This window comes from Chryseobacterium sp. JV558 (genome assembly GCF_033712365.1).
GTDB lineage: Bacteria > Bacteroidota > Bacteroidia > Flavobacteriales > Weeksellaceae > Chryseobacterium.
In genome coordinates this window covers 173015-222398 of the sequence record NZ_WJHU01000006.1, presented here as the reverse complement: position 1 = coordinate 222398, position 49384 = coordinate 173015, and the positions used below count along the sequence as shown (strand labels likewise).

Sequence of the window (49384 nt, the reverse complement as noted above, 5' to 3'; positions counted from 1 at the left end):
GTTTCTGTAATAGTCAAAATTTACTTGTTTCACTATTTGATTTCCAGAAGTGTTATAGAAAACAATATTTTTTAACTTTAGAGATGGAATTGTATGCCCTGCATACGGATCAAATCTTTCGAAATCAAAGGAAACGATTGTTTTCCCATTTAATAATATTGAATTTGGAAAGCTCTTTTTAGTAGCAGAATATGACGTTGTTGAACCATTACTGGATGTAGTAATGTTGCCCCAGTGAATAGTTCCGTCCCATAACAAACTTCCACTGCTTGTATTATAATTTTCATTTGTAGCTGTAATCTCTTGCTTAAAAATCGTATTATGATCAAACATTAGTAAAAAAGGCTCTTGTAAGTTCCTAATATGTCCAGGATTATTTCTGCAAAAGTTTCTATCAGTTACACTAGGTGTGGCTGTACGATACTCAATTTCTAATATATTAGAATTAGGATATTCAATCTTGAATAAATTCCATGAGGTGATAATAAAAGGATTTTCTGACTCATTTTCTGATAATAAATGATATGAAATCTCCAGGTTTTCATAATTACCCCCAAAATAATATTTTATACCCTTTTCATCTGTAATTATAATAGTTGTAGCCTTAGTCAAGCATTGATTACCGTTTATTTCGATCGGATTAAGAGGTTGTTTAGATGAAAGTCCTGAAATATCAATTTTTAGATTTTTATTATCCGAAATAATAATGGGTTTCATATCATTTCCAATGAAGAAATATCCACTATTTCCCATAAAGTTAAAGCTAAACTTATCTGGTTCAATTTCAAAGGCGTATGCTCCTGTCTTAATTCCTATTCCACCATTTCCACTAGGAAGTTGACTGTAGTTTTGGTTGTATATATCATTATTAGTTTTATTGGATGTTTTAACACCTTCCAAATATCCATATAAGCCTTGTTTTTTCGGCCAATCTGAAAAGAAGTCATCAGGTAATCCTCTTACTTCTCTACTAATTGCTCCTCCAATATCCAATGACCAATCTAATCCGACATAGTTAGATTTTTTTGCAGGAACAAATCCTGTCCCATAATATCTCAATCCAATATTATATCCACTTCCATTATAAATATCTCCATAATTAAAAAGGTTGATATCATAGGAAACACTTCCTGTATTCATACTAACAGGAATATTACCAAATTTTTCAATATTATAAGTCTGTGGAGATTTTATTGTAGGTATATTCTGACCTGAATAAAATGATATTACAAATAAACACAATATTGACAATGTTATTTTACGGTTTCTATTATATTGCATGTTCATTATTATTAGTGTTTATTTTTTAATTAATTTGGCATTCGCCGTTTTATTACTATCCGTTTTTATCGTCACCAGATAAGCTCCCTGAACTAAAGCCTGAGTATTAATTTTGGTCACTCTGTTCTTTGTTTTTATACTTTGAAGCTGTCTTCCACTCATATCATACAATAGAATATCTGCTTCTTTAAAATCAAAGCCTATTTCTACATAAGCATAATCTGATACTGGATTCGGATAGATTTTGATATCATATTTTTCAATTAACTGATCAACCTGTTTGTCTCCCAGCTTTACAATCTTCCAGTTTTCTTTACCCAATTCTTCAGCACTGGTTCCGGCCAGAACAATAGAACCGTCCCTGTTCAGCTTCAAGTCTGAAAGTCTCTCTTCCTTCTTTCTAGATTCTCCTTTTACGTGTTTTCTCCACTGCTCATTGCCATTCTGATCAAGGTATAGCATCCAGAAGGTTTCATCATCAGTTTGTATTCTTCCCTCAGCTTGAGTATAACCACCTAATAGAATTCCTTTGGAAGATTTGTCATCTGCGGAATGAATAACGCTCATTCCCATTAGGATATCTCTGTTTTTGAAATTGTAGGATTTCTGCCACTGTTCTTCACCTCTTTCATTCAAAGAAATCAACCAAAGGTCTGTGCCTTCTTCAATACCTACGGTTTTGTTTCCTGATCTCTCGGATCTGGATTCTCCACCAATGATAAATCCGTTTGAAGTTAAAGCCAATGTTCTGATATGATCATCTTCTTTCCCTCCAAAGTTCTTTTCCCATTCTATTTTTCCGTTTTTGTCTAACTTGACAATCCAGTAGTCGCCTTCACCGAAGTTGTCGCTTTGCTTTGAGGTTGCAGATAGCAGGTTATGGGTTGCAGGTCTGTCAGACGGAGTACTAGTATTGATCATTGATTGCTGATGAGTTGTTTTAACAGCTCCGCTTCTGGAATAAATTCCCAGTAAGGCTCCGCCATCTTTTGTTGGAATCATCTTTTCCACTTCGTCCAAGCCTTTTCCACCTAAAATTAATTGGGAGAGTTCTTTTCCGTCTTTATTCAATCTTGTGATCAAAACATCTTTTGAACCATATCCTTTTGAAGAATTCTGTACGTTACCAGCGACAAAGAATCCTAGATCTGTAGTTTGAATAACCGCTCTTGCTTCTTCGTCTGAAGAATTCCCCAAGGTTTTCTGCCATAGTTCATCACCAAATTCATTAATTCTGATCAGCCAGATATCTGAGCCTCCTTTTGAATCCTCTTTTTTATCCAGTCCTTTTCCTGAATAAGAGGTTCCAGCTAAAAGAAATCCACCATCCTGTGTGGTAACTGTCGCTGATAAATAATCATGATTTTGTCCTGAGAAGTATTTCTCCCAGACTTCATTTCCCTGTTGATTTAGTTTTACCAGATGGAAATCATAGCCGTTGTTTTGCTTACTTTCTGAACTCTGCTGCTTATTGCTTTGAATAGAACTTCCTGTGATAAGATATTGCTGATCGATTGTTGTAGTGACCTGGCTTAGAAAATCCTGGGTAGAGGATTTGAGATCTTTCTGCCATACCACTTCCTGGGCAGAGATACCCAATACAGTACATAAAGTAAATGCACTGAGATAGAATTTATTCATTCCCGTGTTGTTTTCTGAGTTAGTAATTAGTTTATTGAAAACTGCGCGAATTTAACACTTTTTAATATATGAAAATCACAAAGTTGCGATTTAACATAAATCTTACTATTTATTATTAAATTATTATCATAAATATCTTTATGTGTCTTATCCTCATGCAAAATTATCTATGGACAACGACAAAACTTGTCGCATTACAAACAAAAAAGGGCCAACTCAAAAAGAATTGACCCAAAACATTAACTGTTTATAGAATTATGATGTTTTATTTCCAGCCGCCACCTAAACTTTTATAGATATCGACTACTGTACTGAGCTGTTTTTGTTTTGCTTCGATAAGCTCCATTTTAGCATCCAGGGCATCTCTTTGGTTCAAAAGAACTTCAAGATAGTCTGCTCTGGAGTTACGAAACAATTGATTGGCAATATCAATAGACTGATCCAGGGCTTTGGTTTCCTGTGATTTCAATTGATAATACTGATCTATATTTTTAACCTTCGACATGAGATTGGCAACATCCAGATAAGCATTTAGAATAGTTTTATCATATTCGTACAATGCCTGAACCTGTTTTGCATCTGCTGTCTGGAAGTTCGCTTTTATTGCACTTTTGTTAATAAGCGGTCCCGCTAATTCACCTGCCAGATTATAAGCAATGGATTCAGGCAATTTAACAAGATATGAAGGTTTGAAAGCCTCCAATCCTAATGTTGCAGAAATTTCAAGAGAAGGATAAAACTCTTTTCTTGCTGCTTCTACATCCAGTTTTGAAGCTTTTAATTCCAGTTCTGCCTGCTTAATATCAGGACGGTTTGCCAGTAGCTGTGATGGAATTCCGGTATACACCGTTGGAGGAATCGTAGACATAAAGTTTTCCTTAGTTCTCACAATCGGCTGTGGATATCTTCCTAACAGCGCATTGATTCCGTTTTCCTTCTCAGTAATTTGCTGACGGATTGTATATTCTGCAGCCTTAGATTTCGCCAATTCTGCTTCAAATTTCTTTACAGCCAGCTCCGTTGCAGCCGCAGCTTCTTTCTGAATTTTAGAAATTTCCAACGCTCTTTGCTGAAGCTTGATATACTGCTGTATAATGTCTAATTGATTATCAAGTGCCAGCAATTCATAATAATTATCCGCCACTTCTTCAATAAGATTAGACAAAACAAAATTTTTGCCTTCTACTGTAGAAAGATAATGGGCTACCGCAGATTCTTTTTCGGTTCTGAGTTTTTTCCAGATATCAATTTCCCAGCTTGCATTTAATCCAGCTTCAAAATTTCCAAGTGGATCCGGCATTTCTTTTCCAGGTTCTATTTCTGTAGTGGCATCACCTGCTCCTTCACTGGTATAACGGCCTGCTTTTTTCAGTCCGGCTCCTATTCCTGCTGAAACTGTAGGAGTCAATCTTCCTTTTTTAGCTAAAACACCACTTTTAGCAATTTCAATTTCCTGAAGGGTGATTAATAGTTCCTGATTATTTTTTAAAGCTGTTTCAATCAGGGTTACCAGGTTTGGATCTGTAAAGAACTGTCTCCATGGGGTTGTTCCACTATTGTTGTTAGCATCCTGCTGTTCTTCCTGATTAAAGTTCTGAGGAATATTTTCTTTTACCTCGTCTTTTATAACAGTCGCCATGGGCGCCTTACAGCTTGCGAGTACAAGCGATAAGGCAATGGCTGTGAATATATTTTTAGTCTTCGAATTTTCCATCATGTTCATAAGGTTCAGTTTGTTCTGTTAAAGGATTCTCTTCTTCATATTTTGCCAGTCTGGACTTGTCTGCAATGGTTCCGAAGATGTAATATAATCCTGGGATAATCATCAATCCGAAAATAGTTCCGATCAACATCCCTCCTGCTGCTGCAGTACCAATCGTTCTGTTACCAATCGCTCCCGGTCCTGTTGCAACTACAAGAGGAATCAATCCAGCAACGAATGCAAATGATGTCATTAGAATCGGACGGAAACGAATGGCCGCTCCTTCAATAGCTGCTTTTGCTACAGGAATTCCTTCTTCTGCTTTCTTCTGTACCGCAAACTCGACAATTAACACCGCATTTTTACCTAAAAGTCCGATAAGCATGACCATGGCCACCTGTGCATAAATGTTATTCTCCAATCCTAAAAGTTTTAAGCATAAAAATGCTCCAAAAATACCTACCGGAAGGGATAAAATCACCGGAAGCGGAAGGATGAAGCTTTCATATTGTGCTGAAAGGATCAGATAAACGAATCCTAAACATACCAGGAAGATAAATACGGCTTCATTTCCACGGCTTACTTCATCTTTTGAAATACCCGCCCAGTCGATACCAAAACCTCTCGGAAGTGTTTTATCTGCCACTTCCTGAATAGCTTTAATCGCCTGTCCGCTACTATATCCAGGTGCAGGAGTTCCACTCACCTCTGCGGAGTTATACATATTATGTCTTGTAATCTCAGACAGTCCATATACTTTTTCCAATCTCATAAAGTCTGAGTAAGGAACCATCTGATCTTTATCATTTTTAACATACAACTTCAACAGATCCGTTGGTAGGGCACGGTATTGAGGACCCGCTTGAACAATTACCTTATACGGTCTGTCAAAACGGATGAAACTCGTCTCGTAGTTGGACCCAATCAATGTTGATAAGTTATCCATTGCTTTTTCAATGGTTACTCCCTTTTGTTCGGCAAGATCATTATCAATCTTAAGCATATATTGTGGGAAACTCGCAGAATAGAATGTAAATGCAGATCCAAGTTCCGGCCGCTTCTTGAGCTCCTTTACAAAGTCATTACTTACCTGCTCCATTTTATGATAATCTCCACTTCCTGCTTTATCCAGCAAACGAAGTTCAAAACCTCCGGCAGCTCCATATCCGGGAACGGAAGGCGGCTGGAAGAATTCTATATTGGCACCCGGAATATTTTTGGCTTTTTCTTCCAGTTTTTCTATAATCTCCGTGGCAGATTCTTTACGTTCTTCCCAGCTTTTAAGGTTGATCAGACAGGTTCCAGAGTTGGATCCGGTACCTTCTGTCAAAATCTCATATCCTGCCAGGGATGAAACAGACTGCACGCCGTCAATATCTTCAGATTCCCTCAAAAGTTCTTTAGCAATCTGGTTGGTTCTTTCTAATGTAGATCCCGGAGGAGTCTGAATAATAGCATAGATCATTCCCTGATCTTCTGCTGGAATAAATCCTGTAGGCAAAGAGTTACTCAGGAAGAATGTACAGGCACAGAATGCTAACAGTAACGGCAATGTTATTGTTTTCTTCGTCACTGTTTTATTCAGCATCTTCTCATATTTCCCAGCTCCTTTTGTAAAGATATTATTGAATTTATCTAGGAAAATGGTAATCGGAGTTTTCTTTTTAGCCTTTCCGTGGTTATTTTTTAGGATCAACGCACACAATGCCGGTGTTAAAGTAAGTGCTACAACCCCAGACAAGATAATGGATGAAGCCATTGTAATAGAAAACTGACGGTAAAATACCCCCACCGGACCGGACATAAATGCAATCGGAATAAATACGGATGCCATTACCAATGTAATTGCGATAATTGCTCCACTGATCTCATGCATCGCCTCTTCTGTCGCTTTCAATGGAGAGAGATGTTTTTCTTCCATCTTGGCGTGAACGGCTTCAATTACAACAATCGCGTCATCTACTACAACCCCGATCGCCATTACCAAGGCAAATAGGGAAATCATATTCAGGGTAATCCCAAAGGCTGACATCACAGCAAATGTTCCTACCAATGAAACCGGAACAGCTAAAGCAGGAATCAAGGTTGAGCGCCAGTCACCAAGGAATAAGAATACTACAATAGCAACTAAAATAAAGGCTTCAAACAAAGTATGGATTACTTTTTCCATGGATGCATCCAGGAATCTGGAAACGTCATAACTGATGTCATAATGCATTCCTTTAGGGAAGTTATTTTTTTCAAGATCCTTCATCAATGCTTTTACGTTTTTGATAACGTCACTTGCATTGGATCCGTAGGATTGTTTTACCGTAATTGCTGCAGAAGGTTTTCCATTCAATGTGGAATAAATATCATACATGGAACTTCCAAATTCTATATCTGCAACATCTTTCAGTCTTACAGATTCTCCATCCGGTTTTGCTTTTAAGATAATGTTTCCATAATCTTTTTCGTTATTGAAACGACCCGAATATTTTAATATATATTCAAATGACTGAGAGCGTTTACCGGAACTTTCTCCCGTTTTACCCGGAGATGCTTCCAAACTCTGCTCATTCAGAGATTCCATTACTTCATCAGCTGAAATATTATAAGCTGTTAGCCTATCAGGTTTAAGCCAGATACGCATTGCATATTCACGGGTTCCCAGGATATCGGCAAAACCAACACCACTTACCCTTCTCAATTCAGACATTACGTTGATATCTGCATAGTTGAAAAGGAATTTCTGGTCAGCTTTAGGATCATCACTGTACAAGTTAATATACATCAACATGTTAGGTTCTTCACGCGTGATCTTCACCCCTTCACGTACTACGAGAGGCGGCAATTTGTTCACTACTGAGGATACACGGTTCTGAACGTTTACTGCAGCTACATTGGGATCTGTCCCCAAATCAAATACAATCTGAATGGAAGCCTCCCCGTCATTTCCGGCATCCGAGGTCATATATTTCATACCAGGAACACCATTTAACCCTCTTTCTAAAGGAATAACTACGGATTTAATCAACAATTCGTTGTTAGCTCCGGGGTATTCTGCGGTAATATTTACTTTAGGCGGAGAAATGGACGGGAACTGAGTCACAGGAAGTTTTACCAATGACAAAATCCCTAAAAATACAATAATCAATGAGATTACTATAGACAGAACTGGTCTGCGAATGAATTTCTTAAACATACTACTTCATTTTAGAGGCCACTACTCTGCTTTTAATTTCAACGATTGAAGAACTTTCTTAGGATCCTGGAATTTGGTTTTCACCTTTTGATCATCCTTCACTTTCTGAACTCCTTCCAAAAGAATCTGATCTCCTTTTGATAGTCCTGAACCTATGATATAAAGATCAGGAAGTTCATAAGCCACTTTAATGTTTCGGGATTTTGCCACTCCGTTTTTGTCAATGACAAATACATATTTCTGATCCTGAATTTCATAGGTCGCTTTCTGAGGAATAATCAAACCGTTATGAACAGGCATTGTCATCTGTATCTTTCCGGTTTCTCCGTTTCTTAAAAGCTTATCAGGATTAGGAAATTTCGCACGGAAAGCAATGTTTCCTGTTTCATGATCAAATTCGCCTTCAATAGTTTGAATTTCACCTTTCTGCGAGTAGGTTTCTCCGTTTGCAGTGATCAGAGATACCTGATTACTGCCTCTGTCTGCTATATGTGTCTGATAACTTAAATACTCAGGTTCAGAAACATTGAAATATGTATAGATACTTGTATTGTCTGACAATGAAGTCAACAAATCACCTTCATCTATAAGACTTCCAAGTTTCAAAGGAATTCTGTTGATAATACCTGAGAATGGTGCTTTGATATCCGTAAATGAAAGATGGATCTGAGCCAGTTTCATTTCGGCGTTGGCAGCATCCAGCTTGGCTTTTGCCATTGCTTTTTCATTTTTAGAAACAATATTGTTTCCTGCTAATGTACTTGCGTTTTTAAGTTCAATAGAAGCCTGTTCTACCTCTGCTTTTGCTTTTAATAATTCTGCCTGGTAAAGTTTAGGCATGATTCGGAACAATGTCTGTCCTGCCTGCACATACTGTCCTTCATCTACAAAGATTTTTTCCAGGAAACCTTTTTCCTGAGCTCTTACTTCAATGTTTTTTACGGATTGAATCTGGGCTACGTATTCTTTATTGATTACAGTATCCATTACCACTGGCGATGTCACCGGATATACGGCAACTTCTTCTTTTTCTTCTTTTTTCTTATTACAGCCAACTGCCAACAAAAGGGCACTCAGTGCAATTCCCGAAGCAACTCTCTTTATCATAATTCTAGAGTTTATATAAATCGTTAATGTTTTGATAGAAATAAAAAACGGTAATATAAGGGGGACGATGTGATGATTACCAACATACACAACGCAAAGTATTTCTACCCGAAATCAGGCAGAAAAGGAATAGATTGAGAAAATTTTAAATTCTAATAGAACGAATAAGAATAAATCTTTTGGCGGCACAACCAAAAACAAAACCATCAATGTTTGGTTTTAGTCTTTTATTGCTCTTTAATCCAAAAATATAGACCAGGCTGAAAACTCCTGCGAAAACAACAATAGCCTGCCATACATCAGAAAACTGGAAATCATTCTCAGCAAGTTCTAAAGTGGAATTATCTACGGTATCGGCCATTTGCTGAACAGAAAGTTTTTCAAAAGTCTGATTCAGACGGTTGGCTCTTTTTGGCATATGATGAGAAACATGACCGGAATAGTCATTTCGAAGCATTTTAACGTTGAGTCTGCTTTCTACCACAAAGAGCAGAAAAAGACCGGTTAAAAAGTATACTATAAAGTTTCTCATTTTGAAGTGGCAAATGTACACCCAGATTATGATATTATCATCATGGATTAACAAAATTTAACTATCCTTTAAATTACCTGAATTTAAAAATATGATAAATATTAAATATTTTCTTTATTCAAGGGCAATTCTAGCAATTCTGACATCTCATCTGTGCAAGTTTCAATTTTCAAAAATCAAGCCATTTGTTTTGAATTAAGGAAATTTTAATTTTTAAGTTGTTCCTTTTTTGAACATTTTAATGACCTGGAACTCTATTTTTGAAATTTTTCGTGATCAAACCTAAACTTTGTCATGATTTCCGATTATTAATATTAACTTATTGTTACTCTCTTCTTTTTGAATTATTTTTGCCGAAAATTTACACAACAAATGAAAAATGAAAAAAAATTACACTATACTATTGAAAACAAGTCCGTTAAAATTCCTGAATTAACAACGATTATCCACAATCTTCTACAATAACTATTGCTTTCTGTTTTGTGAATAATGTTTCAAAAAACAGTGAGTTAAAATTGAATAAATTTAAAATTACTATTACTTTATGTAAAATTAACATATATTTATTAAAAATATTTGTAAATTTATATAGTATTAATATCACAATTCATGAAACACTTTAAAATCACTTATCACTATGAAAAATTTATTAACACCAATCCTTCTCGGATTGACCATTCTTTCCCTAACAGCGTGTAAACATCCCGGAAAAGAAGCTGAAACCATTACCGCTGCTGCACCCGAAAATACAGACGACATTTTCAAAGATGTGTATGTTGACAGCTATGGAGAAAAGATAGAAGTAACGATCAACAACACTAAAAATACCGCAACAATACATTTAAACGGTAAAACTTTTGACCTTAAAAAAAGTGATGCTTTACCTGAATATACAGCCTCCAATGAAGAGTATCAATATTCTGATATTAAGGGAAATATAACTTTCCTTAAAAAGAATGTAGACATGGTACTGTTCCATCTTAAACAGACAAAAAAAGAGTCTGGTCCGACAAAAATGGCATCGTATTAGCATAAGGACTAGCATTCATTTAAAAAAATAAGCATTATGAAAAGTTTATATTATTACTTATCGGCACTTGTTATTGCAACATTCCTTGTTGTTTCATGTAAAACACAAACCGCACAAAAAACGACTACTGATATTACCGGGAAAACCTGGAAACTTACAGAGCTTAACGGAAAACCGATTGATCTTAAAAACCCTAAAAACAATCCTCATTTCAAACTTAATATGGATGGAATGAGATATGAAGGTCATGCCGGATGTAACGGATTTGGAGGAACTTTCGAGATTAAACCTGAAATCATGAGAATAAAGTTCAATCAGGGAATGTCTACGATGATGGCTTGTGAAGATCTGGATATTGAAAACCAGTTTACAAAAGCAGTCCTTGCAGCAGATAACTATTCTGTAAATGGAAATACACTTACTTTAAACAAGGCAAGAATGGCTCCTTTAGCTAAATTTGTTCTTCAGTAATTGTATTTTTTATCATAAAAAATATAAAGACACCTTGTTGATAAGGTGTCTTTTTCATTTATATAATCTACTCTTTTTTGTTATATAGTATATAGCAGATCAGAAGGCTTATATTCACCAGAACAGCAAATGAATTTGATAAAATAATAGGCAGCTCATCTTTTGCAAAACCATACCATACCCATAGCGACAGTCCTGAGATAAGGACCAACAGCATAAGCAAGGAAATATCTTCTACATTCTTTTCTCTGATCACTTTTACAAGCTGAGGGATCATTGAAACGGAAGTAAGAAAACCGGCAATGACACCTAATACATTTATGTCCATAAGCTTTGCAGTTTTAAATATCTACACTAAGATATGCTATTGAAATCTGTTTGATGAAACTTCTTCATGCAATGGAATATCCTCTTCAATAAAACGAAACAAATCCCTTGAAAAATAGCATCCATTCAGAATACCACGGGCACCCATTCCGTTAAAAACATATAAATTATTCAATGTTTCATGCCTTCCGATGATTGGTCTTCTGTCTTTTACAGTAGGACGGAAGCCAAAATGTACTTCTTCCACTTCAAAGTCATAAGGATAAAACTCAGAAAGACCATTGACCAATTGAGTAACTGCTGAATCATCGATGTGATGATGAAGCTGATCTCTGTCATAAGTTCCACCATAAAAATAAAGTCCGTTTCCTGTTGGAAATAAGAAATGCTTCTTTTTAATGGTGATGTTTTCCGGAATCGGTTGAGACAGTTTCACTTTTATATGATGCCCTTTATTGGGAATCACTGCTATTTCTGAAAAGTATGGATTATCTTTCACTCCCATTCCTTCGCAAAAAATAATATTTTTGAAAGAAATATCTTTATAAACGGATTCAGAAGGGTTCAATTGGGTATAATCGAATCTTTCTTTTACCAACTGAGCATTTTTTTCAAAATAACTGAATAAACCACTGAAAAATCCATTAACATTGAGTCTGGCAGACTGATTCACCTTTCCAGTCTTAAATTCGTTTTTTACCTCATTTAAACGATCAAAATTTTTATCAAGAAAAGCCGATAATTCTTCATTTCCTGATTTTTTTAACCAAAGGTTCTGTTCATTCTCATCATGAAAAATTCTATGAATGGGCGCATTGATCAGATAATTTTCTCCGGTATAAGATTCTATTTCTTTCAGACTGTCTTTAAGAAAGTCTATTTGCTCCTGTGCTTTCCAGAATGTGGTAAACTTTTTAAGAACAACAGGATTGATAATTCCTGCTGAAATCTGTGAAGCACTTTTCCTTCCTTCAGAAAAGATCACAAAGGACTTGTTATTTTTAATTAGCTGGTGAGCCAGGAAGAGTCCTGCATAGCCGTCTCCTACAATAATATAATCTACATTTTTCATATGAGAAATTTCATTTGTTTAAAGGTCATATGTAATCGCCTATTTCATTGATTATTGATCGGCAATAAACAAAGGACGATTTCATAATAAAAAAAACCTGAGTAAAAATACTCAGGTTTTCTATAAATATCAAGTGAAATCTAGTAATTCCACATATCATTTTCCATGTCAAGAATCTGTGACTTGATTCTATCACTTTCTTCAAGCTGTTCATCAGCGTTTTTAGGAATATAGTCCTTAATAGTACCATCTCCTAAGCCGCTTGAAGACTTGTAGATAATAGAAGAGAATCTTCTTGCATTGATAACATCATCAAAAGATAAGTCAGCAGAAGAATTTTTTCTATTGAAAACATAATTGTTTGCTAAAATATCACGAGCACTTGGATAATAGATCCAGAATAGGTCGATCAATTCATCAGCACCAGCTAAAGGCTGACCGTCAGGACCAATTCTTCCAACAGATGTAGGATCTGGTCCCATAGCTGCGATACCTAGAGGTCTGTATTTCATTTGACCATCTCTCTTATCGATAAACCACATACCCATCACCTTAAGAACTTTTACTTTATCAGTTGTAGTTCTGATGATATCTGTTAATCTTTTTTTCTCGTCCTCTGTAAGTGTTCTTCCAGAGTTAAGAATATCAATAGCTTCTTCGTCAAGTCTTATACTTTCCAATCTTTTCTGAATTGCTTCAGGTGAAAGTCTTGTCACAAAGTTTTCGTCATCATAAACTTCCTTAATGTCACCTTTAAGAGCTCCATCAAGTAATAATTGATACAAAGATCTTGTAGAGCTTGAAAGAAGACCATCCGGATTGTCATAATAGAATGGCTGGTTGATCTTATCATTCATATCAATGATTTCCCAAACAAACATACTTTTGTAAATATCTTTGTCATCAACGAAACCATATTCAAGAGGCTTTACTTTATTGCTGATAACAGTATCCCCTGCTTTTCTCATTGACTCAGATCTCATTTGTCTGAATTCTTCGGGAGAAGCAGCATTCAGAATAGTTTGGGAAAACGCGAATCCCGAAACTAAAACTAAAAGGGTGCTAATATATTTTTTCATAATATGATTTTACAAATTAACCTTATTGTACATTAATAATTACAGGTGAAATTTCCTTAAGTCTTTGGTTACCCAATCCTGTAGCCGTAGCCTGAATATCATAAATCTGAACTACATCACCAGGTCTAAGGTTTCTAAGCATACCTTCTGCTCCTGATAGTGAACTACCTTGAATCAGAGTACCTGCTTTTCCTGGAAGCTTGATAATGAAGCTATTTACAGTAAACGAAACAGGGAAGTCAAAGTCAGGTAAAGTAGCTGCTACAATCTGGTTAGGTATAGAACCTGCCGGCATAAAGTTTACAGCCTTACCTCTGATCTGACCCTGAGGTCTAGGAATATTCTTAATTCTGTATTCAAATACCTGAGAAACTGTTTTACCGTATGGATCTGTTCCTGATAATGTTAACTTCACTACATTTCCTGTAGTAGGAGTTACATCCCATTTACCTGGTCCTTTACCTTTTACAGTAGCTCCTGCAGCAGATAATGAAAGTTTAGAATTGTCAGCACCTAAGATTGATCCTGAAACAGGGTTCTCAAGTCCTCTATACATTACATTCATTTTATCAGCAGAAAGCAATAATCCTTTTTCAAGTTTTACTTCTCTAGGTCCTGCTATTACATTATAAGTATGTGTCCAAGGGAAACTTTGTGGTTTACCTGTAGCATCTGTCAATGTAATTGTACCTCCTAATTTATGTTCACCAATTCCAGAACCTGAAATTTGCGTAATCCCTTTACCATTTTCAACTCTGCTTACACCAGAGATGCTGATTTTATTACTGTTAGAATAAGTTCCTAACATTACTTTTACTTCAGCCTGTTTTCCTGCCTGGATATCAACCGGACCAGAAACAATAGGTTCATAGCTTGAGAATTTAATATTCGCATCTACTTTTTCCTGAAGTAATAGTGCCAATGCATCAGACTGAACGTTTCTGGCATCATTTTGGATAATCTCCAAGTTAGATATTGCAGCAATTAGCGGCTGATGATAAAATTTATTTTGGAACCAAGTCTTTTCATTTGGAGATGTTCCTTTAGGATACTCCGCAATAAGAGACTTGTTAGCTCTTGCCACTAAATCCTGTAACTGGCCATTGCTTCCAAAAGTAGTATTGATGTAGTTTCTTACATCATCAATTTTAGCTTTCAGATCTAATGCATTCTTTGATGGAGTATTTTCATCTCCTTCTTTGAAGAAATATTCAGTAGTTGCTTCGTTGTTGTTAAGTGCAGCAAAGTTTTCACTTACGTCAATATCTTTTCCGTCTTTATCTTTATCATGAAACTCAGATTGTTTTTTCAACAGATCTTTGATATCCTGAGAAGATTTCACCAACGCATCAATTTTGGTTTTCAATACTTTGTACTGAGCCCAAGGCTGTGCGTAAGTATCCGGAACTTGCTGAGCCTTAGCCTCTAGTGTTCTTTCAAATATCTTCTCATTCTTTTTTTCTGTTAAAGTTCTGGTTTCATTCAATGCTCTGGTAGAGTCATAGTATGATCTGATGATTTCTGCATCAATATTTAGGGCCATCATCGCGATGAACACCAAATACATCAGGTTGATCATCTTCTGACGAGGGGTCTGTTTTCCTTGTGCCATTCTCTTTTCTTTGTTTTTTTAATTAAGTAGTTAAATTTAGAAATGGTTAGGAATTAAGACTTCATAGCGGTTAACATACCACCATAAACTCTATTTAAATTATTAAGATTAGAAGTTAAACCTTGTAGCTCCTGATTGAATTTTTCAGATTGTTCTGCAGATTTCTGCATATCTGCTACATATTTGTTAGCAAATTCTGATTGTTTTTTACCGCTTTCCAATTGCATTGCATAAAGAGCATTCATGCTTTCCATATGCTGAGCAGCTTTATTTAATTGGTCATTATATTTATGAGTAGAAGCAGATACGTCAACCGTTTGATTGATCTGATCAACAGAGTTTGAAAATTTATCAATTCCTGTTCTTAATCTTTCAAATAATTGAACATCTAATCTAGCGTCCTCAAGCATTTTGTCCAATTTGGTAGAAAGAGAGTTTTCTAATTCAGCAAATTGAGCTGCAGCATTGTTATTTCTAGAAGATACATTTGAATGTAATGGATTTGGGTTAGCATGCTTATCTAATAATTCAGGATAAACATTTTCCCAAGCATAAGACTCTTCAGATTTTGGAGGGTCAAATGCAAAAATAATAAAGATAATTGCCTCAGTAATAAGTCCCACCGTAAGAGCGATGTTACCGTTAATTGGCCCCAAGGTAATGTGAGTAATTTTAAGCCAAGCTCCAAGAATTACAATTGCAGCACCGAATGAATAAAAGAAATTCATCCAAGCATCTTTAGTCTTAAACATATTGAGTTAGTTTTTTTAATGTTAAATAAAATTGTTATTGAAAAATTGTCTGATTAATTTCTGTTAATTTTTCTTGGCTTAACAGCTGCTTCAGGAATATCCTGTACAGTTCTGAATCCGATATAGCTTCTTGCGGAATCTTTTCTTTCCCAATCTCTAGCACCTGTCATTAGTGCATATCCTATATCTTTCCAAGATCCACCTCTTACAGATTTCTTCGTATCCTTTTTATCTTTAGTAGAAGGATTTAATGTAGAAGTGAATCCAGCTGAAGAGTTGTTAAACGAAGATAATGTCCATTCAGAAACGTTTCCAGCCATATCAAATAACCCAAACCCATTTTTCTTAAATTTCTTAACTGGAGCTGTATATGTATAAGTACCTTTTTTCTCATCTTCCATGTAGTTACCTCTCTTCGGTTTGAAGTTAGCAAGGTAACAACCTCTGTCATCCATTAAATATGGCCCCCCCCAAGGATAAGTAGCATTCTGCATTCCTCCTCTGGCAGCATATTCCCATTCTGTCTCTGTTGGAAGACGGAACTCTAATGGTCTTTGTTTTTTTCTTTTTAAACTTTCGTTGTAATCAGATTTCAATTTAGATCTGAAGTTACAATAAGCCCTTGCCTGATCCCAGGTTACCCCTACTACAGGATAGTCTTTGTAAGCCTTGTGCCAGAAATACTGTTCAAACAATGGCTCATTGTAAGCAAAGTGGAAATCTTTTACCCAAACTGTAGTATCAGGATAGATCGCGATACTTTCACTTTTCAGGTAATTAGCTCCTCTTTCGTTATCTGCAACAGCAGCGTCCATATCTCCCCAACGGTAAGTATACTTAAGCTTGCTTACATCTAATATTCTTTCGTTTCCTATTCTTGAAGAAGAAGGTAGATACAGAGATTCTAGAACTTCTGCGTATTCTACATCCGGATATTTTGTTGTGCTCCAGTGTAAAGGAATTTTCCAATCTAACCTTTTGCTGGCATCATAACTTCCGTCTTCTCGGCCACCCTGGCCTTCCATATATTCTTGATAAGGTGTTAAATTTTCTTCTTTTTTAGCAAGATATGCGTAATCTCCTATTGCTGCTCCTTTACGTCCGCCTTCATCACCACCTTCTCCGGCAGCTTCAGCAAGTAAAGTTCTCGCAATAGAGTCTCTTACATAGTTGATAAATACTCTGTACTCCGAGTTGGTAGTTTCTGCTTCATCCATGAAGAAAGAAGAAACAGTAACGGTCTTCAATGCTGCTTTTTCAGGTGTATTTGTTGGATCCTGGTCTGCTAAACCAGCAACAAATGAACCTGCAGGAATTGCGACCATTCCGTATGGTCTTTCCGCAACAAATGATTTAGTTTTTTCTCTTGGTATCAATTCTCCTTTTGTTCCTGGCTTCCCTACAGAAGAGCTGCCACCACCTGAACAAGATACCGATGCTACCGACGCAGACAATAATAAAAGAAATATCCTTTTCATGTTAATTTTTATAATTAAGCCGTAAATATATAATTTTTTTAAGAAACTTTTAAGATTTTTTTTGAAATAACGGAAGAAATCTAAATTTATTTTATTTACAACAACTTTTTATTCCACGGTAACAGATTTTGCAAGGTTTCTCGGTTGATCTACGTTTGCCCCTCTATATACTGCAATATAATAAGCAAGCAGTTGCAGAGGTACGGAAGCAACAATAGGTGAGAAACATTCTGAAGTTTCAGGGATTTCAATAACATAATCTGCCATTTCACTCACCTGACGGTCTCCTTTATTAACTACAGCGATAACTTTTCCTTTTCTCGCTTTAATTTCCTGAACATTACTTACAATTTTATCATAGTGCCCTTTTTTAGGTGCTATAATTACAATTGGCATATTTTCATCGATCAGGGCAATTGGACCGTGCTTCATTTCTGCAGCCGGGTATCCTTCTGCATGGATGTAAGAAATTTCTTTTAATTTTAATGCTCCCTCAAGGGCAGCCGGATAATTGTATCCCCTACCTAAATAAAGGAAGTTTGTAGCTTTCACAAAATCTTTTGCAATATCTTGAGTCAGCTCATGGGTCGTATTCAACACTTCTTCAATTTTCTTAGGCAGAGCATCAAGTTCAGCAATTAAGCTCATAAATTCAGCGTTTCCTAAGTTTCCGTTGTGTTTTCCTAATTTAAATGCAATTAAAGTAAGAATAGTAAGCTGCGCTGTAAATGCTTTTGTAGAAGCAACCCCAATTTCAGGACCCGCATGTGTATATGAACCTGCATCTGTAATTCTTGCAATTGAAGAATCTACTACATTACATATACCATATATAAATGCACCTTTTTCTTTGGCTAATTTTAAAGCAGCCATCGTATCAGCTGTTTCTCCAGACTGAGAAATTGCAATCACTACATCTTTATCAGTAATAATTGGGTTTCTGTATCTGAATTCTGATGCATATTCTACTTCAACAGGAATTCTTGCATATTCTTCTATAAGATATTCTCCAATAAGACCTGCATGCCATGAAGTACCACAAGCAATGATGATAATTCTGTTGGCATTTTTGAATTTTTCTACATGATCCCATATCCCAGCCATTTTGATCACTCCTTCATCTAAAAGAAGTCTACCTCTCATGGTATCGTGTACAGATTTAGGCTGTTCAAAGATTTCTTTAAGCATGAAATGCTCATATCCACCTTTCTCGATCTGCTCCAGACTCATTTTAAGCTCCTGAATTTCTGGCTCAATTTTAGAATTTTCATTGATGGTTCTGATATCCACTCCATTTTCAAGAGAGATTGTTGCCATATGTCCTTCTTCAAGGTAAATAGCTTCTTTCGTGAATTCTACAAAAGGAGAAGCGTCAGATGCAATAAAATATTCTTTATCTCCGATTCCTATTGCCAGAGGAGAACCTAATCTTCCCACTACCAATACGCCTGGATAATCTTCATGAAGTACAGTGATTGCATAAGCGCCATATACTTCATTTAATGCATATCTTACTGCTGTTGGAAAATCTGTTTCAGGATTAATATCCATAAAATACTGGAAAAGGTTTACCAATACTTCCGTATCAGTTTCTGATTTGAAAGTAAATCCTTTTTCAGTAAGCATTGTTTTAATGGTATCATAATTTTCTATAATACCATTATGTACAACTGCTATTTTTCCGTTGTTTGACAGATGCGGATGGGAGTTTCTGTCGCTTGGAACTCCGTGGGTTGCCCAACGGGTGTGTCCCATTCCAATCTTATATTTCCCTTTTAATTCTTTCGAAATATTCACCAAATCCTCAACCTTACCTTTTGTTTTTTCTACTTCAAGCTTATTGTTCGAACCTTCTAAAACAATTCCGGCACTGTCATACCCCCTATATTCTAATCTTCTAAGACCATTGATTACAATTTCGTAAGCGTCTTGAAAACCTGTATATCCTACTATTCCGCACATATTATATTTTGTCTAGTGTATTTTGTATTTATTGTATTCTATTTTTTCGTACCATAAGTCACCATCAGCTGGATTCTTTTTGGATTGGTATTCATTTTATCTATACCTGTAAGAATAATTCTGTTCATATCAAATGCTCTTGTTGTATTACGAACTCCTAAAAGGGTTCCTGTAGCATTCGCAGCAAATGTTCCAGCAGTAACCAATAACGGTTTATTAACTATCGGCTGATCTACACCACCAACTGTTTCCTTTTTATCTTCTACCAGATCTTTAACTGTTTTTGTTACTACAATATCATAGTAATCTTTATCCTTATTATAATTATATAAACCAAGTCCTGTTGACAAGTCTGAGGTATAAGCTAATTTTGAGAAATCAATAGTACCATTACTATTTAATGTATTGGTTAGAATTGAAAATTTACGATCTTCTGTTGAGTTGGTATTCTTCCAGCTTAAAGGATCTACATATACTCTTATCTTAGCACTTAAAATACCTGCTTTCTTCTCAGTATAGATCTGCTTAAGTTTCGCAATTGTCTCATCCTGAATTTTCATTACTACAGAAGGACCACCCATTCCTTGAATATAAAGTTTTTCATCCCCTATAGTAGAATTGCTTGCTGCTACTGCATTGGCAGCAGGAGTTCCGGCTGTGTTATATTCATACAATCCGATATGAGCACTAGCACCTCCTAAGTTGAAAAGAAGATTTGTTTGTGGTCTTGTAGTTGTCCCATTCTCAGTTTTATCATATTTATAATACATGATAAGCTGCAGGTCATTAGGTGAGAACTGATAAAGATACTTATCCGTTTCATCCACAGAAATTTTTATTCCTTTGAAATATCTGATAAAGTTAGAAGCATCCTGAAGTTCAGGTTTTCCTTTTTTATCAAGGATATGAGTTTGGAAAAAGTCTGTATTGCTTAGTTTTAATCTGAATCCAAGATTACCTGTAAATACAACTGAATTATCAGATTTTTTGGTAATAGATAAAGAACTTATGTTACCGTTAAATACTCCTGATCCTAACAATTCGCCAGTGCTTACATTCTTATTGGAACGTTTGAAAGTATCATCATTTGAATCTAAGAACGTAGTAACTTCATGTACATTGATTTTCATTGATTTTGAAACTCCTCCACCTATTTTACCGTATTTACGAACAGGGTAAGTTTTCTTCTCAATTGAAACAGCGGTTGCCACTCCATCTACTAGGAAATCACTTTTCTCAGATGTATTTACCTTTAATGAATCTCCTTCAAAGAAATAGGTATTTGAAACGGTATTCGCTGGTGGTCTCACCACAAGAACAACGGAGTCTACTTTTGGATTAGCACCATTAAAGTCATAATTATCTACCGGCATTCTTAGCTGAGTAACGTAAGATGCTCTCTGCATACCAAACTGGTTTTCGGTAAAAGCACCAAGAACACCAACAGTGGAAACTGCCCCATTTTCACTCAATCCGCTGATCAATCTGGCAGCATCACTTCTGATTGAATCGTGGTTGTCGTAATTATATGCGATAACGGGATATGAAATTTCATTACCTTGTGCTGCATCATCATTGAACAACTGTTCACCAAGAGAATCTGGATCCGGTTCACAGTTATAAAGGATTGTACTTCCGAAAATCGCCAATAAAAGTATGGCGAAGGTCCTTTTAAGATTATGAGTCATTAAAAATGTGTTTTTAATAAAGTTGATTTATAGAATCTATGTCAAGATATTCCGACTTCGCGGCTGCTGTTTCGTTGAAAGCCTTATCAAGGTCTTCATCCAGAAACTCGTCACCTTTCACAACAGCATCTACATAGTTCATACTTTCGATAACAAAACTTTTAATTGTTGGGTTATCTAACGCTTTTAATCCTGAAATATTATCAAACTGTAGTTTTTCGTTGATCTTTTTATCCAGGTCAGCATCTTTCTCATTGTACAGAGAAAGTACGATTTTTGCGTCTTTGAAATAAGTATCTGATTCGTAGTAAGTTTTAAGATAAATTGGAACAAAAGAAGCCATCCATCCATTCAAATGAATAACATCTGGCACCCAGTTTAGCTTCTTAATGGTTTCAATAACTCCTCTGGCAAAGAAAATAGCTCTTTCATCATTGTCTTCGAAAGGGTTTCCTTCATCGTCGAAATAATATTGTTTTCTTTTGAAGTATTCTTCGTTGTCAATAAAGTAAACCTGAAGTCTTTCCCCCGGAAGAGACGCTACTTTAATGATCAGAGGCTGGTCCAGGTCATTGATAATAATATTCATCCCTGAAAGACGGATCACCTCATGAAGCTGGAATTTCCTCTCACTTATTTGTCCAAATCTTGGCATAAAAACTCTTACATCATTGCCTTCTTGGTGCATCTTAAGTGCCATTTTGTTTACCACTGCAGCCATATTTGTATCTTCCTGATATGGATACATCTCTGTAGTAATGTACAGTATTTTTTGATTCGGCATAAACTTTCTATCTAATTTTTGTAAAAATGCTTTAATGTGCAAAATTACAAAAAAACATCCAACATTATTTTAATTAACATTTTTTTACGAAAATTCCCTTTTCCAAATTATTAAAAGTGCATATTATTGTGCGATATTTTTAGTATTTTTGAAATAGCATTAAAATAAACTATGGAAGTTATAAAAAATAGGAAAGTCCTTCAGGATTTCATTGAAAGACAGAAAGAAATGGGGAAAAGAATTGGCTTTGCACCTACGATGGGCGCATTGCACAAGGGACATCTTTCTCTGTATGAAGAGGCAAGAAAAGAAAATGACCTTGTTATTTCTTCAATTTTTGTAAATCCAACCCAGTTCAACAATCCTGAAGATCTTGAAAAATACCCAAGAGATATTAACAGAGATGTTCTTATTCTTCAAACATCAGGTCTTATAGATGCTGTTTATATCCCTGAGGTAGCAGATATCTACCCTGAGAAAACTGAAAGCCAGCGTTATGATTTTGATGGATTGGAAAATGAAATGGAAGGAAAATCAAGACCGGGACATTTTGACGGCATAGGAACTGTTGTAGAAGAGCTTTTCAGACAGATACAACCTGACAATGCTTATTTTGGCGAAAAGGACTTCCAGCAGCTTGCTATTATTAAAAAGATGGTGGATAAAAAACACCTTCCCGTTAAGATATCTGGAGTTCCTATCTACAGAGCAGAAAACGGATTAGCGTTGAGTTCAAGAAACCAGAGACTGCATGAAGACCGAAAAGAAGCTTCTAAAATCATTTATGAAACTTTAAAAAAAGTAAACGACTGGTTCAGAACAGTTACAATACCTGAAATAAAAGAAAGGGTAACAGATATTTTTGACAATCAGCAGGGAATGAAGCTTGAATATTTCCTGATTGCCGACGAAAACACATTACAGGAAACCGATTTTTTCTATAAAGACAGAAATTTCAGAGCCTTTATCGTTGTAGTGGTAGACGGAGTAAGATTAATTGACAATATGCATTTAGATTAATACTATAAGAACGCATATATTTTTATAAGATATAAACTCTGATGGTAACGTCAGAGTTTTTTTGATCTATTATAATAACACCCAATCAGCCCAGGAGAGAAGAAAATAACAAACCCATCTCAAATACTGGAGGAATAATTCAATATAGATGTTTTTTGACATTTAGCTCTGAAAAATAGCACAGCTATTAAACATATGCTTGATCAGAATCGATTGAATACAAAAAATCAAAGGCCTCCTGAAGGAAGCCTTTGAAACACCAAATCACAAAATATTAATATGAAAAAAATTTACTTTTCAGTAAACTTGTGACCCGGCTGGGATTCGAACCCAGGACCCATACATTAAAAGTGTATTGCTCTACCAGCTGAGCTACCGAGTCGGCCACAATTAAAATGAAATAAATTTCAATATTAATTATAAATTTTTCTTTGCAGTGCCTGCGACTGGACTCGAACCAGCACATCCTTAGGAAACCACCCCCTCAAGATGGCGTGTCTACCAATTTCACCACGCAGGCAATAAAATTACAAATTCAGTAATTTTTATTGCTTGTGACCCGGCTGGGATTCGAACCCAGGACCCATACATTAAAAGTGTATTGCTCTACCAGCTGAGCTACCGAGTCGGTCACTTACTCATCAAGTTTTCATTTAAGTAATGTCCCTTGTTTTAAGTGGTGCAAAGATATGACTTTTTTCTTTATCTCAAAACTTTTTCGCAAATTTGTTTAAAAAAAATTCATGGTAATTTCATTGATCGGATACATGGGAAGTGGCAAATCTCACATTTCCAAAATATTAAGCGAAAAAATCGATTTTAAATTGATTGATCTCGATAAAGAGATTTCCAGAAGAAATAAATTAACCATCCCGGAAATTTTTGAAAAGAAGGGTGAAATTTACTTTAGAAAGCTGGAAAGAGAGGCCCTGGAAGAGATATTGGCCTCAGAAGAAAACTTAGTTTTAAGCCTTGGTGGAGGAACTCCTGTTTATTACAATAATATGGAAATCATCAATCATAGTTCTAAAAGCGTTTTTTTAAGAAGTTCTGTGGGAACATTGGTTGAAAGACTGTCAAAACAGAAAGAAAAAAGGCCGTTGATTGCCAATATATCTGATGAAGACCTCCCGGAATTCATCGCTAAACATTTATTTGAAAGAAATCAGTTTTACAGTAAAGCACAATTTACTGTAGGTACAGATTCCAGAGAACCGGAAGACATTGTCAACGAAATAATAGAAAAGCTCTATCTCTAGAGCTTTTTTATTTTAATCTTCATCTTCTGTTTCACCACCTGTTTCCCCAAAGAAATCATCCCAGTCTGTAAAGTCTGAAGCGATATCATTTCCTACATAGTCATCCATATCTCTTCTGTCTTTTTTGGTAGGCCTTCCCTCTCCTTTGTTTCTGTAATAATCCTGTGATGCTTTACGAAGTATCAGTAATTCGTATTGCTCTTTATCAGTAACATCCTGGATATGGAGTGAGACCAGTTTGGCTCCTATTCTACTTTTAGGAATCTGAATCACTTTTATTTTATAATCAATCTGATTCTTACGGATTTTAATAACATCTCCTTCTTTTACCTCTTTAGATGACTTTACGGCAGACGTTCCTATAGAAACTCTATTCTTTTTAATCTCCTCTGCTGCAACACTTCTCGTCTTATAAAAACGAATGCTCCATAAAAATTTATCTATTCTCATAATTTTTTATACTTTTGCCGTTATATTATTTGTAAAGTAATTAAAGTTTTTTGAAATGAAAAAAATATTTTTATATATCCTTGCGGGATCTTTGTGCTTTTCTGCTTGTAAAAAAGATGACACAATAGATAGTTATGTAGAGCCAGAAGATGTAACAACACAAAACACCTATGACGATCAAGCCATTAAGAAGTTCATGGATGAGAACTATCTCGATGCACAGGGAAATATAAAGGCATTCAGTTCTACGGATACTGCGGATGATAACGAAAAAAAATTATCTGAGTTGAGTCCTGTAACACTTCCTTCGGGAACTATCTATATCATAAGAAACGGAGCTCAGCCTTCGCCAACTGATGCAAAAGATATTGGCAGCACTGATATTCTTAAAGTAATGATGAAAGCGACTACTTATCTGGCAATCAATACGGATGGAAAATCTTTATTTACTGCTGCTACAGACTTTATGAATACAATCAACGGAACTGGAATTCCTGCAGTTGATCCTAAATTCTATTATATTTCTGATGTAAAAGACAAGGAGGATCCATTGATCAAAAATGCGACCACTGATGCAGCAAAAAAGCCAAGCTATTATATGATTGAAGGTTTCAGTGAAGCTTTGCAAAAATTTAAAGCATTTAACGACTTCCCAAGTGAAACACCATATAACCTACAGGGAGTAATTATTGTTCCTTCAAGAGCTGCTTTTGCAAGAGATCCTTATTTCCCATACAATTACCCAGGTTATGGCCAGGTGATTTCGTTGAGAAACAAAACTTTCGTTTTCAACTTCCAGGTGTATAGCAGAGCTACAAGACCATAAGTCATAGCGTAAAGTTTAAATAAAATAATAAATAAACCCCACAATGCTCATTGTGGGGTTTATTTATATCATACGGTTATCAAAATTAATATTTTGCCTTCTGCTTCACATTCCCTAAGATATCCGGGAAATAAAGGTCTGCAAGGTGGTCAAATTCATCTCCTCTCATAAACATGGTAGCATCTACTTCTTCATAAGAACTTCTTCCTGCTGCTGCAATCAATTCATTGCAGGTATGAAGTGTATTTTTATGGAAATGGTATACTCTTTCTGCCTTATCAGTCACTTCAAGTCCTTTGATAAGCATTTTATCCTGTGTAGCGACTCCTGTAGGACAGTTGTTTGTATTACATCTCAACGCCTGGATACACCCTAAAGAGAACATAAATCCTCTGGCATTATTACACATATCAGCTCCCATTGCAACAGCTCTCAGGATATCAAGACTGGTAAGAACTTTACCACTGGCAATTACTCTTAGTTTATTTCTTAAATTATAATTATTAAGCGTTCTGTTTACGAATATCAAAGCCGGTTCTAATGGCATCCCTACTCCATCTGAGAATTCAGGTGGTGCCGCTCCTGTTCCTCCTTCAGCTCCGTCTATAGTAATAAAGTCTGGATAAATCTTCAGTACATTCATTTGCACACAAACATCCTCGAATTCTTTGGTATCACCTATACAAAGTTTAAACCCAACAGGCTTTCCTCCTGAAAGTTCTCTCAGCTGCTGTACAAACCTCAGCAATCCGGCAGCATCTGAAAATGATGTGTGTGATGGTGGTGAAATAACGGTCATCCCTGGTGTTACGTGACGAATCGCTGCAATTTCCGGAGTGTTTTTCACACCTGGAAGTACGCCTCCATGTCCCGGTTTTGCTCCCTGCGATAGTTTAATCTCAACCATTTTCACATTAGGAAGTGTAGCATATTTTTCAAAAAGCTCTGGATTGAATTTTCCCTCTTCGTCACGGCATCCGAAGTATCCTGTTCCGATCTGCCAGCATAAATCACCTCCTTCCATATGATGGGGTGAAATTCCTCCTTCTCCTGTATTATGGTAAAAATTTCCTTTTTTAGCCCCTCTGTTCAGGGAAATCTGAGCTCTGTCGCTCAATGCCCCGAAACTCATGGCAGAGATATTAAATAAAGAAGCATGGTAAGGCTGGGTGCATTGTTCTCCTCCTACCCATACTCTCGGAAGTTCTTCTGATGGTGATTTTGCATAAATAGAATGCTTGATCCCTTCATATTTTCTGTGATTTACTTCCAGCTGTGTACCAAAAGCTACGGTATCACTTAAATTTTTTGCACGTCTGTATACTGCAGAACGCTGATTTCTTGGAAACGGTTTCCCGTCTGTCTCCCTCTCAATAAAGTATTGCTGCATTTCGGGTGAGATACTCTCGAAAAAATACCTGAAGTATCCCAATACAGGAAAGTTCCTCAAAATAGCATGTTTCGATTGATAAGCATTGTACACACCTAATGCATAGATTGCGGATAACAGTGTTGGTATCCAGTAATGCGTTCTGATCAGCAGTGCTATAATCCATGTAGCAACTACTAATACAATTCCCCAAGATAAAAACTTATCTCTCATGAATGTAGTATTTAAAGTTTAAAAATAAATTTAGTGGAAATTTTGCAAAGAGCCTATGCTTTTGCTAAAAAATTTTGGTAGGAAGATTGCACTGAAACCGTGCCATCTGACAGGATTTTTTCTAAATTTAGAAATTCGATTTTGTTTACTGATGCAGGATCAAAGTCTTTTTGAACTCTCACATAATTTTCTGTGAAGCCAAACATTTTCCCGTCTTTATTTTCGTGCTCCCAAAGAACAGGAAGCGATTTACCTAGTTGGGTCTGATAGAATGCCATTTTCTTCTTTTCAGAAAGAATTCTAAGCATTTTATTACGTTTTTTTCTTTCAGCTACTGGAACAACGCCTTCCATTGCAGCGGCCTCCGTATTTTCTCTTTCAGAATAAGTAAATACGTGAAGGTAAGTAATAGGAAGTTCATTAAGGAAATTATAAGTCTCCATGAATATTTCCTCGGTTTCTCCCGGGAATCCTACAATAACATCTACACCAATAGCCGCATCAGGCATTACCTCGCGGATCTTATTTACTCTGTCATTATACAGTTTTGTAAGATAACGACGTTTCATCTTTTTCAAGAGTTCATCGCTTCCGGACTGTAACGGGATATGAAAATGCGGAACAAAGCTTTTACTTTTAGAAACCAGCTCAATACTTTCATCTTTCAACAGATTGGGTTCAATAGAAGATATACGGATTCTTTCAATCCCTTCTACTTTATCCAGTTCTGAAATAAGGTCAAGGAAAGTATGTTCGTGTCTTTTATTTCCGAATTCTCCTTTACCATAATCACCGATATTCACCCCTGTAAGAACAATTTCTTTGATATCTTTTGCAGCAATTTCTGTAGCATTTCTGAGAACATTCTCAATAGTATCGGAACGTGAAATTCCTCTTGCTAACGGAATCGTACAGTATGTGCATTTATAATCACAACCATCCTGTACTTTCAGGAAAGCTCTGGTTCTGTCACCAATAGAGTAACTTCCAATAAAGAAGTCTGTTTCTTCAATTTCACATGAGTGAACTACTCCTTCACTTTCAGACTTCTCTAAATCGTCAAGGTAGCTCAGAATATTGAATTTTTCTTTTGCTCCTAAAACAAGATCAACTCCTTCAATTTGTGAAATTTCTTCAGGTTTCAATTGTGCATAGCATCCAACAATAACTACCAGTCCTTCCGGATTGGCTTTCATTGCTCTTTTTACGTGCAGTTTACACTCACGGTCAGCATTTTCTGTCACAGAACACGTATTGATAACATACACATTCGCTTTATCATCAAAACTTACCTTATCATAACCTGCATCTGTTAATTGACGGGCAATAGTAGATGTTTCTGCAAAATTTAATTTGCAGCCAAGTGTATGAAACGCGGCAGTTCTATGAAAAGTAGACATTTGTTACTCCTGAATTTTATGGGTGCAAAGATAGTAATTTTAATAAGAATCCAAGATTGATTCAATCTATTGTTTATATTCATCCCTTACTTCAGGACTGTTTTGAAAGCAGACGGGTGATGAATTGGTATCTGGCTCATTGTTTAAAAACTTGTTTTTCATTTCTGTATTAAACTCTTGAGAATGGTTTCTGGGAATAGACAGCGTATTCCAGTTTTCATTTTTTATCATTTTCGCGATATAAACAATCTGACCGATATGATAAGGATAGTGAGCCAACTGGCGGAGAACGGCATCAATAATGGAATGCGCTTCCCCTCTGATATAAGTTGTTGAATACAAATTATCGTCATTTATCTTTTCAAGAGCATCAAAAAAACATTCCCAGCCTTTTTCCCAAAAATCAAGCACCTCTTCTTTAGTTGTAAATGTATTGACAAACTCTCCGTCACGGTTACGCCATGATTTCTCTCCATCTTCAGTAAGAAAATTAGTCCATCTTGAAAGCATATTTCCTGCTAGATGCTTCACAATGACAGCAATAGAATTACTTTCATCATTATACTGCCAGAACATCTGCTCATCGGTAAGCTGCCCAAATGTTTTATCTCCCAGGGATTTATAATATTCAAAACGTTTTACGAGCAAGTCTTTCATTTTTTTCTATTTTGATAACCAATTTAAAACCTTTCAAAAATAAAAATCACTTCAAACGAAGTGATTTTATCTATGTATTATATTTATTCTTATTCCCTGTTTTTCACCAATACCCAGCCTGTAAATTTGATTGCTGTACTATTTTTATCATTTTCATTCCATGTGATAGAATACCAGTAAGTTCCGGTAGGCACTCTTCTTCCACCCTGTGTACCATCCCATTTATAACCATTTGATTTGTCAGCCTGGAAAATTTTGTTTCCGTAACGGTCAAAAATATTCATGATCAGGTTTTGTTTGCTGCCTAATGCTGAATAATCAATTACATCATTCACTCCATCTGCATTCGGGGTAATAACGTTAACCAAATTAGGTACAACCACTCCTATTTCTATCGGATCACAATCGTAAGCATCTTTCACGTATACTTTATGATCTCCTCTCGAAAGATTATTAAAAACATTGGAGTCCTGCCAAATGATATTGTCTATTGAATATTTATATGCCGGATTTCCTCCTGTTACAGATATTGTAATTGTATTATTCGAAATATCAATTCTGGAAACAACCGGCTGTTCGGAAGGGAGTACTTTTACCGTTTGTAAAGCAATACATTCTCCTGTTTTAAGCTTTACCCAATACACTCCAATTCCTGCTTTGATTGTTTGGGTAGTGGCATCTGTACTCCATTCGTAGCTTTTGAATCCTGGCCCCGCATCCAGCGTGGTCTGATCTTCTGCACAAATGGTCACATCTTTAAGGGTAGCAGAATATACCGGCGTAATAACGACTAAAGTAATTCTGGCTACGGTATAACATCCCTGAGCATTGGAAACTCTTACATATACAAATCCGTTAGGAGCAATATAATTATTAGCATTCAGAATTTCGTTAGTCTGATTAATGGCATCCGTCATTGAAGGATAATATTTTTTTGTAGGATTTGTCTGACCTGTTACTGAAGCATTTACGAGATTAAAAGAAGCTGTGGATGGATTGCCCTCGATGAAGCATGATCTCAGTGTCACTTCATTCACAACGACTACCGGATAAAATTTCAAGGTGATCTGTGCAACCGCAGTACAGCCAAATTCTGAGATTACTTTTACATAAACCATCCCTTCCGCAGATACAAATGCCATAGGAGCCGTAATCTCATTGATACCAGTAGTAAGATCCGACATCGTATGATAGTATTTTTTAGTGACATTCGGGTTTCCAATAACATCTGCAGTAGTTAAATCAAATAAAGCTGTACCAGCATTATTATTGTTACACTCGGTTAATGTAACATTTTTAACGGTAATAGAACCGTCTTTGAATTTAAATACCCCCACCTGTTTACATTTATTAAGCGGATTGGTGGCATTGGTGGGATCGGTATAATTGATACTGTAATAGTAAACCGTAGTTGTATTTACTGTTTTTGGAGCTGTAATAGGATTATTCCCTGTTAAAGCATCATTCTGACTCAGATGATAACTTACATTGAAGTTTTGATTTCCGTTAAGAATTCCTGCAGACAATGTAGAGAAATCAAACAAAGCTGTACTTGAGCATATTACCACTTCTCTTGGATCAGCAGGATTAGCCGCCGGAATCCCGGGAGGAGTAAATGGCTGCGTCTGGATATTCGGGTCTGTAAACGGTGAAGCCAGTGTGGCAGTTCCACCCCATGTCAAAGAAAACGGAGCCGTTGTAGAACTGGTGCTGCTTACCCAGTTGTCAATAAACAAATAATACGTTTGTCCTGGTAAAACATCCATATATCTGCAATATGGTGTAAGAGAACCTCCTGCAGCACTCAGAAGAGTACTTGTCATATTTAATCCTGTAGCCGGACCAGGCCCAATAACGGTTGCAGCATTACAACGTATGGGTGATCCCAAGCTTCCACAGGTGACATTAGGACCAAAAATAGCCCAGTCATAATCGGCATCCGGATTATTCGGAACCAGATCAAAAGTAAGGGTACCTCCAGTAGCAATTGTAATTTTATACCAGATAGAATTGTGCTCACCGGTAAAATCTATGCAACTTCCTGAGTTTACCAATTCTTTTATATCACCATATCCGGTGGGACTATAAGTGATATTTGAGTTTCCGCAGACGGACAATGCTGTAGCACAATCTGCCTGAGAATAATAAGTATGAGAGATGCATAGAAGTATGAAAAGTAGAAGTTTTCTCATAGATTACATGTTTTTATGGTTCATTAGTTACACATCGTATTGATATTCAACGTACACCAAATATACCCATATTTTAATTACAAACAACAAAATCTAAATAATTTTAAACTATTTCAAATTAAAATACCAAATAATTTAAAATAGTTCATACAATTACAGATTAAAGCACGAAATAATTAAACACACCAATCAAAAGACAAAACTTTTATTTTATACTGGTAATATTCCCACACAGATTTTCAAGGTGAAATATTTTATGGAAAGGACTTTTCACTTCTGTCAAATGTTCTTTATCCTGGATAAAGGTATATCTTGAAGCAATAGAATTCATATCTGAGACAATCACGAGCCAGCATTCATCCACTGAAGTGTCGTAGTAAGGAAATTTTTCATTTTTCTTTTCAATGAGTTCCAGAATCTTTTCCGAGCAGAGTTCATCAAAAAGGTTCATACTGTATTCGTGGGTGATAAAAACATTTCTGCGGTGAAAAGATTTTCTTACACTTTTTACACACCCCACAGCTTTATTTTTTTTGATGCTTTTATAAATACTGATAATATTTTCCTGCTGTGCTTCCAGATGATCAAATTTAGTTTCTGGGTGGAATTCTAAAAAATAAACACCACGATATTTCGTAGTGTCTTCCTGTTCTAATAATATTTCTGCCTGACGGAACATTTTATTCAATGTACTTTCCACTTTCTTCATTTCCAGATGATTGATCACTTCAGTCAGTTCTATTCCAATTTTTTTGTCGTTTAACTTTGCGATAAAGTCTGGACTTTCGCAGGTAAGGTTTTCAAATTTCACTTCGGGGAAGTGATGCATAAAAGAATTGAGAAGCAGAATCTCGGATTTCTTTCTGTATTTTTCACGGTCATGAAGCGGAGATTCGTCTATGGTACGGTGATACTTCTCTATGGGCTTTTTTTTCAAATGCCTGTTCAAATAATATAAACTCAGATTCTTTATCAGATCTTCCTCAGAAAACGTCTTTTTCATGTGTGGTATTTTTATTTAATTAAGAACACATGCAGCCATGGGCTTTCATCGTTAAAAGTTTTTGATAATCAAAAATTTACACATTTAAAGGTAAGTAAAAAAACAATTCAACACTTAGTTTTCACATTAATTTATCTGTTAATTAATGTAAAGTTTATTTTCATAATTAATACCTTTGCCTTTTCTAACACAAACGCACATTTATGGATTTTAGGAATTTCAAAATACCCTACAATATCAATCCTCAATATTCCAAAAAAACCGCCTATTTCTCGATGGAATTTGCTCTTGAGCAGGTACTTAAAATATATTCGGGAGGACTTGGCTTTCTGGCAGGATCGCATATGAGAAGCGCCTACAATCTTAAGCAGGACCTTATAGGAATTGGTATTCTATGGAAGTTTGGTTATTATGACCAGGCAAGAAACCATGATCAGACTTTACAGCCTGTATGGACGAGAAAAATGTACAGTTTTCTGGAAGACACCGGAATAAAATTTCAAATCGAAATTCACAGTGCTCCGGTTTGGGTAAAAGTATGGTACCTTGATCCTGAAACGTTCAATACGGCACCCATGTTTTTCCTGTCCACAGATGTTCCGGAAAATGATCATGTTTCCAAAACAATCTGCCACAAATTATATGATGCCAATGAATCTACCAAGCTTGCTCAATATATTTTATTAGGCAAAGGAGGCGCAAAATTATTGGACGAACTGAATATTGAAAGAGATGTTTATCATCTTAACGAAGCTCACGGACTTCCTGCAGCTTTCTATTTATTGAAAAAATACAACGGAGACCTCAATAAAGTTAAGGAAAAACTGGTTTTCACAACGCATACCCCTGAAGAAGCTGGAAATGAAAAACATAGTTTCAGATTATGTTATGATATGTCCTATTTCTCTGGCTACAGCATGGAAGAAGTGAAAAAGATTGAAGGTTCTGATGATGACCGTTTTAACCATTCTCTTTGTGCATTAAAGATGGCCAGAATCGCCAACGGAGTTTCTCAGCTTCATGGTGTGGTTTCCAGAGCAATGTGGAATAAATATTCTGACATCTGTGAAATTACGTCTATCACCAACGCTCAGGAATTTAAATATTGGTCTGATAAACCTTTATACAATGCCAAAGATGAAAATGATGCAACCGTTTTTGACTACCGTAAAAAGTATTTGAAGAAAAAGCTTTTCAGTATTGTTGCAGATCAAACGGGAAATTTATTTAACCCTAACATTTTTACCATTGTATGGGCCAGAAGGTTTGCAGGCTACAAAAGAGCAGATCTTCTTTTACACGACAAAGAAAGATTCTACAGGCTTCTGAATAACCCTAAATATCCGGTACAGATCATTTGGGCAGGAAAACCTTATCCAATGGACTATTCAGCCATTTCCACATTCAATACTTTGGTTGAGGAAAGTAAAAATCATAAAAGTATGGCTGTTCTTACGGGATATGAACTTAGCTTAAGTAAATCTTTAAAACAAGGTTCAGATCTATGGCTTAACAACCCAAGAGTTCCAAGGGAAGCTTCAGGAACTTCCGGCATGACCGCTGCCATGAACGGTTCAGTGAATTTATCCACTGATGACGGATGGATCCCGGAATTTGCAAAACATAGAGAAAACTCTTTCGTTGTTCCAAAAGCAGATTATCTGAATATGAGCATCTATGAACAGGATAATTATGATTTGAATACATTATATGAAATCCTTGAAAACGAAATTCTTCCAACCTATTATGATCATCCTGACCAATGGAGAAAAATCCAGCACAATGCGATGAATGATGTGAAAGATCATTTCAATAGTGACAGGATGGCGGATGAATATTATAGAGTACTTTATAATGAAACAAAATAGAGAAAATGCAAATCTGCAATTTCACCTCTTATACATCAATGCCCGGAAAATTTCCGGGCATTGATGTATAGATTTATTTACTTTTTTTTCTTTGCAGGCACTTTCAGTCCTTTTTCTTTTGCTTCGGAAATACCGATGGCTACGGCTTGCTTTCTGCTTGTCACTTTCTTACCGGAAGAAGATTTCAATTTTCCTTCCTTAAATTCGTGCATCACTTTTCCTACTTTGTCCTGAGCTTTTTCTGAATATTTAGTCTTGCTCATGATTTGATTTTTTAAGATTTTGGCAGGGAAACCCCTATTTCATAAACGCAGGCATGCTTCAAATACTTTGAACGCTCTCTTGACGTTACCGATTCAAAATGATCATTTTTGAGCACAATAATCGGATCTTCCGCATTTTCAATTTCAAAGTTGGCGAAATATCTTTCATCGGGTGGAGATTGCTGTTGTCTCGCTTTAATTTTTTGCAATTCATCCGCATATTTTCTGAATCCAGGATCTGAGGAGTGAATAAATTTGTATTCATCGCCTGCATCCACATGGTAATGAAGTTTTTTCTCTATCAAACCTGCTTCATCAGTAATTTCGGGATTATCATTCCCATCTCTAAATACTACTTCTACCAATGTTCCTCCTTTTTTATGTGCGCATTCTTCTGCGTCGTTAAAACTGGAAAAACCTGTATAAACAATCTGGTCGTTTAATACATAACGGTTCAGTTTCTGGTTGTATGCATTCGTTTCCATAATTATCATTTGATTTGATTTATAGTTATTATATATTCAATTTTTTTGCCAAATTGTCTTTTTTCAAAAATTTCATTATTGAATATTATTATAATACAAAAAAGGATATCGAATCCTGATTTTGCATTTTATATGGTTATATAAGTAAGAATTATTAAATTTGGAATCATTAAAATTGAAAATGAAAAAACTCCTATTAACTCTTACCGTTGCTGCTGTATTCCAAAATGTATCGGCACAGGAAATTACTTTAGATAAAATATATTCAGGATATTACCGTGGAAAAGGGATCGCAGGAATCACTTCCATGAAAAATGGTGAAAATTATCTTGTGATTGAACCATCAGGAATTGCAAAATATTCTTACAAAACTTCACAGAAGGAAGGAAATCTTGTGGATGGAAAATTTGAAAGCTATATTTTTTCTGACGATGAATCTAAAATCCTTTTACAGACAGGCAGCCAGCCTATTTACAGACATTCTTTCCTGGGGAAATTCGATGTAAAAGATTTAAAATCCGGAAAAGTAATCAGTCTGAATGAGGGTAAAACGGTTCAGGAGCCTACATTTTCTCCGGATGCAACAAAAGTGGCATTCATTTCTGATAACAATTTATTCTACCAGGACATTGCTTCAGGAAAAATCACACAGATTACTACTGACGGTAAAAAGAACTCAATACTGAATGGTTTGGCTGATTGGGTTTATGAAGAGGAATTCGGACATGCGAGACAGTATGAATGGACCAAAAATTCTGATGCAATCGTATTTGTAAAATCTGACGAAGGACAGGTTCCGGAAATCTATATTCCCATCTACGGAAAAAGCTTGTACCCAGCTGAGATGCGTTATAAATATCCAAAAGCTGGAGAAAAAAACTCTATAGTTTCTGCACAGCTATATCGTCTTGACAATGGAAAAACGATGCAGCTTAACTTAGGTTCTTTCAAAAATTATTATATCCCGAATGTATTCCAGACTGCAAAACCAGATGAAATTGTTTTAATTACTTCTGAGAGAATTCAGAATGCCTCAGATATTTTAAAGGTAAATACTAAAACAGGAACCGTTCAGAAGCTATTTACTGAAACTGATGATAAATGGATCGATACAGACAGTCCTACTCTGGAATTCCTTGAAGATGATTCTTTCCTTTGGGCTTCTGAAAGAGATGGAAACCGCCACCTTTACTGGTATGATAAAGATGGTAAGCTTAAAAAGCAGATCACAAAAGGGAACTGGGAAGTAACTGATTATTATGGATTCAATCCAAAATCAAAAGAAATTTACGTTCAGACTACCGAGAAAGGAAGTATTAATAAGGTAGTTTCCAAAGTAAATATTGAAAACGGAAAATCTCAGCTGATCTCCAATGCAGAAGGAAACAACGCTGCGAATTTCAGCAAAAACTATAATTACTTCATTGAAACCTCTTCTACAGCCGCAAAACCTTATACTTATGTTTTAAAAGACGGGAATGGAAAAGCGGTAAAAGAACTTCAGAACAACAATGATCAGTTACAGAAATTAAAAACAGATAATTTTGTTAAAAAAGAATTCATCACTATTCCAAATGCGGTAGGCGATCAGATGAATGCGTGGATCATGAAACCTAAAAACTTTGATCCGAATAAAAAATATCCTTTATTTATGTTCCAATATTCCGGACCTGGATCTCAGCAGGTCGCCAATTCATGGGATAACGGAAATGCAATGTGGTTTAATCATCTTGTACAAAAAGGATATATTGTGGCTTGTGTAGACGGACGTGGAACGGGGTATAAAGGGGCAAAATACAAGAAAGTAACCTATATGAATTTAGGGAAATATGAGATTGAAGATCAGATTACTGCAGCGAAGTGGTTTGGAAACCAATCTTATATTGATAAAAGCAGAATCGGAATGTTCGGATGGAGCTTCGGTGGCTACATGACCAGTCTGGCAATGACTAAAGGAGCAGATGTTTTCAAAATGGGAATTGCTGTAGCACCGGTAACCAACTGGAGATATTACGACTCTGTATACACAGAAAGATTTATGAGAACACCTCAGGAAAATCCTGATGGATATGATAAAAACTCTCCTACAGAATATGCAAACCTGTTGAAAGGTAAATTCTTATTAATCCACGGAACTGCCGATGACAACGTTCACTTCCAGAACTCTATGGAGTTTTCTGAAGCTTTGATTCAAAACAAAAAACAGTTTGATTTCATGGCTTACCCGGATAAAAACCACGGAATTTATGGTGGACAGACAAGACCTCAGTTGTATCAGAAAATGACTGATTTCATTTTGAATAATTTATAAATTATATAGTTAAGAAAGTAAATTAACAGCTTACTATAAGAAAAATAAAATTTCACACTAAAAACCTCTTCATGAATGGAGAGGTTTTTATATTTATTTTATTAATCATTTCGCTAGAGTATTATTTATTTTATCAATTAAAATTAAAAACTTATTTTTGGGAAATTTGAAAATTGAATATATGAAGACTAAACATCCTAAAGGGCTGCCCTTCCTCTTTTTTACAGAAATGTGGGAGCGTTTCGGGTATTACCTGATTCTTGGAATCTTTGTTCTATATGTTATTGAGCCTACGGGTATGAAAGGCGGACTTGGACTTCCGGATAAAGCTGCTGATGATATTTTTGGAACTTATATTGCTTTAACTTATCTGACTCCCTTCATTGGTGGATTTCTTGCAGACAGAGTTTTAGGATATATTAAATCTATCTATCTGGGAGGTTTTTTAATGGCTGCCGGATATATAGGAATGGGTGTTTTTAAGGATTTACCTTTGTTTTATTCCTCACTTGCATTAATTATTATTGGAAATGGTTTCTTTAAACCTACGATCTCCACATTATTAGGAAACCTTTATTCTGAAGAGCCTTATAAAGCTAATAAAGACTCAGGATATAATATTTTCTATATGGGAATCAATATCGGAGCATTTATCTGTAACATCATTGCTGCATTTATGCGTAATAAATTTGGTTGGGGTGAAGCATTCATCACTGCCGGAGTCGGTATGTTGATTGGGATGGTTATTTTTACCATAGGAAGAAAGCACTATATCCATGCTGCGCAGATGAAACCTGTACAGGAAGGAGATACAAAACTTTCCGAAATCATGCTTAAAGTATTTGTTCCTGCCATTATTGCCGGAGGAATAGGTTGGTTTATCCCTAACAATATTTTTGGAAGTGATAGTACAGATGCCTTTATTTTTGCTTGTGTACCTGTAATTTACTTTTACGCTTCTCTTTACTTCAAAGCGAAACCTGATGAAAAAGCTTCCATCGGAGCATTACTTTCAGTATTTCTGATCAGTATGTTCTTCTGGGCGGTATTCAAACAGAATGGTACAGCTTTAACGAGGTGGGCGAACTATTATACAGACAGAAGTGTTCCTGCTTCTCTTGAAAAACCATTGGAAGACATCTATATGGTGGAAGGTAAAAGCTATGAGAACAAAGAAACTCCGGTGTATGACAATCAGTTCAGATCCCAAAAGGATGACAAAGGAGAGACTAAGAAAGAAATGGGGAAAGATGTTTATTTTAAAAACATCTCCACTGAACAACGAGCCGTTCTTGAGAAGAATCCTGAGAGTAAAGTATTTCTGTACAATACGGAATTATTCCAGTCTATCAATCCGTTCTGGGTTATAGCGCTGACTCCTGTGATTGTTGGATTCTGGGCCTTATTGAGAAGAAAAGGAAAAGAACCTTTAACGCCTACCAAGATTGTTTTAGGATTATTTATATCAGGCCTTTCCTGCCTGGTGATGGTTTTAGCAGTAATGGCCGGAGATAATGGTGCTGTAAAGGTGTCTCCCCTATGGCTTGTTGCCAGCTATGGAGTAATTACCATCGGGGAATTATGTTTGTCTCCAATGGGGCTTTCATTCGTTTCAAAACTTTCTCCTGCAAGGATCACCGCATTGATGATGGGAGGTTTCTTCCTGGCCAACTCTGTGGGAAATAAGCTTTCAGGAATCCTGGCAAGTACGTGGTATAATTACGAAAACAAGACGAATTACTTCCTTGTCAACTTCGGTTTGTTAATATTTGCTACACTTTTAGGTCTTTCTATGTTAAAAAGACTGAACAAAATCATGAAAGAAAAAGGGCATTAATCCTTGATATTATAACGATTAGCAAGCTGCGGAATAGTTCCGCAGCTTTTTTATTTAAAAATAAAATTAAAACCTTGCCAAAAACCCAAAATAAACTATATTTGTCAGTCTTAACAAAAATTAACAATAGAAATGGATAATATTGAAGCATTGAGTCCGAAACCGGATGAATTTGTAGAGAATAAGAATTCCAGGCATCCTAAAGGATTATGGGTTCTTTTCGGAACAGAAATGTGGGAGCGTTTCAACTTTTATGGGATGAGAGCACTTTTGACGCTCTTCATGGTAAATTCCTTATTAATAAAAGAAGCTGATGCTGCAATCATCTATGGTGGATTTCTAGCGTTATGTTATTTAACACCTCTTTTGGGAGGATTTATTGCTGATAAGTATATCGGAAATAGATTCGCGATCATCATTGGAGGATCATTAATGGCTATTGGTCAGTTCTTATTATTCATTAGTGCTTCAACTTTCTCAGCAGACATTGGAAGTGCTAAAATGATTATGTGGCTGGCATTGTTCGTTATCATTTTTGGTAATGGATTCTTCAAACCGAATATTTCCTCAATGGTAGGAAGCCTTTATCCAAAACAGGAAAAATCTAAACTGGATTCTGCTTTCACCATCTTCTATATGGGGATCAACATCGGAGCATTCTTAGGTCAGTTTATCTGTCCATACGTAGGAGATGTAAAAGATGCTGCGACTGGCGTAAGAGATATTTTTGCTTTCAAATGGGGATTCTTAGCCGCTTCTATCGCAATGATAATTGGAACAATAACATTCTTTATCCTTAAAAACAAGTATGTAGTAACTCCGGAAGGAAGACCTATCGGAGGATTACCAAAAAACAATACAAGTGCTGACTTTGAAGAAGGAGAAACGCAAACAGCTAAATTCTCTGGTCAGGCTTTAGGAATCACTGGGGGAATATTTATTATTTTATTCTTTGCTTTTAGATATCTTCTGGTAGGAGAATTTGGATTTAAAGCGGTAGAAATGGGTCAGCTGATCAAGGGGATTATTTATCCTTTCATCTATGCAGCTGGTATTTCTCTTGCCTTCCTGATTATGTCTTCTGCTGAAAACAAGATTGAGAGACAAAGAATCTGGGTAATTTATATCGTTTCTTTCTTCATTATCTTTTTCTGGGCAGCTTTCGAACAGGCAGGATCTTCGTTAACATTTATCGCAGATAACCAGACGGATAGAAATATTTTCGGATGGAATATGCCACCTTCAATGGTTCAGATCTTCAACGGAATTTTCGTAGTTCTTTTGGCCGTTCCTTTCAGCTTATGTTGGGATAAACTAAGAGCAAAAGGAAAAGAGCCGGTATCTCCATTCAAACAAGCAATGGGATTAGCATTAATCGCTCTTTCTTATTTCATCATTGCACACAATGTAAAAGATTTAGGAAGTTCAGGTTTATTAGCAATCAAATGGCTAATGCTATTGTACTTCATCCAAACTTGTGGTGAGCTTTGTCTTTCTCCAATCGGTTTATCACTAGTAGGTAAACTGGCTCCAAAAAGATTTGCTTCATTACTATATGGTGTATTCTTCATTTCTAACGCTGCCGGTTATGCATTAGCTGGTTCATTAGGAGCACTTATCCCTGCAACAGGTGATAAATTCAAAAAAGCGGAAGAAATAGGAGTTAATCTCCAGGATGTATTAGATAAAAAAGTAACCTTAACTGCAGATCAGGTAGCTGCTTTTGATAAGGCTCAGTTACCATTACACAACCCTACATTTGTAGGATTTGAGATCCATAACCTATTCGAATTCTTTATGGTATTCGTAGTACTTTGTGGTATCGCTTCTGTGATTTTAGGTTTAATTTCACCTATCTTAAAGAAAATGATGCACGGTGTAAACTAACTGCATTAACAAAATATGAATAAAACCTCTGCTAAGTCAGAGGTTTTTTTTATTTTCGTACGATGGAAATATTTGATGACTGCATCAAAATTTGAGCTCAGCTTATGTCATATTTTTCCGCTCAAATGATTAAAAAACAATGTATTTGCCAGCAAATACCTGCTGTACCTCCCAAAAGAAGAAGAATTAAAACAAATTATCGACCAGGACAGAATCCGTTTTGAACTGGATCAGGAAAATAAAAACCCTTAATTAAAACTTAATCATATATCATTATGAGCTTAACTTTAGATGAAATACAAAATTTCAAAGGAAAATACCCTAGGCAAATCTGGAGTCTGTTTTTCTCTGAAATGTGGGAACGTTTCTGTTTCTACGGAATGCGCGGAATGCTGGTTTTCTTTATGATCTCCCAGCTTAATTTCCATGAAAAAGAAGCCAATCTTCAGTATGGTGCCACACAGGCTTTCGTATATGCCTTTACCTTTATAGGCGGCCTTTTTGCAGATAAAATTTTAGGATTCAGAAAATCCCTGTTTTGGGGTGGTCTTCTGATGATTGTAGGAAGTTTAATTCTTGCTACAGACCCGCATAAATTCTTTTTTCTGGGAATAGCATTCACCGTAGTGGGCACAGGTTTCTTTAAACCTAATATTTCATCCATGGTGGGACAGCTTTATAAACCTAATGATTCAAGGGCTGATGCAGGCTTTTCGCTTTTCTATGCAGGAATTAATCTTGGAGCATTATTAGGAGGTTATTTGTGTATTGCTATTGGTAAAGGAGAATTCCTAAGTAACATCATTGCAGAAGAAATGAGATGGCATATTGCTTTCGGACTGGCTGCAATAGTAATGGTGATAAGCTTAATTAACTTCGTATTTACTCAAAAAACATTAGGTACCATAGGTCTACAGCCTGGACATCCTTTAGCTGAAACAAAAACTGCTCCTATTCCAAAATGGAAAGAATACGGAGTATATGTTCTGTCATTGGTTTTCGTACCAATTATTATGACAATGGTTGCTAAGACAGAGTATACAGATTATTTCATGTGGACCATCGGACCATTGACATTGATCTATTTATTCTATGAAATGTCTAAAGTAACAGCTTCAGAACGTAAAAAACTTTGGGCTGCATTGGTTTTCATTATATTTTCAATTGTATTCTGGGGAATCTATGAGCAAAGTGGAGGTTCTTTAAGTATTTTTGCAGCTAAGAATCTAAACAAAGACCTTTTCGGATTAGACCCGAATGGAGTGAATAACTCAGGAGGTGCTTTCTTTATTATTTTCCTTGCTCCCCTTATTGGACTTCTTTGGATCTGGCTGAACAAAAGAAAATTTGAACCTAATACCATTATCAAATTCGGATTAGGATTCATTTTCTTAGGATTAGGATATTATGTCTTATTTGCTACCCGATTATTTGCAGATCTACAGGGAATCACTTCATTGAATTTCTTCACATTGGCACTATTAATCATTACCCTCGGAGAACTATGTCTCTCTCCTATCGGATTATCCATCATGACGAAGCTGTCTACTAAAAATCTTCAAGGAATGATGATGGGAATGTGGTTCCTGGCTTCCGCTTATGGACAGTATGTTGCAGGGATTATCGGAGCCAGCCTTGCTACTTCAAAAGAAGGGTCTACCAACTATGATGCTTTGATCACTTATACTGATGGATATAAACAATTGGGATTATACGCGGTAATTGCCGGAGTGGTATTAATTTTGATATCTCCGTACGTGAAAAAATTAATGCAGGAAGTAAAATAAAAAAATAAGTTATTATGCTTATTTTTACCTAAATATCACAATATGAAGAAAATTTTAAGCATAGTTCTCTTACTTTTATTAAATTTCAGTTTTGCTCAGGTAAAGTGGATGACCATTGAGGAAGCTTTAAAAGCCCAAAAGGAAAATCCTAAAAAAATACTTATTGATTTTTATGCAGACTGGTGTGGCCCATGCAAAATCATGGACAAAAAAACTTACGGGCATCCTGTTATTGCTCAGAATCTGAACGAAAATTATTATCCTGTAAAGTTTAATGCAGAAGAAAAAAAGAGTATTGATATCTTTGGAAGAACATTTTCTAATCCCAATACTGAGCAGAGAAAAGGAAAAAATTCACTGCATGAGTTTACACAGTATATGAATGTAGGCGCTGTTCCAAGTACCGTATTTCTTGATGAGCATGGCGATCCTATCACCATTCTTCAGGGAGAATTATCTGCTAAAGAGCTGGAACCCTATCTGGAACTGATCTCAAAAGATTTATTCAAAAAGATTAAAACCAGAGAACAATGGGAAGATTACCAGAAAAAATTTAAATCTAAAATCAAAGATTAGACTTTAAACTTCAAAAGTTTTTAATAATACGGCTTTCAGAACAATCTGAAAGCCTTTTTTTATACTTACGATCTAAATAAAAGAAACCTGGGATAAAATTATTATCAATACCCTGCCACAAGCTCTGTTGAAATTGTTATTTTCATGGTTGTAACAGTGCATTTCTGTTTTTGCTTCCAATCTTATCAATTTAACTTTGTTAACCGAATTCAGATTAAATACAGTGTTTCCACCCTGTAAATTCAATAAAAATCCTCTACGTACTATTTTGGTAAATGATAACCTTTGTCAGAGAGTTAAGGAATACTCTAAAATATATTTAACCTAAAAACAAAGACATCATGAAAAACCTAAACATTCTGAAATTGATCCTATTGATTTTTATGTATCAATTTTCAACCGCACAAAAAGTAGAAAACGTTTCTTCAGTTAGCATTTCGAGGGCTATGAAGCCGTCAAAAATTAAGAAATCAGATACTCCTATTGCCCAATATATGGATGGGAATATGACATTTTCAATAGCAAAAGAAGCGCTTCAAAAAGCCGTACAGGCTGCAGTATCGGGCTTTAATCGGGACATTACAGTAGAAGATATTAAAATTGTAAAGTCCAATATCGGGACCTATTATCTGGGAATTGTATCCAGCAACAGGTTTGAGGAAAAAGCAACTCTATTTCTCCCATTAGGAAATACTGGAAATTCTCCCGACTACTTCTTTGTTCCCGGCCCCGGCCATGTTGTTACCTGTATCAATATTATAGGCTGTCCCAATAACTGTTCTATTGTAAAATTTGGCAGCCAGAATCAATTTACAGGCTGTAACTGTGGTGGTTTTAATCCCGGCGGATTGCCTGCAAATGGAAATACATCTACTGTAGGATGTAATTTCAAGATTAACAAATATATTTCAGAAAAGGAATTATGCCTGGCTATAAAAATAAAAATCGCTGCTTTTCAGGAATAACAAGCCAGTGAAAAAAGCCTTCATTTCAATAAAAAACCTCTTAATTTTTTTTGAGAGGTTTTTATTTATACTAAGTTTTAACGATATTCGCGGTTGTAAAATTATCATCTGGAACTTAACACATCCATAGAATACGTCAAAGGAATTGGTCCTGAAAGAGCCAAACTCATTAAAAGTGTGTTGGGTTTATCTACCGTAGAAGATATGCTGAACTTCTACCCTCTCCGATATCTGGATAAAAGTAAAATTTATACAGTTTCTCAACTTCAGGAAGAAAGCAGTCAGGAAATACAATTAAGAGGAAGAATCACTCATGTACAGGAAATCCAGACCGGAAAGACTAAAAGATTATCTGCAAAATTCAATGATGCAACTGGCAGTATGGATCTGGTATGGTTCCAGTATTCAAAATGGCTGAAAGAACAGCTTCCTATTAACAAAGAGGTTTATATTTTTGGAAAGATCAATGTATTCAACCGTCAGTTTTCTATGCCGCATCCGGAAATAGAAGCTGAAGAAAATAAAGAAGGAGATACAAGGCTTAAACCTATTTACCCTAGTTCAGAAAAACTAACTAAAAGAGGATTAGGTCAAAGGTTTTTTCAAAATGCACTGAGAAATATCTGCAAAGAGATTCCGAATCTTATTGAAGAGAATTTTCCAGAATACATGATGAAAACCTTTAAGTTTATGTCAAGACAGCACACTTTTCTGAATATTCACTTCCCAAAAGACAAAGAGCATTTTGATAAGGCTGATTACAGATTAAAATTTGAAGAATCATTTTTCTTTCAATTAGGATATGGGCTAAAAAAGCTTCATCATAAAACACAGTCTCATGGTAATCCTTTCCCTATTATTGGGGATCACTTCAATGATTTTTATGAAAACCATCTTCCTTTTGAGCTTACCAATGCACAGAAAAGAGTATTAAAGGAAATCCGTATCGATATGAAAAGGCCGATACAGATGAACAGGCTTTTACAGGGAGATGTAGGATCTGGAAAAACAATGGTGGCTCTTCTTACCATGCTTATTGCTATGGACAATGGTTTTCAGAGTTGTTTGATGGCACCCACTGAAATTCTGGCTCAGCAGCACTATAACGGGATTAAAGAACTGTTGGATAAAACCGGAATCAATATCCGTATTCTGACTGGTTCCAGCAAAGCAGCAGAAAGAAGAATTATCCATGAAGAACTGGAAAATGGTACACTTTCAATTTTGGTAGGAACCCACGCTGTTTTAGAAGATAAAGTTAAATTTAAAAATCTCGGATTAGCCATTATTGATGAGCAGCATAGATTTGGCGTTGCTCAGCGGGCTAAACTTTGGGCTAAGAATAAAATTCCGCCTCATATTCTGGTGATGACCGCTACTCCCATTCCAAGGACTCTGGCAATGAGTTTTTATTCTGATCTGGATGTTTCTGTGATTGATGAAATGCCTGTAGGAAGAAAGCCTATCATTACCGCTCACAGACGAGAAAAAGACAGACTTTATGTTTATAATTTCTGTAAAGATGAAATTAAGAAAGGCCGGCAGATCTATTTTGTATATCCACTCATCGAAGAATCTGAAACCTTAGATTACAAAAATCTGGTGGAAGGGTTGGAACATGTCATGGAGTATTTCTCAGAATACAACGTAACTATGCTGCATGGAAAGATGAAACCGGATGAAAAAGACGCTGCAATGGCTTATTTTGCTTCGGGAAAAGCTGAAATCATGGTGGCAACTACGGTAATAGAAGTAGGAGTAAATGTGCCTAATGCTTCCGTTATGGTCATTGAAAGTTCAGAAAGATTCGGGCTTTCACAGCTTCATCAGTTGAGAGGACGAGTGGGAAGAGGTGCAGAACAGAGTTATTGTATCCTGATGACTTCGGATAAATTATCAAAGGAAAGCAGAACGCGTATCAAGACCATGACTGAAACCAATGACGGTTTCAAAATTTCTGAAGTGGATATGCAGCTTCGCGGCCCCGGAGATATTCTGGGTACTCAACAAAGTGGTGTGGTAGATTTTAAGAGATTAGACCTTATTAATGATTCGGCGATCATTAAAACGACAAAAAACACGGTAGAAAAAATTCTGGAAGCTGATCCTATGCTGTCCAGACCTGATAATCTGATCATCAAAAACTATTATATCAGATACTACAAAGGAAAAAACAAGTGGAGTAAAATTTCATAAAAAAAACCGCAGAAAATACTTCCTGCGGCCCCCTTATAAAACTGTTATTTAGAAGAAATTACTTTTTGGTCTGTCCAAAAAACTTATTTTAATAGCTAAGGCTTAATATTTTGTGATGTGGTGTGAAAATATCTATATAACAATATATTATTTGATAAGTCAAAGCCTTAACTATTAAAATAAATTATGAAAAACAAAATGAATTATTTTTTTCCAACTTGCTTATTATAAAAACTAACTGAGTTTCGGTGGAGATGAGGGAATGAAACGAATAAAAATACCTCCAACTACTTTTGAGTTTTCATGATTGTACCGTTTTGTTTAAAGATCTTCTGTGCTTTAAAATTGGAAAATTAGTATAATTCATTTTGTAAACTAACATCGTGATTTATATAATTTTTGTTTTTAGAAACAATTACTTCTCATTCATCTGTATCTTCTACTATATAATGAAATTTGTGTCTCAGATTACTTTTACAAATGTCAGTATATTAATTCAAATCCTTTTTATATGATTTTAAGTATTAGTTATAAAATTTTCACTTATTTGTGAATAGTATGCATCAAATACGATTAATATCTTCTTAATATTAAATTCATAAAACCTTTATTCATCACACTTTTAGAATAAAATTATCTTTATTCAATCCTGAAGTATGATATTGCCAATTGATTGTAATAACTTCTGTAAGTACCTTTTTCAGACTCTCAAAAGATTCAGGTTTTTTCATGAAAACATTGGCTCCTTTCACAAAAATATCTTCAATTTCATTTTCCGAAATCGGTTCAGAAAAAATAGCAGTTACCATGTTATTGAATTTTGAATTTCTTTCGATTTCTTCCAGACATTCCAAGCTGTCTTTTCCAGGGATGGTGTATTGTATGAAAACAATTTCCGGAACTACGGCATCATCATTATTCAGATAAGCCATCATATCTTTTCCGTTGCAAAAGCATTGAACTTTTATAGAGATTTTCAGCTCTTTCAAAATATTTTTAAAAAAAATCAAGGTGTTTTCATCGTTATCTGCTACTATTACGTTCAGAAATTCTTTATTCATACTGCATTTTAGGGTTTATTACCGTGCTTTGGGCTCTTCTTCGTTTTCCAATAATCTTTTGAAACTGGGAGGGAGTGATTCCTGTTGTATTTTTAAACTGCGTACTCAAATGTGCCACACTGGAGTAGTTCAGCTTATGGGCTATTTCGGTAAGACTTTGTTTGTTTCTTATGATCAGGGCTTTTGCATGCTCTATCTTTTGCAGAATAATAAAATTCTCAATAGATGTATAGGCAACTTCTGAAAATAGGTTGGAAAGATATCCATAGCTGTGGTTCAGCTTCTCAGAAATATATATGGATGCTTTTACCGGGATGATCTCATCAGAAAAGACCAATTCTACGATAGCATCTTTTATTTTCTGTACCAGCGCGGTCTTCTGGCTTTCTATGATTTCAATACCATAGTCTTCAAGATTTTGCTTAAAAAGACTGTGCTGTTCCTTTGTGAGAGGCTCATAAAATTCCACTTCACCGAAGTTCAGTAACCTGTACTTCAGTCCGTGTTCTTTAAGTTTTTCGTCCAATACCTTTTTGCAAAGGGCATTGAAATCAAATTTAACATACATTTTCATCCTAGTATATATAAGCCTGTTTGGTTTAGTAAATATAATAATTTATTTCATTTAAAAGTGAAATAGGTGTATTTTTTTTATTTTTGCCATATAGACGCAAAAACTCCTGTATTTAAGAATACAGGAATTTAAACACTAAGGATGAAAAAAATATACTGATAAAAAGCTGTGTCAGCTCAAAACCAAGCATATGAATGTATTGTTATAAGTGATTTGGTTCTGAAGCAAAGATCATTCAAAAAAAGAAGTCACTTGTTATAGAATTACAGGATAAAGTTACAAAATTTTAAGTCAATCATAAGTGAATTAGAAATTCCATTAGATAATCATCCATTATAAATCCGTTCCCGATATCAAAAACTCCTTCTCCATACACTTTGTATCCTTGGGATTCGTAGAAGTTTCGTGCAGAATTATTTTTATTCACATTCAGAATAATTCTTTCATTTCCGTTCTCAGAAACTTTCTCATTCAGAAACTGAAGTGCTTTTTTACCAAATCCTTTTCCCTTACTTTCCGGAACCAGATAAATACGGTGCAGCTTTGTTGTTTTCTCTTCATAATTATGTTCGTACCCGATAAAACCTTCGTAAGAATCACTATTTTCATCCTGAATGAGATAATAGTGGTAATGAGAACTTTGAAGATGATTCAGAATTTCTGTTTCAGAATACATTTCGGAAAGCATAAATTCCATCTGTTCTTTCGAAAGAATGTCTGCATAGGCGTTTTCCCATGATCTTCGTGCCAGATCCTGAATTAAAGGGATATCCACAGCTGCTGCCTGTCTTAATTTCATGATTTATTGTATTATTATGATTAAAAAAAGTGAAAAGCCTAAACTTTTCACCCTTTATGTTTTTCAATAATGAACTGGAGAATTTTAAAACAATCTTAAAATTCAATTCAATTATTAAATGTTTGCCATTTCAGCTTTAATTTTTGCGTGAAGACCTTCTGAAGCAGCCACTAAAGGAAGTCTTAAGAAATTTTTAATGATTCCTTTTTCAGCCAGTATTACTTTAATACCGCAAGGGTTTCCTTCTGCAAAAATCAAACGGGTAATATTTACCATCTTATTGTGAATGGCATAAGCTTCTTTCACTTTTCCTTCAAAACCTAGCTGCACCATGGTAGAAAATTCTTTAGGATATGCCTGCCCGATCACGGAAATCACACCATCTCCTCCTGCCAATGTCACCGGTAATGTATATTCATCATCTCCGGAAACCAATGAAAAGCCTTCAGGTTTCTTTCTCAGAATATCAAAATACTGTAAAATATTTGGTGATGCTTCCTTAATCAGGAATAAATTAGGAAATTCTTTTGCAAGACGAAGTGTAGTATCTGCTTCTACGTTCTGTCCGGTTCTTGAAGGAACATTATAAATGATAATATTCTTCCCTGTGGAAGCTAACATTTTATAATGCTGATAAAGACCTTCCTGGTTAGGCTTATTGTA

Annotated in this window: 39 protein-coding genes, 3 tRNA genes and 1 pseudogene (1 of these 43 only partly in view); 13 read left to right on the top strand and 30 right to left on the bottom strand. The window is 35.7% G+C overall.

Going from position 1 to position 49384, the window contains the following annotated elements; genetic code table 11:
* The 6 genes and pseudogenes from GFU89_RS19555 to GFU89_RS19530 form a co-directional block, all read right to left on the bottom strand.
* Positions 1-1287, bottom strand: a pseudogene (locus GFU89_RS19555) (hypothetical protein); the annotation flags it as partial.
* A gap of 12 nt (positions 1288-1299) precedes the next feature.
* Positions 1300-2922, bottom strand: coding sequence for a T9SS type A sorting domain-containing protein (locus GFU89_RS19550; protein ID WP_318848716.1), 1623 nt, complete (start codon positions 2920-2922; stop codon positions 1300-1302).
* Between the two features lie 265 nt (positions 2923-3187).
* On the bottom strand, positions 3188-4645 hold the full coding sequence (locus tag GFU89_RS19545) for an efflux transporter outer membrane subunit (RefSeq protein WP_318848715.1): 1458 nt from the start codon (positions 4643-4645) through the stop codon (positions 3188-3190).
* Positions 4617-7808 (bottom strand): efflux RND transporter permease subunit, encoded by a 3192-nt coding sequence (locus tag GFU89_RS19540; RefSeq protein ID WP_318848714.1) that lies wholly within the window; start codon positions 7806-7808, stop codon positions 4617-4619. The genes GFU89_RS19545 and GFU89_RS19540 overlap by 29 nt, the downstream gene beginning before the upstream one ends.
* 21 nt (positions 7809-7829) lie before the next feature.
* The gene (locus tag GFU89_RS19535; protein ID WP_413228614.1) at positions 7830-8912 is read right to left on the bottom strand and encodes an efflux RND transporter periplasmic adaptor subunit; all 1083 of its coding nucleotides are present in this window, start codon (positions 8910-8912) and stop codon (positions 7830-7832) included.
* A 148-nt stretch (positions 8913-9060) separates the two neighbouring features.
* Positions 9061-9447, bottom strand: a complete 387-nt coding sequence (locus tag GFU89_RS19530) for a hypothetical protein (protein WP_318848712.1) — start codon at positions 9445-9447, stop codon at positions 9061-9063.
* 637 nt (positions 9448-10084) lie between these two features.
* Between GFU89_RS19530 and GFU89_RS19525 the strand changes: the two genes are divergently transcribed.
* On the top strand, positions 10085-10477 hold the full coding sequence (locus tag GFU89_RS19525; protein ID WP_318848711.1) for a multicopper oxidase domain-containing protein: 393 nt from the start codon (positions 10085-10087) through the stop codon (positions 10475-10477).
* A 36-nt stretch (positions 10478-10513) separates the two neighbouring features.
* Positions 10514-10948 (top strand): META domain-containing protein, encoded by a 435-nt coding sequence (locus GFU89_RS19520; RefSeq protein WP_318848710.1) that lies wholly within the window; start codon positions 10514-10516, stop codon positions 10946-10948.
* A 67-nt stretch (positions 10949-11015) separates the two neighbouring features.
* On the opposite strand, the gene GFU89_RS19515 is transcribed toward GFU89_RS19520, so the two are convergent.
* The 9 genes from GFU89_RS19515 to GFU89_RS19475 form a co-directional block, all read right to left on the bottom strand.
* Positions 11016-11276, bottom strand: coding sequence for a SemiSWEET transporter (locus GFU89_RS19515; RefSeq protein WP_318848709.1), 261 nt, complete (start codon positions 11274-11276; stop codon positions 11016-11018).
* A gap of 36 nt (positions 11277-11312) precedes the next feature.
* Positions 11313-12347: an FAD-dependent oxidoreductase gene (locus GFU89_RS19510; RefSeq protein WP_318848708.1), complete on the bottom strand. Its 1035-nt coding sequence runs from the start codon at positions 12345-12347 to the stop codon at positions 11313-11315.
* 140 nt (positions 12348-12487) lie between these two features.
* Positions 12488-13426, bottom strand: a complete 939-nt coding sequence (gene gldN / locus GFU89_RS19505; RefSeq protein ID WP_318848707.1) for a gliding motility protein GldN — start codon at positions 13424-13426, stop codon at positions 12488-12490.
* A gap of 22 nt (positions 13427-13448) precedes the next feature.
* Positions 13449-15038 (bottom strand): GldM family protein, encoded by a 1590-nt coding sequence (locus GFU89_RS19500; RefSeq protein WP_318848706.1) that lies wholly within the window; start codon positions 15036-15038, stop codon positions 13449-13451.
* A 53-nt stretch (positions 15039-15091) separates the two neighbouring features.
* Positions 15092-15790, bottom strand: a complete 699-nt coding sequence (gene gldL, locus GFU89_RS19495; protein ID WP_047377858.1) for a gliding motility protein GldL — start codon at positions 15788-15790, stop codon at positions 15092-15094.
* A 53-nt stretch (positions 15791-15843) separates the two neighbouring features.
* The gene (gene gldK / locus GFU89_RS19490) at positions 15844-17268 is read right to left on the bottom strand and encodes a gliding motility lipoprotein GldK (protein WP_318848705.1); all 1425 of its coding nucleotides are present in this window, start codon (positions 17266-17268) and stop codon (positions 15844-15846) included.
* A gap of 108 nt (positions 17269-17376) precedes the next feature.
* Positions 17377-19230 carry a glutamine--fructose-6-phosphate transaminase (isomerizing) gene (gene glmS, locus GFU89_RS19485; RefSeq protein WP_318848704.1) on the bottom strand — a complete coding sequence of 618 codons (1854 nt, stop codon included), beginning with the start codon at positions 19228-19230 and terminating at the stop codon, positions 17377-17379.
* Positions 19231-19268: 38 nt separating this feature from the next.
* On the bottom strand, positions 19269-20918 hold the full coding sequence (locus tag GFU89_RS19480) for a DUF4270 family protein (protein WP_318848703.1): 1650 nt from the start codon (positions 20916-20918) through the stop codon (positions 19269-19271).
* A gap of 13 nt (positions 20919-20931) precedes the next feature.
* Positions 20932-21702: a glycogen/starch synthase gene (locus GFU89_RS19475; protein WP_318848702.1), complete on the bottom strand. Its 771-nt coding sequence runs from the start codon at positions 21700-21702 to the stop codon at positions 20932-20934.
* A 171-nt stretch (positions 21703-21873) separates the two neighbouring features.
* On the opposite strand from GFU89_RS19475, the gene panC reads away from it, so the two are divergent.
* A complete protein-coding gene (gene panC, locus GFU89_RS19470; RefSeq protein WP_318848701.1) occupies positions 21874-22722 on the top strand; it encodes a pantoate--beta-alanine ligase in 849 nt (282 codons plus the stop codon).
* A 309-nt stretch (positions 22723-23031) separates the two neighbouring features.
* Here the strand turns inward: panC and GFU89_RS19465 are convergent.
* The 3 genes from GFU89_RS19465 to GFU89_RS19455 form a co-directional block, all read right to left on the bottom strand.
* Positions 23032-23104: transfer RNA gene (locus tag GFU89_RS19465), tRNA-Lys, on the bottom strand.
* A 55-nt stretch (positions 23105-23159) separates the two neighbouring features.
* Positions 23160-23242: transfer RNA gene (locus tag GFU89_RS19460), tRNA-Leu, on the bottom strand.
* 35 nt (positions 23243-23277) lie between these two features.
* Positions 23278-23350, bottom strand: a tRNA-Lys gene (locus GFU89_RS19455).
* 115 nt (positions 23351-23465) lie between these two features.
* Between GFU89_RS19455 and GFU89_RS19450 the strand changes: the two genes are divergently transcribed.
* A complete protein-coding gene (locus GFU89_RS19450; RefSeq protein ID WP_318848700.1) occupies positions 23466-23981 on the top strand; it encodes a shikimate kinase in 516 nt (171 codons plus the stop codon).
* Positions 23982-23993: 12 nt separating this feature from the next.
* Here GFU89_RS19450 and GFU89_RS19445 read toward each other — a convergent pair whose 3' ends face one another.
* The gene (locus tag GFU89_RS19445) at positions 23994-24431 is read right to left on the bottom strand and encodes an RNA-binding S4 domain-containing protein (RefSeq protein WP_318848699.1); all 438 of its coding nucleotides are present in this window, start codon (positions 24429-24431) and stop codon (positions 23994-23996) included.
* Positions 24432-24486: 55 nt separating this feature from the next.
* On the opposite strand from GFU89_RS19445, the gene GFU89_RS19440 reads away from it, so the two are divergent.
* Entirely contained in the window at positions 24487-25257 is a 771-nt protein-coding gene (locus GFU89_RS19440; protein WP_318848698.1) for a hypothetical protein, read from the top strand.
* A gap of 85 nt (positions 25258-25342) precedes the next feature.
* Here the strand turns inward: GFU89_RS19440 and GFU89_RS19435 are convergent, their stop codons facing one another.
* From GFU89_RS19435 to GFU89_RS19415, 5 genes are all read right to left on the bottom strand, one after another.
* Positions 25343-26860, bottom strand: a complete 1518-nt coding sequence (locus tag GFU89_RS19435; protein ID WP_318848697.1) for an FMN-binding glutamate synthase family protein — start codon at positions 26858-26860, stop codon at positions 25343-25345.
* Positions 26861-26913: 53 nt separating this feature from the next.
* Entirely contained in the window at positions 26914-28260 is a 1347-nt protein-coding gene (gene mtaB / locus GFU89_RS19430) for a tRNA (N(6)-L-threonylcarbamoyladenosine(37)-C(2))-methylthiotransferase MtaB (protein ID WP_318848696.1), read from the bottom strand.
* 66 nt (positions 28261-28326) lie between these two features.
* Positions 28327-28917, bottom strand: coding sequence for a DUF1572 family protein (locus GFU89_RS19425; RefSeq protein WP_318848695.1), 591 nt, complete (start codon positions 28915-28917; stop codon positions 28327-28329).
* Between the two features lie 89 nt (positions 28918-29006).
* A complete protein-coding gene (locus tag GFU89_RS19420) occupies positions 29007-31109 on the bottom strand; it encodes a T9SS type B sorting domain-containing protein (RefSeq protein WP_318848694.1) in 2103 nt (700 codons plus the stop codon).
* Positions 31110-31314: 205 nt separating this feature from the next.
* Positions 31315-32112, bottom strand: coding sequence for a hypothetical protein (locus GFU89_RS19415; RefSeq protein WP_318848693.1), 798 nt, complete (start codon positions 32110-32112; stop codon positions 31315-31317).
* A 203-nt stretch (positions 32113-32315) separates the two neighbouring features.
* Between GFU89_RS19415 and glgP the strand changes: the two genes are divergently transcribed.
* Entirely contained in the window at positions 32316-33980 is a 1665-nt protein-coding gene (gene glgP / locus GFU89_RS19410) for an alpha-glucan family phosphorylase (protein ID WP_318848692.1), read from the top strand.
* Positions 33981-34057: 77 nt separating this feature from the next.
* Here the strand turns inward: glgP and GFU89_RS19405 are convergent, their stop codons facing one another.
* Together GFU89_RS19405 and GFU89_RS19400 are read right to left on the bottom strand one after the other, a co-directional pair.
* Complete coding sequence (locus tag GFU89_RS19405) at positions 34058-34243, bottom strand: DUF6496 domain-containing protein (protein ID WP_318848691.1); 186 nt, start codon at positions 34241-34243, stop codon at positions 34058-34060.
* Between the two features lie 11 nt (positions 34244-34254).
* The gene (locus GFU89_RS19400; protein WP_318848690.1) at positions 34255-34728 is read right to left on the bottom strand and encodes a hypothetical protein; all 474 of its coding nucleotides are present in this window, start codon (positions 34726-34728) and stop codon (positions 34255-34257) included.
* 181 nt (positions 34729-34909) lie between these two features.
* Here GFU89_RS19400 and GFU89_RS19395 point away from each other — a divergent pair, with 181 nt between their 5' ends.
* The 7 genes from GFU89_RS19395 (at position 34910) to recG (ending at position 46287) form a co-directional block, all read left to right on the top strand.
* Positions 34910-37039 carry a S9 family peptidase gene (locus tag GFU89_RS19395; protein ID WP_318848689.1) on the top strand — a complete coding sequence of 710 codons (2130 nt, stop codon included), beginning with the start codon at positions 34910-34912 and terminating at the stop codon, positions 37037-37039.
* Positions 37040-37220: 181 nt separating this feature from the next.
* Positions 37221-38876, top strand: a complete 1656-nt coding sequence (locus GFU89_RS19390) for a peptide MFS transporter (RefSeq protein WP_318848688.1) — start codon at positions 37221-37223, stop codon at positions 38874-38876.
* A 132-nt stretch (positions 38877-39008) separates the two neighbouring features.
* Positions 39009-40763, top strand: a complete 1755-nt coding sequence (locus GFU89_RS19385; protein WP_318848687.1) for a peptide MFS transporter — start codon at positions 39009-39011, stop codon at positions 40761-40763.
* A gap of 275 nt (positions 40764-41038) precedes the next feature.
* Positions 41039-42550 (top strand): peptide MFS transporter, encoded by a 1512-nt coding sequence (locus tag GFU89_RS19380; RefSeq protein ID WP_318848686.1) that lies wholly within the window; start codon positions 41039-41041, stop codon positions 42548-42550.
* 42 nt (positions 42551-42592) lie between these two features.
* Complete coding sequence (locus GFU89_RS19375; protein WP_318848685.1) at positions 42593-43126, top strand: thioredoxin family protein; 534 nt, start codon at positions 42593-42595, stop codon at positions 43124-43126.
* Between the two features lie 341 nt (positions 43127-43467).
* Complete coding sequence (locus tag GFU89_RS19370; protein ID WP_318848684.1) at positions 43468-44091, top strand: hypothetical protein; 624 nt, start codon at positions 43468-43470, stop codon at positions 44089-44091.
* 108 nt (positions 44092-44199) lie between these two features.
* Positions 44200-46287, top strand: a complete 2088-nt coding sequence (recG, locus tag GFU89_RS19365) for an ATP-dependent DNA helicase RecG (protein ID WP_318848719.1) — start codon at positions 44200-44202, stop codon at positions 46285-46287.
* Between the two features lie 614 nt (positions 46288-46901).
* Here the strand turns inward: recG and GFU89_RS19360 are convergent.
* The 4 genes from GFU89_RS19360 to dapA form a co-directional block, all read right to left on the bottom strand.
* Positions 46902-47348: a response regulator gene (locus GFU89_RS19360; RefSeq protein WP_318848683.1), complete on the bottom strand. Its 447-nt coding sequence runs from the start codon at positions 47346-47348 to the stop codon at positions 46902-46904.
* Entirely contained in the window at positions 47341-47922 is a 582-nt protein-coding gene (locus tag GFU89_RS19355) for a helix-turn-helix domain-containing protein (RefSeq protein ID WP_047424159.1), read from the bottom strand. The genes GFU89_RS19360 and GFU89_RS19355 overlap by 8 nt, the downstream gene beginning before the upstream one ends.
* A 295-nt stretch (positions 47923-48217) precedes the next feature.
* On the bottom strand, positions 48218-48721 hold the full coding sequence (locus GFU89_RS19350; protein ID WP_318848682.1) for a GNAT family N-acetyltransferase: 504 nt from the start codon (positions 48719-48721) through the stop codon (positions 48218-48220).
* A gap of 114 nt (positions 48722-48835) precedes the next feature.
* Positions 48836-49384, bottom strand: partial view of a 4-hydroxy-tetrahydrodipicolinate synthase gene (gene dapA / locus GFU89_RS19345; protein WP_318848681.1) — the 3' portion only. It continues 324 nt past the right edge of the window; only the last 549 of its 873 coding nucleotides appear in the window; its start codon lies beyond the right edge, outside the window; its stop codon occupies positions 48836-48838.

Coding starts and splice junctions, on each gene's coding strand:
- GFU89_RS19550 (WP_318848716.1), bottom strand. CDS start 2,922: ATGAATAAATTCTATCTCAGTGCATTTACTTTATGTACTGTATTGGGT.
- GFU89_RS19545 (WP_318848715.1), bottom strand. CDS start 4,645: ATGAACATGATGGAAAATTCGAAGACTAAAAATATATTCACAGCCATT.
- GFU89_RS19540 (WP_318848714.1), bottom strand. CDS start 7,808: ATGTTTAAGAAATTCATTCGCAGACCAGTTCTGTCTATAGTAATCTCA.
- GFU89_RS19530 (WP_318848712.1), bottom strand. CDS start 9,447: ATGAGAAACTTTATAGTATACTTTTTAACCGGTCTTTTTCTGCTCTTT.
- GFU89_RS19525 (WP_318848711.1), top strand. CDS start 10,085: ATGAAAAATTTATTAACACCAATCCTTCTCGGATTGACCATTCTTTCC.
- GFU89_RS19520 (WP_318848710.1), top strand. CDS start 10,514: ATGAAAAGTTTATATTATTACTTATCGGCACTTGTTATTGCAACATTC.
- GFU89_RS19515 (WP_318848709.1), bottom strand. CDS start 11,276: ATGGACATAAATGTATTAGGTGTCATTGCCGGTTTTCTTACTTCCGTT.
- GFU89_RS19510 (WP_318848708.1), bottom strand. CDS start 12,347: ATGAAAAATGTAGATTATATTATTGTAGGAGACGGCTATGCAGGACTC.
- gldN (WP_318848707.1), bottom strand. CDS start 13,426: ATGAAAAAATATATTAGCACCCTTTTAGTTTTAGTTTCGGGATTCGCG.
- GFU89_RS19500 (WP_318848706.1), bottom strand. CDS start 15,038: ATGGCACAAGGAAAACAGACCCCTCGTCAGAAGATGATCAACCTGATG.
- gldL (WP_047377858.1), bottom strand. CDS start 15,790: ATGTTTAAGACTAAAGATGCTTGGATGAATTTCTTTTATTCATTCGGT.
- gldK (WP_318848705.1), bottom strand. CDS start 17,268: ATGAAAAGGATATTTCTTTTATTATTGTCTGCGTCGGTAGCATCGGTA.
- glmS (WP_318848704.1), bottom strand. CDS start 19,230: ATGTGCGGAATAGTAGGATATACAGGTTTTCAAGACGCTTACGAAATT.
- GFU89_RS19480 (WP_318848703.1), bottom strand. CDS start 20,918: ATGACTCATAATCTTAAAAGGACCTTCGCCATACTTTTATTGGCGATT.
- GFU89_RS19475 (WP_318848702.1), bottom strand. CDS start 21,702: ATGCCGAATCAAAAAATACTGTACATTACTACAGAGATGTATCCATAT.
- panC (WP_318848701.1), top strand. CDS start 21,874: ATGGAAGTTATAAAAAATAGGAAAGTCCTTCAGGATTTCATTGAAAGA.
- GFU89_RS19450 (WP_318848700.1), top strand. CDS start 23,466: ATGGTAATTTCATTGATCGGATACATGGGAAGTGGCAAATCTCACATT.
- GFU89_RS19445 (WP_318848699.1), bottom strand. CDS start 24,431: ATGAGAATAGATAAATTTTTATGGAGCATTCGTTTTTATAAGACGAGA.
- GFU89_RS19440 (WP_318848698.1), top strand. CDS start 24,487: ATGAAAAAAATATTTTTATATATCCTTGCGGGATCTTTGTGCTTTTCT.
- GFU89_RS19435 (WP_318848697.1), bottom strand. CDS start 26,860: ATGAGAGATAAGTTTTTATCTTGGGGAATTGTATTAGTAGTTGCTACA.
- mtaB (WP_318848696.1), bottom strand. CDS start 28,260: ATGTCTACTTTTCATAGAACTGCCGCGTTTCATACACTTGGCTGCAAA.
- GFU89_RS19425 (WP_318848695.1), bottom strand. CDS start 28,917: ATGAAAGACTTGCTCGTAAAACGTTTTGAATATTATAAATCCCTGGGA.
- GFU89_RS19420 (WP_318848694.1), bottom strand. CDS start 31,109: ATGAGAAAACTTCTACTTTTCATACTTCTATGCATCTCTCATACTTAT.
- GFU89_RS19415 (WP_318848693.1), bottom strand. CDS start 32,112: ATGAAAAAGACGTTTTCTGAGGAAGATCTGATAAAGAATCTGAGTTTA.
- glgP (WP_318848692.1), top strand. CDS start 32,316: ATGGATTTTAGGAATTTCAAAATACCCTACAATATCAATCCTCAATAT.
- GFU89_RS19405 (WP_318848691.1), bottom strand. CDS start 34,243: ATGAGCAAGACTAAATATTCAGAAAAAGCTCAGGACAAAGTAGGAAAA.
- GFU89_RS19400 (WP_318848690.1), bottom strand. CDS start 34,728: ATGGAAACGAATGCATACAACCAGAAACTGAACCGTTATGTATTAAAC.
- GFU89_RS19395 (WP_318848689.1), top strand. CDS start 34,910: ATGAAAAAACTCCTATTAACTCTTACCGTTGCTGCTGTATTCCAAAAT.
- GFU89_RS19390 (WP_318848688.1), top strand. CDS start 37,221: ATGAAGACTAAACATCCTAAAGGGCTGCCCTTCCTCTTTTTTACAGAA.
- GFU89_RS19385 (WP_318848687.1), top strand. CDS start 39,009: ATGGATAATATTGAAGCATTGAGTCCGAAACCGGATGAATTTGTAGAG.
- GFU89_RS19380 (WP_318848686.1), top strand. CDS start 41,039: ATGAGCTTAACTTTAGATGAAATACAAAATTTCAAAGGAAAATACCCT.
- GFU89_RS19375 (WP_318848685.1), top strand. CDS start 42,593: ATGAAGAAAATTTTAAGCATAGTTCTCTTACTTTTATTAAATTTCAGT.
- GFU89_RS19370 (WP_318848684.1), top strand. CDS start 43,468: ATGAAAAACCTAAACATTCTGAAATTGATCCTATTGATTTTTATGTAT.
- GFU89_RS19360 (WP_318848683.1), bottom strand. CDS start 47,348: ATGAATAAAGAATTTCTGAACGTAATAGTAGCAGATAACGATGAAAAC.
- GFU89_RS19355 (WP_047424159.1), bottom strand. CDS start 47,922: ATGAAAATGTATGTTAAATTTGATTTCAATGCCCTTTGCAAAAAGGTA.
- GFU89_RS19350 (WP_318848682.1), bottom strand. CDS start 48,721: ATGAAATTAAGACAGGCAGCAGCTGTGGATATCCCTTTAATTCAGGAT.